At 55.1% G+C, this 57,671-nt stretch carries 44 protein-coding genes, 1 other RNA gene and 1 pseudogene (2 of these 46 cut by a window edge); 20 read left to right on the top strand and 26 right to left on the bottom strand.

Translation table 11 applies throughout. The annotated features are described in order from the left end of the window. From CFII64_RS22575 to CFII64_RS22565, 4 genes are all read left to right on the top strand, one after another. A protein-coding gene (locus CFII64_RS22575; protein WP_020293171.1) for an FAD-binding and (Fe-S)-binding domain-containing protein crosses the window boundary here: on the top strand, nucleotides 1–2,525 show its 3' portion. It extends 286 nt beyond the left edge of the window; the window shows 2,525 of its 2,811 coding nt (coding positions 287–2,811); its start codon lies off the left edge, out of view; its stop codon occupies nucleotides 2,523–2,525. Between the two features lie 208 nt (nucleotides 2,526–2,733). Then, nucleotides 2,734–3,018: a hypothetical protein gene (locus CFII64_RS22570; protein ID WP_020293170.1), complete on the top strand. Its 285-nt coding sequence runs from the start codon at nucleotides 2,734–2,736 to the stop codon at nucleotides 3,016–3,018. Nucleotides 3,019–3,131: 113 nt separating this feature from the next. After that, nucleotides 3,132–3,520: a transfer-messenger RNA gene (gene ssrA / locus CFII64_RS29485) on the top strand. A gap of 187 nt (nucleotides 3,521–3,707) precedes the next feature. Further along, a complete protein-coding gene (locus CFII64_RS22565; protein ID WP_020293169.1) occupies nucleotides 3,708–4,964 on the top strand; it encodes an integrase domain-containing protein in 1,257 nt (418 codons plus the stop codon). Nucleotides 4,965–5,110: 146 nt separating this feature from the next. Here CFII64_RS22565 and CFII64_RS22560 read toward each other — a convergent pair whose 3' ends face one another. The 5 genes from CFII64_RS22560 to CFII64_RS30335 form a co-directional block, all read right to left on the bottom strand. Next, complete coding sequence (locus CFII64_RS22560) at nucleotides 5,111–5,380, bottom strand: hypothetical protein (protein ID WP_020293168.1); 270 nt, start codon at nucleotides 5,378–5,380, stop codon at nucleotides 5,111–5,113. Continuing rightward, nucleotides 5,377–6,357 carry an integrase domain-containing protein gene (locus CFII64_RS22555; RefSeq protein WP_020293167.1) on the bottom strand — a complete coding sequence of 327 codons (981 nt, stop codon included), beginning with the start codon at nucleotides 6,355–6,357 and terminating at the stop codon, nucleotides 5,377–5,379. The genes CFII64_RS22560 and CFII64_RS22555 overlap by 4 nt, the downstream gene beginning before the upstream one ends. Beyond that, nucleotides 6,341–6,694 (bottom strand): hypothetical protein, encoded by a 354-nt coding sequence (locus tag CFII64_RS22550; RefSeq protein ID WP_020293166.1) that lies wholly within the window; start codon nucleotides 6,692–6,694, stop codon nucleotides 6,341–6,343. The genes CFII64_RS22555 and CFII64_RS22550 overlap by 17 nt, the downstream gene beginning before the upstream one ends. After that, a complete protein-coding gene (locus CFII64_RS22545; protein WP_044901622.1) occupies nucleotides 6,681–8,087 on the bottom strand; it encodes a YfjI family protein in 1,407 nt (468 codons plus the stop codon). The genes CFII64_RS22550 and CFII64_RS22545 overlap by 14 nt, the downstream gene beginning before the upstream one ends. A gap of 1,076 nt (nucleotides 8,088–9,163) precedes the next feature. Continuing rightward, on the bottom strand, nucleotides 9,164–9,370 hold the full coding sequence (locus CFII64_RS30335; RefSeq protein WP_020293164.1) for a LasR-specific antiactivator QslA: 207 nt from the start codon (nucleotides 9,368–9,370) through the stop codon (nucleotides 9,164–9,166). A gap of 913 nt (nucleotides 9,371–10,283) precedes the next feature. On the opposite strand from CFII64_RS30335, the gene CFII64_RS22535 reads away from it, so the two are divergent. The 3 genes from CFII64_RS22535 (at nucleotide 10,284) to CFII64_RS22525 (ending at nucleotide 12,373) form a co-directional block, all read left to right on the top strand. Beyond that, nucleotides 10,284–10,616, top strand: coding sequence for a hypothetical protein (locus tag CFII64_RS22535; protein WP_020293162.1), 333 nt, complete (start codon nucleotides 10,284–10,286; stop codon nucleotides 10,614–10,616). A 497-nt stretch (nucleotides 10,617–11,113) separates the two neighbouring features. After that, nucleotides 11,114–11,809 carry a hypothetical protein gene (locus CFII64_RS22530; protein ID WP_020293161.1) on the top strand — a complete coding sequence of 232 codons (696 nt, stop codon included), beginning with the start codon at nucleotides 11,114–11,116 and terminating at the stop codon, nucleotides 11,807–11,809. 24 nt (nucleotides 11,810–11,833) lie between these two features. Next, complete coding sequence (locus tag CFII64_RS22525; protein ID WP_020293160.1) at nucleotides 11,834–12,373, top strand: hypothetical protein; 540 nt, start codon at nucleotides 11,834–11,836, stop codon at nucleotides 12,371–12,373. 265 nt (nucleotides 12,374–12,638) lie between these two features. Here the strand turns inward: CFII64_RS22525 and CFII64_RS22520 are convergent, their stop codons facing one another. After that, nucleotides 12,639–20,111: a CHC2 zinc finger domain-containing protein gene (locus tag CFII64_RS22520; RefSeq protein ID WP_020293159.1), complete on the bottom strand. Its 7,473-nt coding sequence runs from the start codon at nucleotides 20,109–20,111 to the stop codon at nucleotides 12,639–12,641. 275 nt (nucleotides 20,112–20,386) lie between these two features. Between CFII64_RS22520 and CFII64_RS29475 the strand changes: the two are divergent. Further along, nucleotides 20,387–20,882: pseudogene (locus CFII64_RS29475) on the top strand (tyrosine-type recombinase/integrase). 110 nt (nucleotides 20,883–20,992) lie between these two features. Here the strand turns inward: CFII64_RS29475 and CFII64_RS22515 are convergent. Further along, nucleotides 20,993–26,074 (bottom strand): hypothetical protein, encoded by a 5,082-nt coding sequence (locus tag CFII64_RS22515; RefSeq protein ID WP_020293158.1) that lies wholly within the window; start codon nucleotides 26,072–26,074, stop codon nucleotides 20,993–20,995. Between the two features lie 631 nt (nucleotides 26,075–26,705). Next, entirely contained in the window at nucleotides 26,706–27,206 is a 501-nt protein-coding gene (locus tag CFII64_RS22510; RefSeq protein WP_020293156.1) for a nuclear transport factor 2 family protein, read from the bottom strand. A 122-nt stretch (nucleotides 27,207–27,328) separates the two neighbouring features. On the opposite strand from CFII64_RS22510, the gene CFII64_RS22505 reads away from it, so the two are divergent. From CFII64_RS22505 to CFII64_RS22495, 3 genes are all read left to right on the top strand, one after another. Then, nucleotides 27,329–28,003 (top strand): TetR/AcrR family transcriptional regulator, encoded by a 675-nt coding sequence (locus CFII64_RS22505; RefSeq protein ID WP_256208157.1) that lies wholly within the window; start codon nucleotides 27,329–27,331, stop codon nucleotides 28,001–28,003. 21 nt (nucleotides 28,004–28,024) lie between these two features. Beyond that, nucleotides 28,025–28,702, top strand: coding sequence for a glutathione S-transferase family protein (locus tag CFII64_RS22500; RefSeq protein WP_020293154.1), 678 nt, complete (start codon nucleotides 28,025–28,027; stop codon nucleotides 28,700–28,702). A gap of 99 nt (nucleotides 28,703–28,801) precedes the next feature. Further along, nucleotides 28,802–29,788: a 2-dehydropantoate 2-reductase gene (locus tag CFII64_RS22495; protein ID WP_020293153.1), complete on the top strand. Its 987-nt coding sequence runs from the start codon at nucleotides 28,802–28,804 to the stop codon at nucleotides 29,786–29,788. 18 nt (nucleotides 29,789–29,806) lie between these two features. Here CFII64_RS22495 and CFII64_RS22490 read toward each other — a convergent pair whose 3' ends face one another. The 7 genes from CFII64_RS22490 to CFII64_RS22455 form a co-directional block, all read right to left on the bottom strand. Next, nucleotides 29,807–30,187, bottom strand: coding sequence for a response regulator (locus CFII64_RS22490; RefSeq protein ID WP_020293152.1), 381 nt, complete (start codon nucleotides 30,185–30,187; stop codon nucleotides 29,807–29,809). Continuing rightward, complete coding sequence (locus CFII64_RS22485) at nucleotides 30,184–33,192, bottom strand: ATP-binding protein (RefSeq protein WP_020293151.1); 3,009 nt, start codon at nucleotides 33,190–33,192, stop codon at nucleotides 30,184–30,186. Before CFII64_RS22485 ends, CFII64_RS22490 begins: the two co-directional genes overlap by 4 nt. Before the next feature lie 316 nt (nucleotides 33,193–33,508). Continuing rightward, nucleotides 33,509–34,513, bottom strand: a complete 1,005-nt coding sequence (locus CFII64_RS22480) for a bacteriocin immunity protein (protein WP_084488302.1) — start codon at nucleotides 34,511–34,513, stop codon at nucleotides 33,509–33,511. Nucleotides 34,514–34,519: 6 nt separating this feature from the next. Further along, nucleotides 34,520–34,816: a bacteriocin immunity protein gene (locus CFII64_RS22470; RefSeq protein WP_020293149.1), complete on the bottom strand. Its 297-nt coding sequence runs from the start codon at nucleotides 34,814–34,816 to the stop codon at nucleotides 34,520–34,522. An 18-nt stretch (nucleotides 34,817–34,834) separates the two neighbouring features. After that, nucleotides 34,835–35,095: a bacteriocin immunity protein gene (locus CFII64_RS22465; protein ID WP_020293148.1), complete on the bottom strand. Its 261-nt coding sequence runs from the start codon at nucleotides 35,093–35,095 to the stop codon at nucleotides 34,835–34,837. Beyond that, complete coding sequence (locus CFII64_RS22460; protein ID WP_020293147.1) at nucleotides 35,092–36,438, bottom strand: S-type pyocin domain-containing protein; 1,347 nt, start codon at nucleotides 36,436–36,438, stop codon at nucleotides 35,092–35,094. The genes CFII64_RS22465 and CFII64_RS22460 overlap by 4 nt, the downstream gene beginning before the upstream one ends. Before the next feature lie 250 nt (nucleotides 36,439–36,688). Continuing rightward, complete coding sequence (locus CFII64_RS22455; protein ID WP_052026655.1) at nucleotides 36,689–37,522, bottom strand: inositol monophosphatase; 834 nt, start codon at nucleotides 37,520–37,522, stop codon at nucleotides 36,689–36,691. 460 nt (nucleotides 37,523–37,982) lie between these two features. Between CFII64_RS22455 and CFII64_RS22450 the strand changes: the two genes are divergently transcribed. Continuing rightward, nucleotides 37,983–39,533: a sensor domain-containing diguanylate cyclase gene (locus CFII64_RS22450; protein ID WP_020293144.1), complete on the top strand. Its 1,551-nt coding sequence runs from the start codon at nucleotides 37,983–37,985 to the stop codon at nucleotides 39,531–39,533. Nucleotides 39,534–39,545: 12 nt separating this feature from the next. On the opposite strand, the gene CFII64_RS22445 is transcribed toward CFII64_RS22450, so the two are convergent. After that, the gene (locus CFII64_RS22445; RefSeq protein ID WP_020293143.1) at nucleotides 39,546–40,385 is read right to left on the bottom strand and encodes a DUF1206 domain-containing protein; all 840 of its coding nucleotides are present in this window, start codon (nucleotides 40,383–40,385) and stop codon (nucleotides 39,546–39,548) included. A gap of 199 nt (nucleotides 40,386–40,584) precedes the next feature. On the opposite strand from CFII64_RS22445, the gene CFII64_RS22440 reads away from it, so the two are divergent. The 4 genes from CFII64_RS22440 (at nucleotide 40,585) to CFII64_RS22430 (ending at nucleotide 42,709) form a co-directional block, all read left to right on the top strand. After that, nucleotides 40,585–41,604, top strand: coding sequence for an alpha/beta hydrolase (locus CFII64_RS22440; protein ID WP_020293142.1), 1,020 nt, complete (start codon nucleotides 40,585–40,587; stop codon nucleotides 41,602–41,604). 13 nt (nucleotides 41,605–41,617) lie between these two features. Continuing rightward, nucleotides 41,618–41,770: a hypothetical protein gene (locus CFII64_RS29870; RefSeq protein WP_020293141.1), complete on the top strand. Its 153-nt coding sequence runs from the start codon at nucleotides 41,618–41,620 to the stop codon at nucleotides 41,768–41,770. Further along, nucleotides 41,754–41,951, top strand: coding sequence for a hypothetical protein (locus CFII64_RS30600; RefSeq protein ID WP_044901620.1), 198 nt, complete (start codon nucleotides 41,754–41,756; stop codon nucleotides 41,949–41,951). Before CFII64_RS29870 ends, CFII64_RS30600 begins: the two co-directional genes overlap by 17 nt. A gap of 380 nt (nucleotides 41,952–42,331) precedes the next feature. Further along, the gene (locus CFII64_RS22430) at nucleotides 42,332–42,709 is read left to right on the top strand and encodes a low affinity iron permease family protein (protein WP_044901619.1); all 378 of its coding nucleotides are present in this window, start codon (nucleotides 42,332–42,334) and stop codon (nucleotides 42,707–42,709) included. A gap of 94 nt (nucleotides 42,710–42,803) precedes the next feature. On the opposite strand, the gene CFII64_RS22425 is transcribed toward CFII64_RS22430, so the two are convergent. Beyond that, on the bottom strand, nucleotides 42,804–43,280 hold the full coding sequence (locus tag CFII64_RS22425) for a hemerythrin domain-containing protein (RefSeq protein ID WP_020293139.1): 477 nt from the start codon (nucleotides 43,278–43,280) through the stop codon (nucleotides 42,804–42,806). A gap of 355 nt (nucleotides 43,281–43,635) precedes the next feature. Here CFII64_RS22425 and CFII64_RS22420 point away from each other — a divergent pair, with 355 nt between their 5' ends. Both CFII64_RS22420 and CFII64_RS22415 read left to right on the top strand, forming a co-directional pair. After that, nucleotides 43,636–44,760 carry a DUF3182 family protein gene (locus CFII64_RS22420; protein WP_020293138.1) on the top strand — a complete coding sequence of 375 codons (1,125 nt, stop codon included), beginning with the start codon at nucleotides 43,636–43,638 and terminating at the stop codon, nucleotides 44,758–44,760. Beyond that, complete coding sequence (locus CFII64_RS22415) at nucleotides 44,744–45,514, top strand: S9 family peptidase (RefSeq protein ID WP_020293137.1); 771 nt, start codon at nucleotides 44,744–44,746, stop codon at nucleotides 45,512–45,514. The genes CFII64_RS22420 and CFII64_RS22415 overlap by 17 nt, the downstream gene beginning before the upstream one ends. A gap of 6 nt (nucleotides 45,515–45,520) precedes the next feature. Here CFII64_RS22415 and CFII64_RS22410 read toward each other — a convergent pair whose 3' ends face one another. Then, nucleotides 45,521–45,754: a PLD nuclease N-terminal domain-containing protein gene (locus CFII64_RS22410; protein ID WP_020293136.1), complete on the bottom strand. Its 234-nt coding sequence runs from the start codon at nucleotides 45,752–45,754 to the stop codon at nucleotides 45,521–45,523. A 60-nt stretch (nucleotides 45,755–45,814) separates the two neighbouring features. Then, nucleotides 45,815–47,032, bottom strand: coding sequence for a zinc-dependent alcohol dehydrogenase (locus CFII64_RS22405; protein ID WP_020293135.1), 1,218 nt, complete (start codon nucleotides 47,030–47,032; stop codon nucleotides 45,815–45,817). Between the two features lie 261 nt (nucleotides 47,033–47,293). Here CFII64_RS22405 and CFII64_RS22400 point away from each other — a divergent pair, with 261 nt between their 5' ends. Continuing rightward, entirely contained in the window at nucleotides 47,294–47,935 is a 642-nt protein-coding gene (locus tag CFII64_RS22400) for a Yip1 family protein (RefSeq protein ID WP_020293134.1), read from the top strand. Nucleotides 47,936–48,044: 109 nt separating this feature from the next. Continuing rightward, a complete protein-coding gene (locus CFII64_RS22395; RefSeq protein ID WP_020293133.1) occupies nucleotides 48,045–49,028 on the top strand; it encodes a ketopantoate reductase family protein in 984 nt (327 codons plus the stop codon). Nucleotides 49,029–49,199: 171 nt separating this feature from the next. Here the strand turns inward: CFII64_RS22395 and garD are convergent, their stop codons facing one another. The 7 genes from garD to CFII64_RS22360 form a co-directional block, all read right to left on the bottom strand. Beyond that, on the bottom strand, nucleotides 49,200–50,753 hold the full coding sequence (garD, locus tag CFII64_RS22390; protein WP_020293132.1) for a galactarate dehydratase: 1,554 nt from the start codon (nucleotides 50,751–50,753) through the stop codon (nucleotides 49,200–49,202). 11 nt (nucleotides 50,754–50,764) lie between these two features. Continuing rightward, the gene (locus CFII64_RS22385; RefSeq protein ID WP_020293131.1) at nucleotides 50,765–52,138 is read right to left on the bottom strand and encodes an MFS transporter; all 1,374 of its coding nucleotides are present in this window, start codon (nucleotides 52,136–52,138) and stop codon (nucleotides 50,765–50,767) included. Between the two features lie 205 nt (nucleotides 52,139–52,343). Next, nucleotides 52,344–53,255, bottom strand: coding sequence for a 5-dehydro-4-deoxyglucarate dehydratase (kdgD, locus tag CFII64_RS22380; protein WP_020293130.1), 912 nt, complete (start codon nucleotides 53,253–53,255; stop codon nucleotides 52,344–52,346). Between the two features lie 301 nt (nucleotides 53,256–53,556). Further along, nucleotides 53,557–54,306, bottom strand: coding sequence for a FadR/GntR family transcriptional regulator (locus CFII64_RS22375; RefSeq protein WP_020293129.1), 750 nt, complete (start codon nucleotides 54,304–54,306; stop codon nucleotides 53,557–53,559). A 93-nt stretch (nucleotides 54,307–54,399) separates the two neighbouring features. Further along, nucleotides 54,400–56,136 (bottom strand): ABC transporter ATP-binding protein/permease, encoded by a 1,737-nt coding sequence (locus tag CFII64_RS22370; protein ID WP_020293128.1) that lies wholly within the window; start codon nucleotides 56,134–56,136, stop codon nucleotides 54,400–54,402. Between the two features lie 90 nt (nucleotides 56,137–56,226). After that, nucleotides 56,227–56,787: a response regulator transcription factor gene (locus CFII64_RS22365; RefSeq protein WP_020293127.1), complete on the bottom strand. Its 561-nt coding sequence runs from the start codon at nucleotides 56,785–56,787 to the stop codon at nucleotides 56,227–56,229. Continuing rightward, nucleotides 56,780–57,671 carry the 3' portion of an ATP-binding protein gene (locus CFII64_RS22360; RefSeq protein WP_020293126.1) on the bottom strand. Its footprint extends 371 nt past the window's final position, so the window shows 892 of its 1,263 coding nt (coding positions 372–1,263); its start codon lies beyond the right edge, outside the window; its stop codon occupies nucleotides 56,780–56,782. The genes CFII64_RS22365 and CFII64_RS22360 overlap by 8 nt, the downstream gene beginning before the upstream one ends.

The following is a 57,671-nucleotide window of genomic DNA, read 5'->3' as shown; positions in this document are numbered from 1 at the left end:
GCGAGCTGCGCGAACAAGGCACGCAAATCCGCCTGCAACCCGGCGTTATCGGTGCCCAGGCCAATGCCTGGCTGGCCCCGTTCGGCCGCAAGATCGGCCCGGACCCGGCCTCGATCAACGCCTGCAAGATCGGCGGCATTGTCGCCAACAACGCCAGCGGCATGTGCTGCGGCACGGCGCAGAATACTTATCACACCCTGGCGGGCATGCGGCTGGTGCTTGCCGATGGCACATGCCTGGACACCGAAGATCGGACCAGCGTCGCAGCCTTTCACAACAGCCACGCCGAGCTGCTGCAACAACTCGCGCGACTGGGCCGCGAAACCCGGGCCAACACCGAACTGGCCGACAAGATTCGCCATAAATATCGCCTGAAAAACACCACCGGGCTGTCCCTCAATGCGCTGGTGGACTTCGACCAGCCGCTGGATATCCTCAGCCACTTGCTGGTCGGCTCTGAAGGTACGCTGGGCTTTATCAGCGCAGTCACCTACGACACGGTGGTCGATCATCCGCACAAAGCTTCGGCGCTGATTGTGTTTCCGGATGTTGAAACCTGCTGCAACGCCGTCACCGTCCTGAAAACCCAGCCAGTCGCGGCTGTCGAGCTGCTGGATCGCCGCAGCATGCGCTCGGTACAGGACAAACCCGGCATGCCGGGCTTTGTTCGCGAACTCTCGGAAAACGCCTGCGCGCTGCTCATCGAAGCCCGCGCCGCCAGCCGGGATTTGCTGCACGAACAACTGGCGCAGATCATGGCGTCCCTGGCCGCGTTCCCCGTCGAGAAGCAAGTCGATTTCACCGAAGACCCGCTGGAAAACGCCCGCTTGTGGGCAATCCGCAAAGACACCTTTCCCGCTGTCGGCGCCGTACGCCAGACCGGCACGACAGTGATCATCGAAGACGTGACCTTCCCGGTCGAACAGCTGGCCATCGGCGTGCGGCGTCTTATCGCGCTGTTCGACAAGCATCATTACGACGAAGCGATCCTGTTCGGCCACGCGCTGGAAGGCAATCTGCACTTCGTCTTCACTCAGGGTTTCAATAATCCCGAGGAAATCGCCCGTTACCAGGCATTCATGGACGACGTGGCGCAGCTGGTCGCTGTCGAGTTCGGCGGCTCACTCAAGGCCGAGCACGGCACCGGGCGCAACATGGCGCCTTTCGTCGAACTGGAATGGGGTCATGACGCTTATCAACTGATGTGGCAGCTCAAACGCCTGCTCGACCCCAACGGCATTCTCAATCCCGACGTGGTCCTCAGCGAAGATCCGCAGATCCACTTGAAGCACCTCAAGCCGTTGCCCGCTGCGGACGAGATTGTCGACAAGTGCATCGAATGCGGTTTCTGCGAGCCAGTCTGCCCGTCGAAAGGCCTGACCCTCAGCCCGCGCCAGCGCATCGTCATCTGGCGCGACATTCAGGCGAAGAAACGCGCAGGTATCGACACCACCGAACTTGAGCGTGACTACCACTACCAAGGCATTGAAACCTGCGCCGCGACTGGCCTGTGCGCGCAACGCTGCCCCGTGGGCATCAACACCGGCGAGCTGGTCAAGAAGCTGCGCGCTCAAGAAGCTAAACACGGCAAGACCGCAGGTTGGCTGGCGCACAACTTCAAGACGGCGCTGCAAGGTGCGCGCGTTACCCTGCACGCCGCCAATGGCGCACGGATGCTGCTCGGCGCGCCGAGGCTGGCGAAACTTTCCGGCGCGCTGAGCAAGGCTTCCGGTGGGCGCGTGCCGCAGTGGTCACCGGCCATGCCTCAGGCGGAACATGCGATTCGCTTCACGCCGCCCGTCGAGGATCAGCGCCCGCGCGTGGTGTATCTGGCGGCCTGCGTTTCCCGGGTCATGGGCCCGGCAGCCGGAGACCGCGAGCAGACGTCGTTGCTCGACAAGACCCGCAGCCTGCTGGAAAAAGCCGGTTACCAGGTGGTGTTTCCGGACGATCAGGAAAGCCTGTGCTGCGGCCAACCTTTCGAGTCCAAGGGTTATAAACAACAAGCCGACGACAAACGCCTGGAACTGCTGGCCGCGCTGAGCAAAGCCAGCCGTGGCGGACTTGATCCGATCTATTGCGACACCAGCCCATGCACGCTGCGCCTGGTGCAGGATCTCAAGGACACGCGTCTGGATCTGTACGACCCAGTGCGTTTCATTCGCACGCACTTGCTCGACAAGCTGACCTTCACGCCCCAGCAGGAAGCCATCGCCGTGCACGTGACCTGCAGCACCCAGCACCTGGGCGAAAGTCAGGCGCTGATCGAGCTGGCGCGATTGTGCAGCGTCAACGTGGTGATTCCGGAAGGCATCCACTGCTGTGGTTTCGCCGGGGACAAGGGCTTCACCACACCAGAGCTGAACGCCCACTCGCTGCGCAGCCTCAAGGACGCGGTACAGTTCTGCAACGAAGGCATCTCAACCAGTCGCACCTGCGAAATCGGCCTGTCGCAACACGGCGGCATCGATTATCACGGGCTGGTGTATCTGGTGGACCGCGTGACTCAGGCAAAAATTGCCTGATCACGACACTGGGGCGGCAATCGCCCCTTTTTGTTGCTTTTTGAGCGTAATGTGGCTTTTTCACATGATCGCGAAAATAAATAGAACCCCTGCGTTTCAGCACAGTCAGTTTGTTTAAGCCCCGCAAATGAATGGGGGTTATCGACAGACCTCGGACATCGGCCTCATAGACCGGCCATACCGAGTCCACAGGCTCAAGGAGATACACATGAAGCGCACAGCACTGACTGGATTGTTCCTCACCGCTGCACTGTTGGGTTCCCCGGTATTCGCCGCCGATGATCTGTGTGGTGCGAATCTGCAGACCATCAAGGATGCCCAGGCTTCTTCGAACACCAACATGAGCGCTGACGCAAAAAGGGATCTCGAGAAGTCCTATAACGAAGCCGCCGCCGCAAAAGCCAAAGGTGACGAGAAGACCTGTATCGAGCTCACCACCAAGCAAATCACCGCGCTGAAAAACATCGGTTCGGGCAGCGAAGGCGCCAAGTAACACGCCTGAAACGGCCAGCCCAGCGGCTGGCCGTAGTTCCAACCGCGTCAAAAGGTCGACGAGCCTCCTTCACTGGAGTACACTCCGCGACCTGACTGCGAAAGCAGTCAACTGGGGCCGTTTAGGATTCGACGCCGGTTGCGAAACTTTAGGTGCATGCCGACTTGGTAACAGAAGTCGTAAATCCACTGTTGCAACTACTTATAGTTGCCAATGACGAAAACTACGGTGCTCAACTAGCTGCGTAAGCAGCCTAGCCCGCACTTCTGGTAGCTTCGGCTCCAGCAATCACTAGGGGATGTCTGTAAACCCAACGTGATTGTCATATAGAACAGAATCGCCGTGCAGTACGTTGTGGACGAAGCGGCTAAAACTTACACAACTCGCCCAATGCACCCTGCCCGTCGGGCGGCTGAGGGTTAACTCAATAGACACGGCTAAGCATGTAGGACCGACAGCGGAGTACTGGCGGACGGGGGTTCAAATCCCCCCGGCTCCACCATTTGATCATCTAAAGACGTCCACGGACGTCTTTTTTTGTGCCTGCAATCCAGTAAATACGGGGGTTTCAGGGCTATGGAAGGCTTTCTAGGTTTTTTGAGTTCCAGCCGATTTGGTATTCCCAATGGTATTCCCGGCTACCCGGCGCTAATCTTGGGAATACCAAAAGGTGTCATGGAGTACTTCTCATGCGCGCTCAAACCACCCGCCTCTCCGACCGCCAGCTCAAGGCGGTCAAACCGAAAGACAAGGATTACGTCCTCACCGATGGCGATGGGCTCCAACTGCGAGTCAGGGTCAATCGCTCGATGCAGTGGAATTTCAACTACCGGCATCCCGTCACCAAAAATCGAATCAACATGGCACTCGGCTCTTATCCCGAGGTTTCTCTTGCGCAAGCGAGGAAGAAAACCGTTGAGGCCAGAGAGCTGCTTGCACAGGGCATCGACCCAAAAGCTCAACGCAATGAGCTGCTGGAAGCCAAACGGGCGGAAACGGAACACACGTTCGAAAATGTGGCCACAGCCTGGTTCGAATTGAAGAAGGATTCCGTCACGCCCGCGTATGCCGAAGACATCTGGCGATCGCTCACACTGCATGTATTTCCAAGCATGAAATCAACGCCGCTATCGGAAGTGAACGCCCCGATGGTCATCAAGCTGCTTCGCCCGATTGAGGCCAAAGGCAGCCTCGAGACGGTTAAGCGAGTGAGCCAGCGCCTTAACGAGATCATGACCTACGGCGTCAACGCCGGAATGATCTTTGCCAACCCTCTCAGCGGCATTCGAGCGGTGTTCAAGAAACCCAAGAAAGAGAATATGGCCGCGCTACCTCCTGATGAGCTACCGGAGCTCATGATGGAAATCGCGAACGCCAGCATTAAGCGGACGACCCGCTGCCTGATCGAATGGCAACTTCATACCATGACACGCCCTGCCGAGGCGGCCACCACTCGATGGGCAGACATCGACTTCGACAAACGCATCTGGACCATCCCTCCGGAGCGAATGAAAAAGCGTCGTCCGCACACAATCCCGCTGACCGAACATGCACTCTCGTTATTGGAGACGCTTAAGCCCCATAGCGGCCACAGGGAATATGTGTTCCCGTCAGATAGAAATCCGCGCACCCACGCGAATAGCCAGACAGCCAACATGGCATTAAAACGAATGGGCTTTCAGGACCGCTTAGTCAGCCACGGCATGCGCGCCATGGCCAGCACGATTCTGAATGAGCATGGATGGGATCCGGAGCTAATCGAAGTCGCGCTGGCGCATGTCGATAAAGACGAAGTTCGAAGCGCCTACAACCGGGCGGATTACATCGAACGCCGGCGTCCGATGATGGCCTGGTGGAGTGAACATATCCAGAAGGCAGCCACCGGCAGCCTGTCGGCATCCGCCATCAATCAAACCAGGGACCGTAACGTCGTGCCGATACGCTGAGCAGGCGACAATTCGTGCCGTGCAGCAGGACGACTGAAGTGGCGACTGTCGCTAAATCAGCCGCATGCCTGCGCTTCTTCGGCCAAGCCCCTAAGTATGGGAAGGCTCCGCATTCCCATACTTAGGGGCTCACGCTTAAAGATCTATCAGAGAACCACGAGTTGCGCCCTTCTGCGGCGGATCAGCTCTGCTGTTAACTCATAGTAATAGATGGTCGCTGGTGCTGAGCAACGCAGGTAGTGCTCTAAAAACCATCTGGTGTGCTTTTCCTTCCAGGACCAAGGGGTCGCACAACTCCAGCGCTCACGAATCGCCTCGTGCATCCTTTCTGCCTGCCTGATATGCCGCTGCCGCGTGGCATGCGCACCTTTGAGCACGGGGTTCAGAAACAACGCCATATCGAACTCGGACTTCATCGACGACCTCCGATGTAGGCACTCACCACGTCGATGCGGTTATGCCCTAACTCGTGGCTGATCTGCTGACGTGCACGCTGATCGAGTGCTCGATCCTCTCGTTGACCACGACCGCCATTGATGGGCGCGGAGAAGCCGGTCAGTTGTTCATAGCGCTCACAGGCGTAAGCCGCCCGCAGTTCATGAAAGCCTTTCAATCCATGCTCATGCATGATGTCCCGCGCCGGTCGTACGATTGTCTGTAAGAAATCTTTGTAGCTTTCATCAGGTGTTAACAGATTCCGACTGCCCTTGGGTGAGGCCTCGCTGGCCCTGTCGAGGGCGCCACGAACTTGATCCGTGACCGCAATCCAACGCGGTGCCGATGCGCCTGATCGACCGCCTTTGGTGCCGTCCTGGATATTGATCTTGCCCAGTTGCCGAGCCTCACGTTGCAGCCGGGGCAAGTCCGCCAAGATCGCTTCACGCAGGCGCATGCCGGTCTCCCGAGCGAGGAGCACGATGGCACTCACCCTCAGTTGCTGTCGCTCTGACAGCGCTTGCGCAATCAGCCTGACCTGTACACGGTCTTGGCCTTGTGGCGCCTCACTACGCACGCTTGAGCGCTGCAAGCCAAGCGCCTTACTTGGACTCGGGATTTTGACGTATTGATCACCGCGCAGCGCAGCCATCGTTCGGTTCACGCTGGACAGTCGGTTCTGCGCGGTGGCAATGCCGACGTTGCCCTGATCCACCTGCTCCCGCACGTGGACGGCGTACCGCATTAGGACTTCGCGGTCGATCTGTCGCGCATCATTGAGCCTCGGCCCTTCCTCGGATAGACACCAACGCACGAAGGCCTGCCAGCGATCACTATGGGCTTTGACGGTAGCAAAATGGCCGTCGCCAAACAGGTCTTTCAGTGCTTGCGGTCCGGCATAGCTGAGCTGGCGACCGAAGCCGAAATTGCGCCCTGCTCGCTTACCGACCCGAGCCATTTTTCTGTTCCTGATCGGCTGCTGCGAGATCATGCAAAAGGGCTCGCCAGTGCGCACTTACAATCGCGAACTGAGCCCAATCAGTCGGGCGAAAACACAGCGTGTTGTCGGTGACGTAAAGATGCGCGCCCTGCTCTTCCAACCATTGGATAATGGAGGTCGTCGAGGTGATAGTTCTATGGAGGGTGGCGACACCGGCGACACCGGCGACAACTTTTGCCTTGTCTGCCTTTGAGCGTGGCGACAAAGTGGCGACAGTACCGGCGACAAATCGCACTTTCGGCTCCTTTTGGCGTTGAGCCAGATGGTTGCGCAGCGCTTCATCAAGATTGAACATGGCGCACCTCGAAGATGTGGCCGTCGGAGATCAACCACTGATGATCAATCAACTCGACCAGCAGCTTTGCGGCATGACGACTGCTCTTGCGGGCAAAGCGGGGACCGTTGCGATTCAGATCTCGAATACTGAAGCGCTTCCAATCCTTGACCTGCAGCCAGCGCAACAGCCGGTCCGCCTCTTCTTTTACCCTGCACACCGGCTCCTGCTCGGTCAGGCGCTGGATCTCGGTGAGGTAGTAGCAAACTAAGGCCGAGGCCCGCTGGATATGGTCGACCTCCACGACACTGCTCTCCTCCACAACGGCCAAAATGCCGGCGACGCGCAAAAGGTTGTCGGCGGCCTTCGAACCGCTGGGCCGCACGCTGGCCAGCTCGCCAAACTCACCCAGTTGAGCTTCGATAGCATCATGCAAATCAATCCAGCGACGACGCGCGAGCGGACTGAGGCTCAGCTTTGACAGTTGCAAGGCTCCGTCAGCGGAAAGTGACCAAGGCTGATAAAACAGAGCCGAAAGGCGGTGATGATAGCGCTTGAGGGCAGCGTCTTTGGACAAGTCGACAGCCTGGTAGCTACGTTGCCCGGCTAGACTGGTGGGCCAGGTCATCAAGCAGCGCCCTAGAATGCCTTGCCCCTGCAGCAACGGGTCACTGAGTAACTGCATGGCCAAATACGGTTGCAGCATCAGGTGCAGGCTCAAGCGTCGGTCATAGGCTCGCAAGCTTTCACCAACCATGGAACGCGCGCGATCTATCGGGCTGCCATCCCAGAGTGACGACAAGGTCGTTACCGCTTTCAAACGGTTATCCCGACTCATGGTGCTGCTGCCGAGGAATTGTCCACCCTCATCACAGAACAGACCCATGCTAGGCAGGTCATGACAGAGCCCCTTGATCAGGGCCTCGATAGTCGGGTCCGTGGTGATCAGTCTAGGGGCTGAGGGCTCCGCTTCGAGCGACATTCCGTTTGCGGGCTCAGGATCGCCGGGCTTGATACACTGCGCCTGTCGCTGTGCGGCACGGTACCGGGCAAGTTGTTCGCGATAGCGCTGCCACTGTTCACGCTCCCATTGCCGTGCCGGCAGCAATGCACATCGGTCTGCGGCGGTCTTGCGATCCCCTGACGCGGCCACGGTGATCAGGTACAGCGACAGCGGATAACTGCGCCCGTCGAGATGTAAGCCCGCATGGCCTTGTGTGGCCAGCGCCGAGGCCGCCAACACCGATTGCGCGGCCAGTGCCTGGGGCACGCCGATGACCTCGGCCATGCGCTCCACCGCAGGCCTAAGAATCCCACCCAGTGCCTGCACCGGATAAGGCGGGGCCACGGGATTCGACTCAATCAGCGGTCGAGGTGGTTGTGGTAGTTCAAGCTTCGGATCTAACTGCTGCATGGGTCCTCTCCTCGTTCATTGCTGGTCGTCCTCACGTAGTCCCGCCACGGCTGTTGAGTGTTATCAGGGATCAAGGCCCCTGCGGCCTGTGAGGTGTTCACTGACGCGGAACGTGCGGCTCCTTACGACCGGGAGCGAGGGCATGAACCCATGAATCTGGCCTTCTTAGCGCATCCGAAAATGCGGGCGGGCGGAGGCTGTGCCGACTGACGAGTTCGGCACCTGGAGATCCTGAGTGAGAGAAGGCAACAACATCGACGCCTGGGGCATGCCTGACTGTCAGTCAGGTGCAGCCTTTCCATGAGCTGCGGCACCGGTGCCTGTGTCGTTGCGGATGGCGACGAATCGGATTTGTCAGGCCGATTGTCACGAGGAGAGTTGCGGCAATGCCTTGTACGACGTGGCTTGCAGCAGTGCTACGAGCGCCCGTCTCTTTCCAGGAGAAAGAGACAGGCGCGGTCTGGCGCAGCGAAGTGTGCCGAGAGGTGAGATTGCTGCAGTGCAGCGAGGAAGGTCCATCGTCTGCCGCAACGGGCAGATAAGTCGAGTAGGCATCCATCACCCTTGGAGAGTGACCGTGCGAGCCGCCGGGCGCTAATCGCACTTCGGGAAGAACCACCACACAAGTGGCGTAGCCTTGAAGGTTCTGGCTACCTGGGCTGGTGCTGTCAACGACAGCGATCCGTGCGCCAATTTTTATACTCACTCGAAATAGCGGTCAAGCGTAATGGTCACGCGTGCAAAAAGTGGCGACTGTCGCCACTTTTGTCGCCATGCTTCAGGCCACGTTCAACGTGGGTTGTCGCCGTTGTCGCCGTTGTCGCCGCTGTCGCCACACCTATATCCATGCCAAACGAAAAGATCCGCCTTGACACTGAAACGGCTCTGCGCCCGATACAGATCACGACCAATTACTGACGGGTAAAAGAAGGCCGCGCTAATCAAATTTGAAATGAATGGGGTAGAACGCGGTTGCTGCAAGAAAAAGCGAGTGAACCCTCCGATCGGCGCGATCAAAGATCGCTTGATCAGAGGGTTTGGCGGGAAAAGCAAAGTCGCAAACGTCAACTACAAAATCAGGCATCGAAGCTGGTTGATCGGGAAGTGACTGCCTCACGTCGCATGATCAGCGTCTGCTGCAACCGCAGCAAAAAACCTGCTTCAAATGCCTCTTGTGGATCACCTGGACTATGACGTTTTCGGTTTTGCGCCAGAGCCCACCACAGCGGCAATGATGAACCATCAAGCCAGGTCTCAGCGCACCGAACGCCGTCCTCAATCATCGGGCGGAATTCATTGCCCCATGGTGTTCGGATACCTGGACAGCCTTCAGCGGAAGGGACAGAGGCTTATTCACCAATCTGTTGATGAACGCGCTGAGCAGGGATACCCGACCGATATCGACATGCCTTGTCGAACAGCACTGCCGCGTCATCCAACAGCTCTACCGCCAGCTCAACGTCTTGCGGACAATGAAGAAGAATACTCTGCGCGCCATTAAGCCGAAGAGTGCCAGCCTGCCGTAGTTTAATGGCGGCATCTTCAGGGGTAAGCGATGAAGTATCGAGTTAGGTTTGGGGAGGCCGATTAGAAGCGAAAGATCAAACATCACGGAATCCTCCGAGATAGTTTGCAGCTTGAATCATTTGGCAGGGGTGGCGCACGAGCTTAAAAGGGGGACAGGTCATTTTCCTTATCTTCTTCGTGTAATTAAGGAGCTGCCAACCGCCGTTGCGACACGATTGGGTGGCAGACCGTACGGGCGTCGCAAACCGGCACACGAAGGAAAACCGGCCAGGCATAAGCCTGCCCCGCACGGCCTGCCATAGAAATGCAGTAGTAAGACCTAATAGAGCGCCAACTACTCTGCTTTCGCTATGGCGCGGAACAGCGCCTTCGTGTGTGTGTTTGCGGGTTGCGACACCCGGTCGCGGGATTGACCGCAACGGAGCAAAGCGTAAATGCGAACAAGCGAACAAGCGAACAAGCGAACAAGCGAACAAGCGAACAAGCGACAATACAAGCATAAGAGTCAATAAGCGCCGAATTCGAATGAGAGCTCCGGACGAAAATTTACGTTCATCGGCATTTAGTGGCTAAGGCAGGTCAGATACCACGCAACTCCTTCATATTTCCGAAGCTCCCCACAGTGATAGAATTGGTAACGCTATACACGAAACCCTCTCGAGAATTTGTATGACTACAGAGCTAACGGAAGAAGAAATGCGGCGGGCGCTGTTCGGTGAGCCTAAGGTTCCTGCTTTAGTAATCGACACACACGTGCAAGACACCGCACCCGAAACCGTGATCGCGAAGCCGACAAAGGCAGTGAAGAAAAATAAATTATCAAAAACCTTTACTCCCAGATTGAAAGTCACACTGAGGGTGGGGAATGAATTCGAAGGCAATATGCACGAGATCGTACATGAAGCCGATACGCTCAGCTCCCTAGTTGCAGAGCAAGAAGCTACAAAAATCGCCAAGAAAAAATTCAGGTTTGTGGAAGTTATTTCGGTTAAGTCGATGTAAGCGGGCAAGCTAGGTTCCAAGCGCATTTCACTGCAGCGCCACAACCGACCGACCAGTTCGTGTGGAATGAGGCCTTAATCTCAATCACGGTAGCCGTTATCGCGTTTCGAACGCTAACAGTCAATCCAACATTTCAACGCATAACTGAACATCATCCCTCCCCAACAGACCTCGGATTCAACGGTCAGAAACAGGCGAATGGCGGACACATGGCTCTAGGTTGCTCAGAAAATGGTCCTTCTCCCGTTAAGTTCCAAGCTCGGTGCAGGCTGTTTCGATTTGCAAAACAGTCCGATGCCCCAGAGATACTCTACATCAGCCGTCAGCGAATAGATCTGTATGAATAGAGGATTAGACACACCAGGTATAGTAATTGCCTGCTAGGGCCCCATTTCTGGGCCACTACCTAGCTCCAAGTGAAGTTGATATGCTTGTCAACGGCAAGCAACGATCGTAGTAAGCATTCGCTCACATGGCATATCAAGGATTCACAAATCATGAAAAAAGTTGATCTTGAAGCGGCAGACCCAAAAGTCGAGCCGTTTGATGAGAAGTTACACCGCATTGGAAGAGCTACTATAGGTGCGATCCCAGTTGTGGGAAGCCCGTTATTGGAGATTTTTAATTCGTTACTCGAGGCTCCTTTAAATAGGCGCCGCACGGAAACAATGCTTGCCATTGGGGCTGCTCTTAACGACCTCATAGAGCAAGGAATTGTAACGGAGGCAGGTCTACAGGAAAATGAAGCCTTTGTCAGCACTGTTGCGGAGGTTTGCAATATCTCCCTAAGAAATCACCAAGCAGAGAAACTCGAAGCATTGCGCAACGCTGTAATAAATTCTGCGCTGCCTACATGTCCAAGCGATGATTATCGCCAGGTATTTCTCAATTTTGTAGACGTATGCACAGTTTCTCACATTAGACTGCTAAAGCTTTTCGAGAATCCTGATCGGTGGTTTGCGGATAACAACCGAGTAAAACCGTACCAAACCACAGTTTCTTTATCCCAGATTATCGCAAGCGCCATGCCCGAGCTAATTGAAAACCATGAAATTCTCGATAGCATATGGGCTGACCTCTATCAAAAGGGATTGGTTGAAGTAAAGCAGCTTGAAATGATTCTAAGCGCGGATAGTTGTTTATCAAAACAGACCACACAGTTCGGCAGCAAACTAGTGACTTTTTTGAGTTAACTGCCAGGAGAGCGAGGTAATCTTTTGAAGCAGATCTTTTACGCTGGCAACGATCGTCAACCGTGCGCTGCCGAATATGCAATAGTCATGGATGGCTCCGGCTCTATCCAACGTGCTCACATTGTCGTGGTCCAGTCGTCACAGAAAGGTGTGTGGACCAGTTTGTACAATACTGACGAGGGAAGAGACAACGTATTAAACAGGATTTTGGCACAAGATCTTCTTGGGGTCAGAGTAGAGTTTTTGACATTTAATATTATCTTAGATCTGTCCACCCGAATGGAAGGTTTCCGACTGCCTATAAGGCTAAATTGGGAGGATTATATGATCAAGGGAAACGCTTACAAATCTAAATTTTCTCCGACACTTAACTTTAAAACGTTACTGCTTCAGGTTTTTCGTAAAGAGTACAGGGAAACTTGCATTTGGAGTGGTCATGTGGTAGGTGGCTGCGCAAATTTCTACACTGATCTGATGGATCCGGAGCGGCACCCACTAGACATTATTGAGGCTAGTAAACTCCTCGAACAAGCCGGATACAGTCGCCCCAAACGTCGCGGCTAACTCAAAGCCAACGAACGTATCTCAATGGAGGGATGGCGCAGCACTAGTGACAGGAAGCTAGGTGAAAAGCATAGCAGAGGCCCCCCATCGCTTTTGGCTCATAACTGCCGGTTGTGAGGGGCAGCAACCGGCCAGAAGCGGACATACCGTGATCACTCTACACCCTCGGCGCTCTGTATCAGATATCGGGGCATTAACGCAGCGAGGAAAAATACTGAGTAGGCGGTTTATCATATAAAAGCACCAACACTCGTTCCAATCTTTACTATTCTTCGATCCAAGAAGGAACTGAGATAAACGGTAACTCCTCACCTTCTCGCAAAGTCATATCTGCATCTATCCAATCATAAAACGCAGGTGAAGATAGCAGATCTTGCTTTTCCACAGATGAAAACGGCTGTTGATAACCGTTATTGAAAAACGACTTTGCTCTTTCTTGTATTGTTTTTTCATCAGAAAAATTCTTACTAAATCCCTCGAAAAATTTAATATCTATATTATTTATACCTTGCGCAATAGTCTGCCAAAATAAACCTCGGCTTCTTAGCTTCCCTGAAAGCTCTCGCGCTACATTACCTGGATCGGATAACTCGCCGTTGGAGGGAATCGCTGCGCACAACCTACGATCTAGTGTTTTCTCATCGACAGTTTCTGCAATTGGTAAATAGGCAACCAACTGTAAAGGAACAGGAAGCATCTGAGGGCGAGGTTTGCCTTCAAGCATATTATGGGGGTCAATGTCCGCAATAACCAACGCCTGATCCCCGTCACTCAATGGGTCGTCCTTACTATTGTAATAAATACCTTTCGACCAACCATGATATGGAGTTAAGCTTTCGATGTACCCATGTGTTCCCCCTCCGTTTTTCCAACTCTCTCGCCCGATAAAGCAACTGCCGCCTTTCAAGCCTGAACCGACACCGTTGATGAAGACGGTCGTTGTACCAGCTGCTAACAGGCCAGCCTGACCTGCTATCCAGTAGTCAGCGGTACGCGTTGTGGCAGCTGGAACAATCATGATCGACCTTCGAGAGCCAACCCCACCGTTTTTTGAACAAACTGACAGCCAATTAGAAAGCCCCTTAAGATCCTCCCATACATCACCCTCAGACACTCCAAGTCCAAACCTCGAACACATAGCTGCGTAGTCCCTCGCCATCTCAGGAATATTCGTGGGACTCGTAAAAAGAAATATCTCAGAACAAATCAACTCCATAAAATTCGCCAAAGGCAAACCAGAGTACGCGAGCAACTTCACTACGCCCTCAATACTTATTTCCCAGTCAAGACGTAATTTATCTACTATTTTTCCAGGAACAAACAATGGCGCCAAGGGTTGTGTTCCAGGCCGTATAAACTCGTTCAGAGCAACCGACCTATATTTTTTTGGCCGACTTAAATTTAGAACAATACCTTGGCTAATTTCATCATTTGCAGAATCCACACTCAGACCGCCTCGAACTTCAGAGGGCCTCAGGTATTCGCGTATATCTTTCGGAACAGGCCATAAAAGATTAAGAGTCGCGCTTTTGGCAGGAAGTATCGATTCAGAATCAAACTCCAAGTAAGTTCCGGCTAGCACAGCAACTGTTTTTCCAGGTAAACACTTATCCTTCAACCATCTGACTGTTTCCGGACGCACCGAGTACTCCGGCAAGATTAACAAATCCACACCAAAAGATTCACAGGCATCCACAACACTACGTAGTAGCCTACGACGACGGTGCTCCACCCAACTTGGCAACAAAATCTTCTTCTCTCTCCAAAGATGATTTAATCCAGTTGCATCAGTGGCGCTTAAAAGGGAACCGTAAGGAGAGTCTTTTAGATATCTTAACTTTTTAATTACTGTGGATTTACAGCCAGGACTAAAAGGCCATTTCTTTGGCGTAGCTTCAACCATCGGATGAGCATAACTTAGCTCTTGATGATCCCACTGAACAAACGCAACACGCACATGCCCTAAATTCTTACTATCCTTTCGATCGCTCCAAGCCCCCTTCTGACTTAACTTGAAAGAGCTTGCCCGTGCTTTAATTGTCGCCTCACTAAGTACCACTTCAACGGGTCTATCTTCAGTTTTTTCAGCAAAGTCCGGGGAGCGATTATCGGTAGATTGATCATTTGAATCGATATTTTCACCCGCTTCCAGAGAAAAAATATCTTTTTGAGGTTCAGCGTCTTCTACCTCCACAGGCGTATCTTGCCCTACTTCCGCTACCGGGATAACTTCATCACTACCGACCTTTGCTACAACACTATTATCTTCAGAAGTATTTGCAGACGTTTTTAACAGCGCAATGGATGCAAATGGCTCACCAAGAACAGAAATCGAAAGCAGTCGATCACTACTCCTATCGTAAACCTCTGTCCATACACGAACTACTCTTCGATCAGAGTCAAAGCTTTCCTCTACATGTCGAGCTCGCAACGGATATTGCGAGATCATCCAAGGCTTTATATCCCAAGCAAGTCCCCTAGAGTCTGTAAAGCGCTTGGTTTGCGCATTGAAACCATAAGCTTGCTCCATAACCAGAACCACATTAAGACCAAGCTCAAAATCCAAGTCTTTAACCATATTACAGACGGTTTCTAGCAACTCAAGATTAAGAACATCAAGAGCCTTTTCTGTAACATCGAAGAAAGGCCAATCAGTCGACTCTGGCTCAATTAAATCTTTAACACTTATACTTGCGAGTGCTACAGCGATTGTTTCTATTGCGCTGCTAATACATGATGATATTTGTGGGCTGCCATCATCTGCCAACCTCATCCGGTAACCCAAATGCGTGACAAGCAAACGTAATAAATCCAGAAGACTTATATTGTCATCAATGTTTGTATCCGTTCTCCCGGAATCCGCCACAGCTACGCTGGCGGGCGGAATCTCCCACTCGACGGGAAAATCAAACCCCTCGTATCTTGCAAATCCACCATGGCTTCTGAGCGAGGCAAGAATACCCTGCAAAGCAACAGCGATACCGGAGCTTACTGCTCCTGCTCGAAGTGTTCTCCATGCGAATAATGGAGAAATCTGAGCGTTTTGGTCCACTGACCACAAGCTTCTAGTGAACGTTAAGATCCCCACCAAATCCCGTCGCAACCCAATTGTTGCAGTTGGAGCAGTGGCTAAGACCTCGCCAATGCTCAAAGGTAATTTGCTCAAAACTCTATCGGCAACTGCCCGAAGAAATATAGTTAACTCTGTTAAATCAACATTCTTCTCATAGCGAACCCACATCCCCGCTGTTTCAGTTTCCGTTGCGAGAAGATGCATCAATTGTAAAAGGGGGTTATCAGTTGTATCCGGAAATTTTTCTAATAACTCAAGAGCTCTTTCAACGCTAGCTGGAAGAAAACTGTGAGGTATTATGCGTCGCCCAATTTGTGAGTTGGCAAACGCCCCTCTCAGCTTTCGAAGTTGGCTTCTCAAAACGTAATGAGAAGGTTCTGCGAGCGTTGCCTCATCTAAAGGCACCTCTGACTCGGATGAGCTAAACTTGGCTATATCATCATGAAATCCTAAGTAATCACTTAGAGCTACACCAGCACGCCATAGCTGAGCCTCATAGATTGGAACCTCTATAGTCCTCAATGCCCGGCCGCCATCTCTCACAAAAGCTCTATTACCCACCTCTCCTTTTGGCACGCCCTCGCATATAAGATAGGAAGCTTGACCAGGCGTGTTAATCGCTATATAGGGCCAGGCCGGAATCAACTCCAGGCCTTCATTTTGCCTTTCGTACTCAGCCATCATCAAAACTAACGACCTGTAGAGATTTGCAGCCTGTCTCAACACGCTGGCATTTACGATAAACTTTCCTGACGGTGGTTTGTCTAATAAAAATAGATTAAGACCCACTGGTAAATCTGAAGCTTTTTTAAGCAATGCTGAGCTAGGGCTTTCCTCCACAACCCATTCAGGCACCGCGGCTATAACCACTCCATTTTCAGCGCCAAAAAAAACCAGATCAGATTGACTATTCTCCTTAGAAAATGCGTCATAAAACTCAAATGAATTTACACTACATAAATTTTCAGTAGTACCTTCATCTACTTTACACGCAACCATTCGCCTTTGATTAACACCGGGAAGAGGAGGCATTATTAGGAGTTTACCGCCTGCTCCCAGAGAACTTAACAAGCAAACTCTCTTAGAGAGCAAACTAATAATGCTCTCTCTCGGAATCAATGCAACCAAGACTTGTAAAGCCAAACCAAAATACTTTGTCCCTGATTTAGCGAAAAACTCTAGATCATCTGGATTTCCGTCCGAAGGTAGGAAATATCGGTAAAATTTATATGATTCATTATTATCTTCCCCTACGCTTCTCGACAAAGCTTTATATTGCGTCACATACGAGCTTAATGGGTCAGATTCAGAACATCGATTTGCCAACATCAGTTGTTCTACGGCCGCATGAAACCAGTCAAAAGGCAGCCAGGAGCGTACATACATAGACCGCTCTGCATAGGTCTTAGTTCTACGTACTGGCACCCCACAAGATTTCGCCGCCTTCCACTCTAGCAGATCCAACCTTTTTTCTAGTTGATACTTGAGCTTTGAGTCGTTAGTTAGAACATTCTGTCTAAATCCTTCCTCAAGCACGACCTTTGCCAAATAAGAAATTCGCTTTTGCCGAAGAGCATTTTCTGACGCACTCAAACCTAGCTGAAGGCTATTTTTATGGTCAATAAGCTTTTCCAGCCCTTCTAACGCGAACAGGCTTGGGGCTTCCCACCCAAAACTATCGGAGTCTAAGACCCACCCTGCGTCCTCAGTACACTCTTTCCAATACTTCTCATATAGCTTCCATGCTTTATCCGCAATCGAATCTGATTCCGAATCTACAACAGATAATTTAGATGCTACAGCATACCAAAGCAACCTAGCACCTTTTGCAAGTTCGCTTGATCGCAAATCCATTGCTAAGAACGATGTCTTTACAGTTTGCAAAACAACATCTGTTGAGCTCCTGTATATTTCCCAGTTCGATAATAGGTGCAGAGCTGACTGTCTGTCCGATGGAGGAGCACCTGACCAAAACTCCCATCCTGTTTCACCATCACCCGCTAAAGGCGGCTCCCAGGCGGGGCCCGACGCCTCCAACGCACGTCCTTGATTCGCATAATCAGAAAACTCCTCCGCTGTCATCGGAGGAATTGCGTCGGCCTTGGCTACCAATGCCAAATCTAAAGCCCGTGTCTTTAGGTCTACTACCTCTCGTAGCTCTTCCAACAACTCAGCGCTACTAGCCAATAATATAATGTCATCAACGTACCTTGCGTAACCTAGATGAGTCTCCTCATTTACATTGTATTTCTTCATCAACTCGAGTGCTGCAAGATCCACGGGAAATAGTGCAACAGACCCTAACCACGCAGAGATCACAGGGCCCTGAGGGATGCCTCGCAGTGGGTCTGAACGAGTGATTCGCCCATTATCTGGACGTAGATATGGATAACCAAAAACCATATCACACAACTGCTCGACAACACTTGCAGCTTTATCAGCAGCCTGCCCCATTTCTGCTTGAGCTTTCAGTAACTCTGCGAATGCTGGTGCATTTCCCGCTACAGACTCCAGTGCTTTTTCAATATGTGGCTGAATGCTATCCCTAACAACATGTCGACGTATACGGTCATAGTATCGACTCACATCGAGGCGAATAGCGTATACGTACTTTATTTCTTTGGCTTGCTTATTAAGAGACTGCATAAAGTCGCGCCAACAGTCTAGGAATGGACGAAACATCCCCTGATCCGTGGCGGGCTGCCTGCCCTCAATGACTTCCATATCAATCTGATAGGCGAAACTCAATGTCTGATCTGATAGAACCAACGGCTTCAAATCGTTAGACAGACCGGTAGTTACTGTTTTTCGTTCTTCACGGTAGTAACGCACTGCAGGAATGCAATGGCTGAAGTTCGTCCCCCCCAGAGCGGATGCATCCCAACGCTCCGTCAATAATTCATTCAACACGTACTGATGAACTATTAAGTCCTCGGGCTGAGGCATGACCTTAAGCCTTGGTTCATCTGAACCAAAAGATCGAGGGACCCAAACAGCCTCGAATGGACCAATAGGTTCACTCAATTCATTAGACAGTCGTTCATGAAGCAGTATGTTGAATGCACTGGCAGCGACATCTAGCCGTTCCCACTTTGACTCGTCACAAGGAAGCTCACCTCTCCGCGACCCCATATACGCGAGTAGTCTGGCATGGTTTAGCCGGGCATCAGAATTGGTTAGATAACACTCCGATACCGCGGTTTCAGTTGCCACATCGACGTTGAGAAATTGCAGCCATTCCTCCATTGCAGCTACAGAGGTGCCTTTTTGATTACCTTCGATAAGCTTTTTTATTTTTTCAGGGGTGTTGCCAACAATTTTTCGAAGCTCCGTTCGCGCTTTCTCGAACGCTCTATATTTTCTAGAGCGAGAGGCATTATCCCAACGATGTGCCTCCAAGAGGTCGTCAGCATCAACCCCAAATTGATTTGCGAATACCGCTATACCACTTTCGTATGTGGAGTCTTTTAGAAGAAGTAGCGCATTCTGCGCAGACAATCCAGAAAGATACTCATCCGGATCTTTAGTGCGAGTCGAGCCTCCAACCCCCTTAATCTGAGTGGCCGTCGGCCAAATAAATAGCACATCGAGATTAGCACTTAGCAATTTAAGCGCGGTTTCGGAAGCGCCCCTTAGTCCTGCCTCATCACGATCAAAGCAAATGCAGATTGTTAAAGATGCAACCTTTGAAGGCAGAGAGTCGCTTATTCCCTTGATAATTTGCACTTGCTCTTTGCTGAGCGATATACCCATTACTGCTATTGCAGGCAGCCCTATACTTTCCAGCTTCAGCGCATCAAGAAAACCCTCACAAACATACAAGCGAAGATCTTTTTTACCTTCTTTAGCCGACTTTCGTATAGAACTTGCGGCTTGTTCTATACGAAATAGCGTCTTAGATTTCGGGAAACTCTTTGAAAATAAATATTTTGGTGTTTGATCATCTAAAGCACGCCCCGCGAGACCCAACAGCTTTTTTTGCTCGTCTCTTATCGGAAATACAATACGATCCCCAGTAAAAAAATCCGCGTAACGGATATCTTGGCTGGACTGCAAATTCAGATGGTAATTTATAGTACCTACACTAGGAAGAAGTTTACGAATGAGGCTCGCTTCTTCTAATGCTCCAGCCAACTCTCGCTGAGTTGCAGCCGGCTTTGTAATCGATATCTGTTTAGAGAGGGAGTTTTTGTGTGCGTACAAAAAACCTGCTTTTTCTAATGCAGCCAAGTCCAAACTTCGACTAGAAGCCCATGTGGCTAGACGCTCTTTATCATTGCTTACTTTATAAAGCTTGTACGCAAGCTCTAGCCCTGGGGTCTCTGACTGCTCAACCTTCAGATCCTTACGCCCGCTCTCCTTTCGGATAGAAATACTAGAGTAACTTGGTGAGAGCCATTCCACCGCCCCTTTGAAGTCTAGATTAAGAACACCTCTCACCAGATCAATCGCATCTCCATGCTCACCACAAGCAAAACAGTGAAAATGCTGCGGAGATTTATCTCTACTCGTATCTATTAGAAGAGAGGGAGTCTTATCGCTATGGAATGGGCATAACGCAAGCTTTCGCGTGGCTGACTCATTTCGCAGCTCCATTCCCAACCGCTCAGCTACCTTGTCAATTTCGACTTCATGCAGCAGCTTCTCAATGTTGATGCGGGGCATGCCGATTCCTTTCGCTGTTAGCTTAATTATGGCAGGAGGTGTTTGCTGGCCCCATCATATCCGCATATTTGAGTACCGCACATGGCAGCCTCACTTGGACACCTCTTACACAGGGATCTTCCGACGAACCCGCTATTAGTACGATGGGGTTGCACAGCTCTCAAATGATAACAAGTATTATTTTCCGCGCTGAATCGCCCTGGATTTCGTAGACAGCGACTGTCCGCTCCTGGCCGGTTAGCGACCGCTGCTCTGTTGCGGAAAGAACCCGATATCTGGCTTTCTTCGATCTGGCCATCGACAGCAAGCTTCGAGCCTGCGACTTAACCAAGCTCCACGTGCGCGATGTCGCTCATGGCGAGCACGTATCATCACGAGCCATGGTGATGCAGCAGAAAACGCAGCGGCCTGTGCAGTTTGAGATCACTGAGCAAACACGGTCTGCTCTCGCGGCCTGGATACACCGGGCCCAGCTACACAGCGAGGACTGCCTTTTTCCTAGCCGACTGCATACTTCAGACCATCTATCTACTCGTCAATACGCTCGTATCGTCAAAGGCTGGGTGAAAGCCGTAAGCCTTGATCCAGCGATGTATGGCACGCACACAATGAGACGTACGAAAGCATACTGATCTATCGCAGGACGAAGAACCTGCGGGCGGTTCAGTTGCTGCTCGGCATACGAAGCTGGAGAGCACTGTGCGATACCTGGGGATTGAGGTCGATGACGCCCTGGAAATGGCGGAACAGACTGAGGTTGACCATGTATAGCGACGGTCGAAGTCAGACCGTCGCTAACCGGCCAGAAGCGGTCATCGGCTGTCTAGGGAATTCGTGGCGACTCACCTGTCAGCCAGTTCCTTGGCAAAAAATAGAGAGCGTCAGGTAGCCGGTGTTACGAAGTCGTCCCGCATTCTGAACGCTGCGGATGAGCCGCTTTCGACAAGCACGTCGAGCACATACAGAATCGCCTCGCGCAGTGTGGGATCACGCTTGAGTTCTAGCGGGCGTGAGTAGACATGCCGCTGGAGTAGGCTTTCGAGTATGAAAACGGTGTTGGACTCGCGCAGCATGTCGGCGTTATTTCCCAGTCTGAGCGCATTTGCGATGTGTACAAAAGCTGTTGGCATGGAGCGCTCGCCTATGTAGTAGAGAAAACGGGCGTAGCTGTCCAGTACTATCGAGACCGGCGGCAGAGCATTGAACAGCGAGTCGACGTTATGGGCGTAGCCTTCCAGGCTCCGCCAGTGCCGGACATCGTCCTTCCAATACGAGGTCAGGAAGATCGTCGAGAGTACCTCACTGCCGTATGGATGCTCATTTTCCAGATGGGCAAGCCACTTGGCGTGCTTGACCCTCTCGGCCAACAGGTTCCACAAAAACCAGTACTGCTTGGTGTTGGGGTTGCGATCCTCGCTGCTGGTTAATCCTTGGACGACGCTATGGATTTCGCGTGGATGCCTGTCAACCGCATCCAGGATGGGCAGCAGGACTTGTGCCGCATCGACATCTGCCACACGCATGACAAATTCTTGCACGCAGTAGGATATCGACTGTTCACTTTCGAAGTTTCGGTCACGCCGACCGTTAGAGCGGCCGTACTCGCGGTTCCAGCAGTCGACCAAGTATTCACTGGCGCGTCTGTACACAGCCACAGCAAGAGGTTCGTTGGGGGCCTGGCCGAGAATCACGAGGACTTTTGCGAACGCCTCAGCACCGAATGTCTCGGTGATTTCGAGTCGGATGTGCGCATCTTCGGCGATGGCTCCGTCAGTCCAGAAACGCTTGCGAACCGCTGAGGCTGCGGCAGCGACGATTGCTTCCAGCGGGTTCCGCTTGTCGTGACGCTTCTTCTCTTCGGCTGTCCAATAACAATTGGAAATAGAGGCCTCTGTAGAAATAGCATTGACAGTGAGGAGGGCGAGAGCGGGATTTGCTGTCCAGAACTGGTCGTCAATGCCCCTGGCGGCATACCAACGGACTTCGTCAATCGGGTGGGTTATTGCAGTGATAAAGGCCAGGCGCACGCGCGTTGTTTGGCTTTGGGTCAGGGGCTTGGATAGAAGCAGCGGGACCACAAAAGCACACGGACGATCTGCCTGCATCGAGAACCTCTGCATTCGGTTTATAGTTCCCCATGCGTCCGCGTGCCTAGAGATTTCCGAGCAGATGACATCAATGCACCAGTCCTGCTCTTTCGGTGACATCTCCTCCCAGTGATCGCGGACGCAGACCGCAGCGGCGAAGCCGGGGGCATTTCGGCTGCTTTCCGGGTATTCATTGGTGCGGTCCATCTCCTGCGCACCTGACAGTATCTCCCTCCATTGTGCCGGTTCAGCAGAGCCAAGTTTGTATTGGAAGATCTGGAGTCCCCAGTTGTAGATGCCTAGCCGGGCATTCGTTTCTTCCGTGTCTTTTGCGCTCTCCTCAATGAATTGCTGCACTTCCGGGGCCGCGGGTTTGGGTTCCAGACTGATGTAGCTCTTCGTTGGCTTTTCGCTGTCCACTGTGGATGTCGCGGCCAATGCTGGCTGGGCTTCAGATACGACATACTGGCGCAAGTCCATCCGATGAAGGGCAAGTTGCCATATGAGGTCATCTTCTTTGCGCTTATCCAATGCAGCCAGTTCAGCCAGGTGCTTGTCGATGATAGCGTGAACCCTTGGGGCAAGAGAGCCGAATTGCAGGTTTGCGATAGCTACTTCTAGGTCATGTTGACGATGCGGTAGCTCGTTCGACTGCTTCCTTTCCTCTTCGTAGATTTTGTCCTCGGTGTGCAGGGTAGGGAACATTCCCGCAAGCATGGAAGTCTGGTGCTCGCTGGCCATGCGACTGCGGTCGATAAGGATGTAGTCTTGCACAGAAAGCAGTGCTAGAAGAGCCTCCCCGGATTGGTGAGGATGGGCGGTTGCCACGCTTGCAACGACAGCTGCGAGTGCTGCGGAATCGCTGCGGTGCAGGATCCCAAGCAGCACGGTGTCCAATCCCTCAGGGTGGGATTTGGCATAGTCGAGCAGCCATTTCTCGAGAGCCATCAGCAGCGACTGGAGCACATAAGGGCTGACGCCCAAGCCTCGGTACATCCCCCAGAGCCGCGGGTTTACCCATTGTTTCCGCACTAGCCCATCTGCGAGCGTCAACTCGACTTCCCAAGCGGGTTCCAGTCGGTCACCAAGGCGTGGATGCGCGTACCACTCGGCACTGTGATTGAAGACTTGTACTAGGAAATCGAGGCCCTTTCCCGGATGGCGCGTGAGCAGGTTGACCCATGGTCCTCGAAACGCACTGGCAGGGAGAGAATGGCGGCTTAGGTGTTCCTTGATGCCGAAGTAAAGCTCAATGTCGAGGGATGAACGGCCAAAGGGTTTCTCGCTCAGGTACTCCTCCGTGGCGAGAAAGTTATCTAGTGCGATGGAGACCAAAAGATCCGGCAGGTCGCGGGCCGCAGGTGCGCCGTCGAGACCCGCAAGAATAATGTCGCGGAACTCTTCGGCGACGGGGTCGTGATTCCAGCCGTCCCTGATCTGTCCGCGCATAACAGCTTCGAAGCGAACAGGGTTGGCCTTCGGAATCTTGGCAATGACCTTGAGAACGCGTTTACGTGCATCGCCCCTTCTGTAGCTGTCAACGCGCGGGAGGAGCCAATGAGCAATCCCGGCGATCTGTTCGGCTCCTTCGATGTCCGGTGCCCACCAACTGACGCCGCGTACGGCATCCTCGATCAATGCAAGTAGCAGTGGAGAATCTTCCGAACCAAAACTGCCAATGTTGCGATGAACAAGCCCTGCCACGGTCGCCCAGACCACGCCGTCCGGCACGTTCAGGATCGAACTATGGCCGCGCACGCCGACAAGCCAGGCAGGCGATGTCATGCAGGCAACCCGCAGTAGGTGGATTACCCGCTTGAGTACGGCGCGGTCATTGGCGAGCAAATCAGCCTCGTGCCGCGCCAGAAATTCGGGGGCAGACGGTGCCTTCAAAAGCGAAACCAGCGTGTCGTCGCGGAATTGAGCGGGAGCATCTGCTTGCGTGATGGCTGCTCGGAAGATCCGGTCTGCAGCAGGCTCATCGCGGTCGACCAGTTCGGCAACCCACTTCCGGTAAGAGCGGCGCAGTGCGGGATGCGGACCAATCGCGGAGGAGAGCGCCTTGAATGCCATTTCATCCGTGAGGTGCTGCTCCTCTATCCATTGCAGAATGGCCCAGTCTTCAAGTACGTCGTGCGCCGTCGCAACGAGCAGGGGCTTCCCGTCCGGAGAAACAACGAGGGAGTCCTGTTTCAGCAGAGTGATGGCTACCGGGTCGAGTCCAGAAGCGGATACATGATCTGAAAGGGCACGCGCCCGGCGTACAGCCAGCTCCTGCAAAGCCTCTTCGCGCAGACGCGGCATGCCGTTGGCGGGGTTGTGATCCGCACGTACGATCTGCCGCCAAAAAACAGCCCGAAAATCCCGCTCGCTTTCTGGAAGTGGACGTCCTGCATCCCAGGGAATCTGGCGTGCCTTGTCGATAAAGTACGGGTTGCGCAGGATCTTGCGCAGAGCTGGATTGCCCAGCGGGATCGTCATTGATGGAAACGCTGTCTGAATCTCTTCTAGTTCGGAGTCGTCGAGTGTTGGTACCTCGATGACAGCGTGATCAATTCCTGCAGGTAGAAGGAAGCTGGCCTGTACCTGCTCCACGGAATAGTCGCGACAGGTCATGACGATACCGAGACCGTTGTCTCCCTGAGCAAGGGTCATCAGATCACTGAAGGCGTCGCGTGTGGGTTTTTCGAGCAGGCGTTCGACGCTCTCGATGACGAGTACTTTGCGGTCCTGCGCTCCGAGAATGGCCTGTAGCTCCGTGGCGCGTGCAGGAATCTGACTGTTGTGCAGGGTTTCATCAATATGGGCGACGGCGAACTCCTCAACCCGGAAGCCAAAGGCGAAGAATTCGCGGGAAAGGAAAGACACTGCTTCCTTGCCAATGACCGACTTGCCGCTACCAGCTGGCCCCGTGATCAGGACTACTTGCTTCGTTTCGAGGGCTTCAAGAACTTTCTGAATAATCCCAGCGCGCTGCAGGTGTAAGGTTGGTCCAATCGTTTTGCGGATTTTCCTCAGGACGAAATCCGTATGGTTTCGCAGGGCTGTCAGTACGTGCCTCTCGTGCGTTCCCACTTCGCTGTATGAAAGGACAAGAGAATCTGGAAGGTCAGTGCGTTTCAGGCTTCGAGCGGCTGGATTGGCGTCGCTGGTAAAGGACAGAAGCCTGTTCCAGGCTGCAGTCGCGCTTGCGAGCGGATCTGAGTCAGTGGACTTGAGAGCGAGCAGTGTTTTGATATGTGCTTCGGTCTGACGGGTCGATGTGTGCAGATCGAGGCTCAGGACGTGTAACACGCACAAGAAGGGCCACAGATATTCGGCAGTGACGGGCGTGTCTTCCAGTGCGCTTACAATCGTGCATAGTTCATTGCACTGGGAGACTGACTTCTTAGAGATGAATCCGTTGAGAGACAGTCGCCGCTGGAATTCTTTGCCATCAGCGGCCCCCCTGGCGCAGTCGAGCAGCCCAGAGAAGTTTTCGAGGAGTGTGTTCGTGCCACGTAGAGTGACGAGGACAAAGCGATCGTACTGGGGGTTGAAAGGGTCGGCTTTCTTGAAGTCTTTCCAGAAGTCTCCAACAGCTTTTTTGCACTCATCGTCGGCAGCACTGATCGTGAGGCCGCGCTTCACTTGCCCAACAAGTTGTGCCGGTGCTTCACCTTCCCGCTCGCAGACGACGAGGAAGTCATCTGTGTTGAAACCAAGATGCTCTGTCTGAAAGTGGACCTCTGCAACACCTCTATCAGTCAGTATTGGTGGGATGCTGCGGACGAGCAGTTGCGCCAGCCAATAAGCCTGAACGTGCTGCTCGAAGTAAATGCCTGCGCCCCCGGTGGCAGCTGGGCTTGAAACTCGCTCCTGGTTTTGGCCATCCATAGTGTCCACCTAATATGTTCTCCGTCTTCCGAATCGGGGGGCGGCTGCTTTCAAGGCGTGCCTCGATAGCAACATCATGCGAGCGCTCACACGGCCCGCGCTACGTACAAACTGATCAAGAATAACAAGAATGTAGGAATATCATTAGTTTGGCGGGGGTTCTACTGAGAGTCCGCTTTTGGCCGGGTTCTGCCGTTCACCACCTTCAGCCTCCTATCATGCGCAACCTGTATCCCGAGAGCGGCAGGAAGATCACCCCCTAATCAAAGATGAGAAGCAAAGGCGTAAAATCGATTACAAGCGCCAGACCAGAGCGTGGATATCTCGTGGGGTATTCCAGTTGGTATTCCAATCAAAACTAAAAAATAAATTTATCTTAAATAATCAATGCCATAGGATGCCAATTCAGATTACCCCGGCCCACAAGAAAGCCGCCCGACGAGGGCTTCCCTGCATCTAGGATTTAGAAATTCGCTAAAAACTCGTCCATAGTCCTGTGAACCACCCCACCCCTCACCGACTTCTCAGCACCTACCCCTCCCGCCATCCTCCCCGAATACCACTGGAAAAGGCCACCCAGCCACGCCACTTGCAGCACGCTCAAATCACGCGCCAGCGACCACACCCCCCTTCAAATCCCCGGCTTCACCCGCTCCATCAAATCATTCAGCACGTAGGTGTCCAGAAACGCTTTGACTTCAGTAATCCGGCCATCTTTGAAGGTCATGTGCCACAGGTAATTATTTCTGTACGGCTGCTGATCAAGTGCCGTTGCCTCGCCGTTCCAGAGCACGACAACTACATCGCCCTCGGCAACGATGCTTTGCACCGTGGGTTTGATTGGGCTTGCCAGTCGCGCGCTGATTGGCTTCACCGCCTGCTCCAGCAATGCCTGTTTGCTTTTATAAACACCGGAAACCGGACTTGACCCTGCGACCGTCCACACTGCATCCGGTGCCAGCAGATCGAATGTCGTGCCTTTGCCTTGCTGCCAGTTAACAAACGATTGGCGGACCAGCTCGGTGTTGGAGTGCTGAGCATTTTTCTCCGTGGCCCATGTTGTGGTGGTTAACAGTGCGGAAAGCAGAGCGATGGCTTGAAGGCGATGAAGTGGTTTTGCAGGCCTGCGCATGATTGTTCACCCGGTGGGGTTGTTGGGGTTGTTGGGGTAAAGCTAGCGTGCGTGTGGGCGGGTTGCGTAGCTCGATGCTGCGGGGAGATTGCCTGATGCTGTTTGGCTGAGAGAATTATTTTGTGTCGATCGATACAAAACCCTGTGTTATGTTCGGCGTCACACCGACAGAGCACCATCCGATCATGGCCCGCCCGCGCACATTTGATGAAGCAGAAATCCTGACCGCCGCCGTGGATGCGTTTTGGGTTCGGGGATTTGAGGGCACTTCGACCAGAGATCTGGTCAAGTGCACGGGCCTTAACCAGCCCAGTCTTTACAACGCCTTCGGCGACAAGCGCAGCCTTTATCGGCGCTCCCTTGAGCACTATCTGGAGTGCAGCGTGCGCGCCCGCATCCAGCGTCTGGAGGGGTTGCCGCACGCAGGAATGGCCATCAGCGGATTTTTTGCGGAAGTGCTGGACCGCACGCTGAACGACCCACTTCATCGTGGTTGTTTGCTGGTGAATTCCGCCCTGGAAATGACCGCAGAGGATCCCGACCTGCGCAAGGCCGTGGCCGCTGAACTCGAGACAATTCGCCGTTTTTTTCGAGACCGTTTGCATGCTTTCAGCGACCAAGCAGACGGCGCCGCAGGTATCGATGCGACTCAGGGCGCGAATCATTTGCTCAGCGTATTGCTGGGCGTTCGAGTGTTGGCGCGAGTCAATCCGGACCCGGCATGCGTCACCGACGCTATCGATGTGGCACTCAACAGCCTGGGGTTACCGCCCTTGGTTCATTCAGATGTTCACTGACAATCAAAGCCAGGAGTCAACATGATCAAGTTCTACTATCACCCGTCTCCCAACCCCGCAAAGATTGCACTCTTTCTGGAGGAAGCGGGCGTCCCGTATGAGCTCATTCCAGTCGATACGCGCAAGGGCGAGCAGCACGATCCGGCGTTCCTCAAGATCAACCCGAACGCCAAGACTCCCGCTCTGGTGGATGGCGATGCCATCGTGTTCGACAGCAACGCCATGCTGCTTTATCTGGCCGAAAAGACCGGGAAATTCCTGCCGGCCGACAGCCTGACCGCACGCGGTGAAATGTATTCCTGGCTGATGTTCGTTGCTACAGGTATCGGCCCCTACTCTGGTCAGGCGGTGCATTTCAAGCACTACGCTCCTGAACCAAAAGACTACGCCGTGACCCGCTACACCCACGAAGCCTGGCGTCACTGGTCAATTATCAACGAGCGCCTGGCCAGCAGACCCTACATGCTTGGCAATGAGTACACGTTTGTGGATATGGCGGTGTGGGGCTGGGCGCGCATGGTGCCGTTCATTCTCGGCGAGGGCGCTTGGGAAAAACTGCCGAACGTCAAACGCCTGCTCGATGAAATCAATGCGCGGCCAGCTGCCCAGCGTGCCGAAGCGCTCAAGACTCAACACAGTTACAAGACCGAGATGGATGCTGACGCCCGTAAAGTCATGTTCCCGCAGATTACTCAATAGAGATCAGCTGATATTGCTGACCGACGCCTGACGGGCACAATAATCGGATGCCACCACGGTTCGCTGAAACCGCGCGACAGAGCTGAAAGAGGCCGATGCATGATGATGAAAATTACCGTTGTGGGTGCAGGAGCCATCGGCGGATTTCTGGCGTGCAAGCTGTTTGCCGCTGGCCATCACGTCAGCGTTGTCGCTCGTGGCGCGACGCTGAATGCCATACGCGAGCAAGGACTGCAACTTCACACCGGCAACGATCTAGTGATCGCGCCACTTTTCGCGACATCGGCCCCCGAGGAACTGGGGGTTCAAGACGTGGTGATATTTGCCGTCAAGGTGCCGGCATTGCCAGCAGCCGTGCAAGAGGCGAAGGCGTTAATCGGCCCACAGACCATCGTCGTACCCGCGATCAATGGGCTTCCCTGGTGGTATTTCCTGAAATCCACTGCGGCGTTGTCAGGTACCCGCTTGAAGGCCGTGGACCCAGAAGGCCTGGTTGAAAAGCATATCCCTACGGATGCGATCATTGGCTGTGTTGTATTCCCGTCTTGTACGGTAATAAGCCCCGGCGTCATCCGGCATATGTCTGGAAGCAAAATTGTTTTCGGCGAACCCGGTGGTGGCAGCAGCAGTCGCGTGTCAATGATGACTGACGTTTTTCTTGAGGCCGGTTTTGACGCTCGTGGCCACGAAAACATACGTGAGGAAATATGGTTAAAGCTGTTGGGGAACGCATGCTTCAACCCTGTCAGCTTGCTGGTCGGCTGCTCGACCGATGAGATGATCGATGATGCATTCCTCAGCGCTTTGTTCACTGTAATGATGGGGGAGCTACTTGAGCTTGGGCGCCAGCTGGACATCTCCCCCGACATTGACCCGCAGCAGCGAATTGCGATCACGCGCAAACTAGGAAAGGTCAAAACGTCGATGCTGCAAGACGTTGAGGGACACAAGCCCGTCGAAATCGAGGCAATCCTGGGAACGCTGATAGCGGTGGCTGATCTGGCGGAGGCATCAATACCGCGAACACGCACGGTGTATGCCTTGTCCCGCATGAGGGCAAAGGCCCTTGGACTGTTGCCTGGTTAATCGTAACCGTCCTCAGCTTTACCCGGCTTTCGTTCCGGGACAAAGCAACCCCCTCAACGCCTCACCCAATTGCTCTTCCCCAAAAGGCTTGGCGATGCAATGCCGTTCGGCCCAGACCTCGGGTATGCCGACGCGGCCGTATCCTGAACAAAACACGAAAGGTATGCCACGTCCGGCAATCGCTTCGGCGATGGGAAAAGAGGTGCCGCCGATGATGTTGATGTCGAGGATGGCCAGGTCGTATTGCCCGGTGACTGCGTACTGCAAGCCGTCGGCGAGGGTGCTGGCGTGGAATGCCGTTGCGTAACCGAGATCATCGAGCATCGCCTCGATGAGCATCGCCAGCATTGTCTCGTCCTCGACAATGAATACCTGAGGCAACGCGACTGCAGACGTCATAGTGCGCTTGTCGGCATTTCAAGCCATGGAATATGCATCGAACAATGCAGCCCTGATTCCGGGAAGTTCATCTGCACCTTGCCTTGCAGTTCTCGCTCGATACTGCGGTGGATCAGTTGGAAACCAAAGCCTTTGACTGCGCTGGCAGTGATAGCCGGCCCACCTGTTTCAACCCAGTCGATTTTCAGCGACTGCGGGTTGTCGGCGGCATTCAGCGTGGCGATAACGGTGACGTAGCCGCTGGGCGACTTCAGGGCTCCATGCTGCAACGCATTGGCCATTAACTCGTGGAGCACCATTGAAAGGGTCAGCGATGTTCTGGGCTCCAGAGTAACTTGAGTGCCTTCGAACCTGATCTGGTTTGTGCCGGGACGCGTGGCCTGTAGCTGGGCGATCAGATCCGCGAGCTGGCTGGACATCCATTCGGCCTGGGCGAGCGCATCGTGTGCCTGGCTCAAGGCAAACAACCGGGCATCGAAGCTTTTACGAAATGACGACAAGGAGTCAGAACTGCTGGCGGTGAGCGAAGCAATCGCCTGCACGGTCGCCAGGGTGTTCTTGACCCGATGATTCAGCTCGTTGAGCAGTGCCGCGCGTGCGGTGCTGTCCTGCTGCTGTTGGCGTTCCAGCCGGGAGGAAATCGACTGCGCCAGGCGTTGCGCAGTGCCGCTTTGCTTCAGAAAAGTCGCCTCGCCAGCACTGGCCTGCCCTGCATAAGCGCGCAGGTTGAAGGTGAAAACACTTCCCGGCCCCGGCCCGCTCTGTACCTGTAACTGGCCACCATGTGCGGCAATGATGCCTTGGGAAATGTACAGCCCCAAACCGTTGCCATGGGGATTGCCCTTTTTCACCGACCAGTAGCGCTGAAAAATATAAGGCAGGTCTTCTGCGGGTATGCCGATGCCAGTGTCACTCACGCGGAACAGCACATCGTCCCCTTCGCGGACGACGGCAATATTGATCTGACCGCCCGCCGGCGTGAACTTGATTGCGTTCCCCACCAGATTGGACAGCACCTGAAAGATCCGCTCCGGATCGGCATCGATCACCAGGCCCGGTTCAGCGGTGCAATTGAGTTCAATGTCCTTGTCCGCCGTCAGCGTCACGAGCAGGCTGCAGGTTTCTTCCAACAGACTGGTGACCGTCAGCGGCAGGCAGGACAGCTGATAACGGCCCGTGTCGATTTTCGCCGTATCGAGCAAGTCCTCAAGCAGGCTGTTCATGCGGGTGGTGGCTTTTTCGATAGTCCCCAACGCACGCCGGATGCGGCCGTTCTCGACCGTGGCGTCACTGGTCGCCCAGCGTTGCAGCATGCCGCACTGCATGATGATGATGGACATGGGATTGCGCAGGTCGTGGGAAACCACTGCAACCAACTCGTCGCGCAGGCGCACCGCCTCCTGTTCGCGATGCACCTGGCGTTCAAGATCGTGTTCCAGCGCCGAACGACGAATATCCTCGGCGGCATACAGATCGCCCCGCGACCAGGGCTGCGCGATCCCGGTGACTTGCTCTTCCCAGAGTTCAAACGACTGCCGAGGATGCAGGCGATGGCTGGCAGAGCCCACCGGACTTGGGCTCAAGTGCTGGGCCGGGTTGCCGCTCCAGTTCATCGTGGACGTAAGCTGGGGGCGAAACCACATGACGGCGTTGTCGATGGGCTTGGGCAGGATGAAGGCAATGACCCCGCTTGCCACGTCTCGATAGGCAGCACTGGCGGGATTGTCCTGATGCATCGAGTTGGAATGGAAAACCCCCAGGCCTTGCAGACCCATGGCGCGCTCTTTTAATTTTTTCTGCGTCAGACCGACATCGCGAATCCAGAGGTAGAGCGCTCGCACCTGTTCCTGAGTCGGGCAGTTTCCGAACAGGTGAAGGCGATCCTCAATCAAGACGGCGGCACCGTCGGCCAGCGTCAGGGACTGAAGCAGCTCGGGCCGACTCACCAGCCCATCCAGAATTTCCCGCTCGGCACGACTCATGGCCGACGCCAGCTCGCCGAGCAAGACAACTTTCTCTTCTCGCTCACGCTGGATCTGGGTGGCGACAATCGCGGCGATTTTCACCGATAACAATTGGCCGATCAGGGTGCAGGCATCACGAACTTCACGCGGGACCAGCAGCGGCTCGGGATGCCCACAGGCAACCAGCCCCCAAAGCTCGCCATTGTCCAGCAACGAAATGCTCATCGACGAGCGCACGCCCATGTTCTTCAGGTATTCGCAATGCACCGGAGAAACACTGCGCAGGGTCGAGAAGCCCATATCAAGCGGTTGCCCCGTCGCAGGCCTGAGCAACGGCACCAACGGAACGGGCGTGTAAGTCGCGTCAGGAATCACCCTGATCCAGTTCAGGCGATACAACTCCCGCGCCTGCGCGGGAATGTCAGCACCGGGAAAATTCAAACCGTGGTAACTGGGCAAACTGCCGGTCAGCGCCTCGGCCACGACTTTGCCATGGCCCTCGGGTTCGAAGCGGTAGATCATCACCCGGTCATAACCGGTCAGCGCCTGGATCTCATGCACGCTGATATCGAACAGGGTCTCCAGCGTGTTGACCGCCTGCAGGTTGCGCAGCACCCGGGCAATGACCCTGGACTGTTCCTGGGTAGATTCGACGAAAGGCTCCAGCTCGATGATCAACACCTCATCGCTACGGTGCAGCGAAGCGGTGTAGTCCGAATTGCCGAAGGTCAGGCGAATCGGATCACTTTCACCCAGCCGTGGCCCGGAACACGCCATTTCAACGAGGTCGGCCTGTTGCGGCGACACCAGCATCGACATGGTTTTGCCTAACAGCTCGCTGCTGTCCAGGCCTAATAGCCTGGAACAGTTAGCGCTCACCTGCTCGATACAGAGCGGCTTGCCGCTGAGGGTAAGCAAAACGCCATGTGGCTGAATGGCCCCAGGGATGCGGATCGGCTCACTTGCGCAGTCGGCCAGCGCAGCCTCAAGCTCAAGCTCGTGCACTGCATCCAGGCTCTCGTCCTGCGTGTAGTCGGTCATTGCAAAACTCCTGGTCTTTCAGAAGGGAACAGCCGGACGGTGCTCGCGATACGATTGGCAATACGAACGGTAAAGCCAATACAGCCCGGCCACAGCAAGTTTTGAACGACCCGAGGCCAATTTGACGTGCATGAATAAACGAGAGTGCCGCCAAGATGCGGCGTGGATACCTGAAGCGTAGTCCGGCGCGGCAAAACAGTCACCTACGCGGCCTATTGGGTGTAACGGTGCACCATACAGCAGATCGAGACATTCGGGCCTTGTTTAAGCAGTGGGGGCCGGAGCCGGATGGATCCAACCGGCTTCAGCAGGCTATTCAGTAAAAATCGTAGTACATGACCCACTCGCCAGAGTGCCTGTGTTTCCAAAACATCAGGCTGCCACAATCCACGATATTCAGATTGATATCCGCGTCACTGGACAGCTGCAATACAAATTCGAATTCATCGCCCAGGTCGACGCCCGGCTGGCAGAACGACGGATATCCGCCAATCTTGTGGTCGTAAATATGACGGCCCAGATCGTCAAAGCTTTCCAGCTTGCCAGCGTCCTCCAGCTCACAGATTTCTGCTGCGAGATAACCCGGAATACCGCCACCATCCCAGAGCGGAAAGTCATCGGCGACCAACTCAGCGTTCAAGCGAGAGGGTTTGATAGTCGAACCGGCGACGGGAAGATCCTTGTACACCAGCACATCCTCTGCCTTGTATTCCCTGATCAGCCAGTTATTACCCATTGGCTCAAGTTCATCAGGTAACGGGTCCGCTACAAACAGCGTGAGTACGCTAATCCCCTCAAGATGCGGGCTATTGAATGGAAGACTTGGCAGGTAGAACTGCGCATAAGGGCGCAATTCAACGCCGGCCTCATTCCTGGGAACCTCTTCGTCAGCCCGGAACAAAAATACCTTTCCGATCCAGCTCTCTTCGTTTTGAGGGGCAACGCTGGAACCACTAGTGGTGAATTTGGTGACAGGCTTGATCAGTAGTTTCTGGATTTCCTGAATATCCATTTTGCCAGGTGACTCCTGTTTTTGAGGTGTGCAGGTTGGGTCGGCGGTTTTGAAACCGGGCAGGCCGTTGGCTTCTCGCCATTGCTTGACCGTCTCAGTGATACCTTCGGGCGAATCATCCGCGCCATGCTCGGGGTGATAAATCAAATCCATCCCTGAAGGGTGCCCGACTATTTTACGAAAATGCAAAAGCAGCTTGTCTGCGAGCTCATCTGTCTCAGACGCGTCCTCAATAAGAATCCGCTTTATAAGCCGGACAAACTGAGCCTCGGTATAATCCGAAATATTTTCTGCCGTTAGCTTCTTCATAACCATTCAAAATCGCGGCTTGAAGCCGGGCAGCCCATTGGCTTCTCGCCATTGTTTTATAGTTTCAGTAATGCCTTCATTCGAATTATCAGCACCAGCTTTTGGATAGTAGATCAAGTCTGTGCCATCGGGATGCTCGGCGATTTTGCAAAATCTGTCCAAGAGTTTGCCTAGAACACGATCCGATTCCATCTCATTTGCCAAACGAATCTCCCTAAGAAATTCTATAAACTGAAGTTCAGTATATTCAGAAATACTAGTTTCATTTTTGGCGTTTTTTTCACTTCTCTGTTCCTTGTCCATGAACCATTTTCTGCATGCTCAATATGGGGATTTGAAACCGGGATGATCGTTTGCCGCGCACCATTCTCGAATGGTGCGAACCACCCCTTCATCAGAGTAATCAGCCCCTGGCTCTGGGAAGTACAAAAGATCGGAACCTGCAGGATGGGGTACGATGATATTAAAGTGGTCTAGCAATATATCTCGCTCGCGCTCAGTATCAGCACCATCTAGCTCACGAATTAAAGCTATAAATTGCTGCTCGGTATAATCAGCGAGCTTAGGCTTTAAATTTTTCACTTCTTCACCTTGTGTAAGTTTATATGATTCCTAGGGGTCATCACTCGTAAGTTGTCTATATCATAAACGGCACCACCGTTTTTTATTAATTGGACATGATGAATTTCATATGAACGTCGCCGACCTGCGTGTCCTTCGTGAGGCGCCGCCGGGGCATAAGCACTCTTCTTCCCTTTTTCGCTTCTCACTAAAAACTGGCTCTTCAACTCTTCATCCCGCCGCACGGCCTCCCAGAATGCATTCCTGAAATTACCAAAGCTGGCGTACTTGCGCCCCCTAAACTTATCCGCAATCCGCACAGGAATCGGCACTCCCTCACCTTCCCCAGCACCTGCCAGCCAGATCCCATCGACATCCTCGCCTTGACCCGTCACTACGCCCGGCGCGTCGCGCAGGCTGACGGACAGGTAGATCGGCGACATCTCCGGTCTGGTGGGAAACCAGATGATGAAGTCGCGAAAGTCTTCCGGAGCGATGGGATGTTCGTAGAACCGTTCGGCCTGTTTGGCTTCGGGCCAGACGTAAATACCCGGCAGTTGCGGCGCGCCTTCCAGTGCGGGAATAGCCGGCTTGTCGCGGGTACTGGTGGCCGGGGTCCAGATCAGGCCGATTCCTTCGCCCAGGTCGGCAACCAGTTGTTCGCCCTGCTCCGTGGCGGCAATCAGCGGCACGCTGCGCCAATGCGGATTGTTGCCGGTGTAGACGCCGAACGCCGTGACCGACTGTTCGGGCAGGTATTTGATGTTGATCCGCACGCCGGTATTGGCGACGGTCAGATCGGCGAAGTCCTCCCGACTGTAGAACGCGGCGTCAGATGCCAGCGAATTGTTCGGCAACAGCATGGCGATGGTGCCGGCGACCGCCGCTGAGAAAACCGTTCCGCCCGCCACTGTCCCGCCAGTTGCAGTGGCGGGCAAAACCCTGCTCAGCGCCAGCGCTCCACCGCCCAGTTGCTTCGCTAGGGCCCGTCCATCAACCGAGCCGTCAATCAGCTCAAGCGGCGTACCTTGCGCAGTGATGGCTTCGCTGGTGCTGAGCACTGCATAAGTGCCGTACTTATTGAGCCCTTCGAAATGCGCGGAGCCTGGTGGATAACAGGCGTGTCCCTTAGGGACGTTAATGGACTTGGTGACCGTGCATTGTTGATTGTCGGGGGGCGGCGGAATTGGCGCAGGTTTTCTCTTTTCAAGTTCGGCCAACTCAGCTGCTTTGCGTTCGCGGGCCTTGCGTATCCGTTGCTGGCGTTGCAGTTCCAGTAACTCCTCGTCAGTCAGCGGAAGCGGACGCTTGCGTTTGTTTCGACACTGAGGACAGTCACAGCCGCCGTAAATCGTATTCGGCATTGATCACTCTATTTCTGAATGGCAACTCACCATTCAGAAACCCCTGAGAAAAATGGTCAGGGCATGAAGTTAATAGTTTGCAGAGGATATAAAGGCGGCGACTCTTATTTTATATTGAATGATAAATCGCACAGCAATGTAGGACCGATCTGAAGGAAGTGCAGAACCGTTGGAGCGAGGCTTGCCCGCGAAGAACGATAACTCGGTCATTCGCGAGCTAACCGGTCGCTAACTAAATCTGTTGGGCAATTCACTCGTCCAGCGAAGATCCGATCATCGCCGCCACTTGCCGATAAACCTGCGGACTGGCAACCAGCAGCGGGTTGCCTTGGGTCAAACCCTGGTTGCGCAGGAAGTCGTTTTGCAAGCCGCCCGCCTCTTTGACCAATACCAGCCCGGCCAGACAATCCCAGCTGTTGATATGGGTCTCGTAGTAACCGATCAGTCGACCCGCCGCGACATACGCCACCATCAGCGCCCCCGAACCATTGCGGATGAAGGTGCCGCCTTGTTCCAGTAACTGGCTAATGAACGGAATGAAATGCTCTTTGCCGCGCCGCAGGGATGTGCCGACGCCCATCACGCCGTGGCGGATATCGGGCGCCGTATTGACCCTCAGCCGCTGCCCATTGAGCCAGGCGCCCTGCCCCGAACAGGCGTGAAACAGCTCGTCATGGATCGCGTCAGCAACGGCGCCGACCATGGGCTCGCCATCCACCAGCAGGCCAATGGATACGCACCAGGCGTGCAGGCCGTTGACGAAACAACGAGTACCGTCGATGGGGTCGACGACCCAGATGCAGCGCGCATCAAGCGTCGCCCCGCCGGTTTCTTCGCCGAGAAAACCGTCGTCCGGGAAGCATTCGGCCAGCCGTTTCTTGATAAAGGCCTCGGTCTCCTGATCGACGACACTCACCAGATCCTGCGTCTGATCACCCTTGTGATTGACGATTAAACTTTCGCGTTCCTTGTAAGGGCCAAGGGCACGACGCGCAGCTTCCATTGCCAGGTCTCGGGCGCATTCATACCGGGCCTGCAAGGCCTCGGGGCTCAATGGAGCATCTATTGAAGGATGACGCTGCATGGGTCGCTCCTGGTCTTGGCCATGTCGAATTCAAATGAAGGTGAATTCTTGGTGGAAAACAGCGGACAGGACGTATTGAAAGGGAAGCCATTCTGGCAGCGCATAAATCTGAAGTCGACCCTCGCAAAACCGGATGACTGGCGCGGCCATCGCGCTTGAAGCGACATCGGCGGTGGCGCGATGACGAAATATCACCAGGCTTGAGCCAAAACATTCCAAACACTTGCTCAACTCATTTGCCAGCCTGACACCCGTAAGTTAATCAAGCCTTTACAGGCAAGATTAAACTTGTGAATGGCAGGTACATCAACGAAGCACCTGCCGAAAGTGCCAAACAACCAGCGCCATATTTTTGGAAGCAGAGAAATGGCCAATTGCTAGCCAAGCAGTATCTGGATAGACTTACTTTCTATAAGGTATTAATTCTCATCCATCAGCAGCTCTTTATTTAAGAATCTATATGCCAGTAGTGATCCATGAAGTTGCAGTTACCGAAGACCGCTTGAAACGTCTTCCGCTGATAGTGCTCACGGTTTTCTTCATCGGATTCGTCTGCATTGCCTTGCTTGGCCTACTTGCACTGCACCTGGCCGAGGCCAAACGGCATGAATTGAAGCAGGCCGAGATATCGTCATCCAATATTGCCCGCGCGATGGCGCAGCAAGCTGAAGACACCTTCGATGAAGCCGATTTCGCTCTGCAGAATCTGCTTGGCTGGCTGCAAGCCTACGGTCACGAGTCACCCCAGAAAATCCGCCTGCACGACCTGCTGCTCAGCCAGGTTCAAGCGCTGAGCCAGCTGCATGGTCTGTTCGTCTTTGATGCCCACGGCAACTGGCTGATCAGTTCATTTGCGCAGATGCCTACCGAAACGACTGTCGCTGATCGCGCCTATTTCAAATACCACGAAACTAATCCCGATTTGTCACCGCATATTGGCGCGCCCATTCGCAGCCGCGAGAACGGCGAGTGGATCATTCCCCTATCGCGAAGGATCAATAATGCCCAGGGAGAGTTTGAGGGTGTGGTACTTGCGGCGCTGAACATGACGTACTTCGATGATTTTTTCAAAGGTTTCAATATCGATACCAATGGCGCCATGTTGCTTGCTTCGGCCGACGGCACATTGCTCACCAGGCGGCCCTGGACCAGCAAGCTCGTCGGGGTATCAATCGCCAACGGTGAGATATTTCGTGAGCATAACGCCAATCCCCTGTCGAATACTGCGCTGATCAAATCGGCCCTGGATGGGCAAGTCAGAATCGTGGGTTACAAATGGCTGAGCAAGTACCCGCTGGTGGTGGCCGCGGCCGTTTCAGAAAGCGCCATTCTCCACGAGTGGTACAACACCGCGTATCGCACTAGTTTGATCACCGGCGGCGTCATTGTAGTGATATGTCTTTTTGGTTTTCTGGTGATTGTGCAAGTTAAAAACGGCATCAGAGTCGAGGCTGATCTGCGCAAGGCGCAGAGCGCTCTGGAGCTGCTGGCGACCCATGACGCTCTGACCGGGCTCGCCAATCGCAGGTTGTTTGAGACGTCGTTCAAGACCGAATTGAAACGCGGTGCGCGGCAACGACAGCCTGTCAGCCTGATCATGATGGATATCGATTTTTTCAAGAGTTTTAATGATGCCTACGGGCATATTGCGGGGGATCGTTGCCTGGCACAGGTGGCCGAAACCGTGCAGCAGTGCAGCCAACGGCCTTCCGATCTGGCCGTCAGGTTCGGCGGCGAAGAATTTGCCGTGCTGCTGCCCGGTACTGATGCGGCGGGCGCATGGGTTATTGCCGAGCTGATTCGCAACCGCGTTGCAGACCTGAATATCACGCATGACGCCAATCCCCTCGGCAAATTGACCATCAGCCTCGGTTGCCACACGCTCATCCCTGCTGGCGACGAGAGCATTGCTGAGATTATCGGCAAGGCCGATGCAGCTCTTTATAAAGCCAAACGAACGGGCCGCAATCAGACCAAGGTGTTCGAAAGCGAGCCCGTCCGCCAGGCATGAGCATCTCGGCCGTCACATACCGACATGTTTTTTGAATGAGTGGGGAGCATCCGGCACATCCATGTTGATCCTGCGCCACATCGCTTCGGCAAAGCTGTAAACGGCAAACGCCATCAGCCCGACCGCAACCACCGACAGCACCAGCCAACCCATTGGCAGGTTTTGCAGACCGTTCATGGCGTCCTTCATTCCGGGCGGGTGCATGGCCTGGTAGCTGGAGCCGCTGACGGCCAGCAGCGCCGAGATTTCAATGAAAGCCACGCCGCGAGCAATCAGGCCGAAGCGTGAGATGGGCCGCACATAGCGCATGACCTGTTCGTCGGCTTCGAAATATTTTTCGAACGTCGCTTTCCAGCCTTTGACGATATGAATAATCCCCACCACCAACGGCACCAGCGCCACTACATAGATCAGCAGGTTCGAGTGATCCCATGACAGCAGCGTCGTCAGAAAATCTTCGGTCTTGCCGCCGTCCTTGGAGCCGCTTGAGCTTTTCAAACCGCTGATCAACAGGCTCAAGGCAAAGAAGGCCAGCAACGCATTGCTGACGGCACCCGCCAGCAGGCCTGCGCGAATGGCGATGCCTTTAAAGCCTGTGCCGTGATGGTCCACATCCCGGGTCGCTTGCAGCAAGCGCCAGGCGGAAAAGGCAATCAGGCCCACGACGACAATACCGACCAAGGCGTGGCCAAACGGCTGGCCGAGGAGTTTTTCCAGGCTGCTGTGGCTGTCTGCCGGCTGCCCGGAACCCAGCGCGGCAAGCAGCGCAAAGAAACCGATGATGAGATAAACCAGGCCACGGGCGGCGTAGCCACCACGGGCGAGCAATACAAGGCCACGATTGGGCGACATGTCAAAAGTCCACAACGAGAAGATAAGGGATAGACAAGAACAGGGAGCAGTTCGTTGCAGCGGCCTGCGCAACTGTCTCGCTCAGGTTGACAGTCAAACGCTCGTCAGCCGCTTTATCACATTCCTGATGAACACTAATCTACGTTCATGGTGCTGACACAGCCCAACCACTACTCACTGATCATCAAGGACTATCATCATGAACTTCATCCAGAAAGCCGCTTCCCTGACCGTACTTGCCCTGTCTATCAACACGGCGTTCGCTGCTGAAAGCACTTATGTCGAACACCAGACCCAAGGGTTTCTCAACGCCCTGGCAGCAGGTGGCGGCAAGCCGCTTGAGCAGCTGAGCCCGAAAGACGCTCGTGCAGTGCTGACCGGCGCGCAACAATCGGTGAAGGTGGATCTTTCCGGAGTTCAAGTCAGCGACCGCTCCATCAAGGTGGCAGGCGAATCCATCGGTTTGAAAATCGTGCGTCCGGCCAACGTCAAAGGCGACTTGCCGGTGTTCATGTTCTTCCACGGTGGCGGCTGGGTGCTGGGCGACTACCCGACTCACGAACGCCTGATTCGTGACCTGGTGGTGAATTCCGGCGCGGTAGCGGTTTATGTCAATTACACGCCGTCCCCGGAAACGCATTACCCGACTGCGATCAATCAGGCTTACGCCGCCACTAAATGGGTTGCCGAGCACGGCAAGGAAATCGGCGTCGACGGCTCACGCCTGGCAGTGGCCGGTAACAGCGTCGGCGGCAACATGGCGGCGGTGGTCAGCTTGATGGCTAAAGAACAGAACACCCCGAAATTGCGTTTCCAGCTGTTGCTGTGGCCGGTGACCGATGCGAAGTTCGATACCGCCTCGTATAACGAATTCGCCGAGGGTCACTTCCTGACCAAAGGCATGATGCAGTGGTTCTGGGACAGCTACACCACCAACGCCAGCGAACGTGCGCAGATCCATGCCTCGCCCTTGCAGGCCAGCACCGACCAGCTGCGCGGCCTGCCGCCAGCATTGATCCAGACTGCCGGCGCCGATGTGCTGCGTGATGAAGGCGAAGCCTATGCCCGCAAACTCGACGCCGCCGGAGTCGAAGTGACTGCGGTGCGTTACAACGGCATGGTTCACGATTACGGTCTGCTCAACCCGCTGCATCAGATCCCGGAAGTGAAAGCCGCCATGCGTCAGGCCGGTGCCGAACTTAAAGCGCATCTGAACTGATAGAGCCTCCGCAATGGTCGCGGCGTTTCATCGGTTAGGTAATTTTTTGCTGGCTCATCCACCCTATTCGGCGCAGGATTTTCTCGCTGATTTCTCGCCGCTGACGCGCGGCATGGTGTTCACCGACTTATTAATGGAGATGCTTACTGATGCTTATCCAAATTGAAGAAGGTACTCACGGGGCCAATTGGGTCGTGAAGCTGGACAACTACCCGGTCAAATGTCGAAGTTTGATTGAAGCCAAGGAATTCGCCGACCGAATGGCGTCGAGACTCAACGCACCGCATACCTTTCCAGCGAATGCTCAGGGCCAATCGGCGAGACAGGCGTCTGCTCAAGCGCGCTGAATATGTTCGACGCTCTACCAAGACCGGCGATTGCCGGGCTTCGCGTTTCTGCGACATCCATTTCACACACCTTTCACGTTTGCGCCCCTAACCTGAAATCACTCCTGTTGAATCCCATTGGCCCGCCGCGTAGCGGGTCTTTTTTTGTCCGGGATTTGTGGGCTCGTTGGAGCGAGCGGGCGGCGTTCCGACTTGCCCGCGAACCAGCCGACTCGGTAGGCCGGACACACCGCGTTATCGTTCTTCGCGAGCAAGCTCGGCTCCCACGGGTGGAGAGATTCGTCGCAGAGAGGCCTTCTAAATTTAATTTCATTTGTAAGTAGAAATTTCGGGATACCTGCGCGGTCTTTAGTTCATCACTTCAACTAATGGTCCCAGCAATGAAATTTTCGAAGTTTTCTCAGAGCCTTTCCAAGTGGGCCGGCAGCGCCAGGACATTCATGGCCGCGATCGTGCTGATCGGGTTATGGGGCTTGAGCGGGCCATATTTTCATTACAACGATACGTGGCAGCTGATCATCAATACCTCGACGACCATCATTACCTTTCTGATGGTGTTCCTGATTCAAAACACACAGAACCGTGACAACGACGTTCTGCACATCAAGATCGATGAGTTATTGCGGGTGACCAAGGACGCCCAGAACGCGCTGTTGAGCCTGGACAACCTGGATCAGAAAGAACTCAAGGCACTGCGCAAGGAATACAAGGCATTGGGGGAAGGTGAAACTCTGGGCGATCCAGCGAAGACCTCGTAATCGCCAACCAGTGGGAGCAAGCTTGCTCGCGAAGCTTTGATTCTGATGACTCAGGACCATCGCCTCGCCAACAAGCGGCTCCCACAACACTGCTTTACGCCGCCTTGTTAACCGCCGACAGTTGTTTTTTCAGCTCGGCTTTCAAGGTTTCCATCTGCGCGCCAATTTCTTCCAGGCGCTCTTTGCCGAGCAGGTCCTTGCACTGCGGGAACATCTCGGTTTCTTCTTCCTCAATGTGATGCTCAAGCAGCTCTTTAACCACCTTCACACGACCGGCAAATTCGGCCGAACCCGGGTCGGTGACTTTCAGATCCGGGAGCACCAACGAGTCCACGGTGCGGTGCTCTTCCTTGGCTTCGTAGTACATGACGTCCTGCTCCTTGCCTCCGGCTTCCTTGAAAGCGGGATAGAGGATTTCTTCCTCAAGCTGGGTATGGATGGTCAGTTCCATTTCCAGCTTGTTCAGCAAGTCAGTACGTTTTTTGATCGCGCGGTCGGTTGATTCGCTCAGCTGAGCGAGGATGTCTTTGACGCGCACATGGTCTTGTTCCAACAGTTCGATAGCGTTCATCAGGTTTCTCCGCAATATGGCGACTGTGTACGTCGCCTTGATTTTTAGTTGCTGGCGTAGCTCGACACTTAAATCGTGTAACAACTAACAGAGCAGCTTTCATGCCCAAAATCAAAAAATCCAAAATATATGTTAAATCAACTAATTAGCGAAGCACTTACAGCGCGCACCCATGCAAAATGCATGAACAAGGTAATAGCTTCCCGGCATTTTGCGCTATGTCTCATGCGCGCCCGACAAGCGGAATAACCCTGCTAAAACCACTCATCTGAAATGCGGAACTCCACCCGTCAACGCCCGCTCGAAACCACAGGTCGAAGTTTGTCTCAATCATCCTATGGACCAGGAGTTGATAATGAGCGGATCCAGAACGAGCACCAAAAAAGCTGCCGTAGTTCTCTTGTCCACCCATAAAAAGCTCGCAACACATGAAATTGTTGTACATCAGGCACTGGCAGAAAAAATCGCCGGGTTGCTCGGGACGCAGTTTGAAGGTCTGTATGACGAGGCCATCCATATGCAATCTGGCCTGTATTACGTCCCTTCCGACACGCTGATCGGCAAGCAGGAAAACAGCGCGCTGCATATCGAGGACGCCAACGACCTGTTCGGTGGGTTGATCGCGCAGCCGTTCATGGCCACCAAGGCCATCTCCCATCCCCTTATACCCAACGCCACTGCCAAGCCACCCGGCTGGTCCGAGCAGTTTGACGAGCAAACCGCAGACGCAGTGCTGTCCGGTTACACCGTGTTCAACCAACAGGACGCGGATCGCGCGGGCCGACTGATTCTGGCCAACGGACCGGTACGCATAAAACCGGTGCTGGCGACGGCGGGTCGCGGCCAGATCGTGGCCCACGATCAAGCCGAGCTCGACCAGGCCATCGCGCAGCAGGACATGGCGGAAGTCGAAACCTGGGGGCTGGTGCTGGAAGAGGACCTGACCGATGTCGTGACTTTGAGCGTCGGTCAGGTCAACGTTGCCGGGATCACCGCCAGTTATCACGGCACCCAATGCCTGACTCAGGATAATCAGGGCGAAACGGTTTATGGCGGCTCCACGCTGTGGGTCGTGCGCGGCGATTATCAGACGCTGCTCAAGCAACCCCTCGAAGAATCCGTCAGGCGAGCCATCACTCAGGCGATGCGCTATGAGCAGGCGGCCTTTGAGTGTTTCCCCGACTTGATCGCGTCCCGACGCAATTACGACATTGCCCAAGGCACCAACGCCCAAGGCGAGCGCTGCTCCGGCGTGCTTGAGCAATCCTGGCGTATCGGCGGCGCCAGCGCGGCGGAGGTCGAAGCCTTGCTGGCATTCGCTGCCGATCCCGACCTACAGGCGATTTGCGCCTCCACCCACGAAATCTATGGCCCCACTACGCTCCCGGCAGGGGCCAATGTGCTTTACGAGGGCGACGACCCGGACGTGGGCTTCATTACCAAATTCACACAGGTTCAACCTTATGAGCGTCAGCAGTGAAAGCATTGAAATTGCCGTCGATGATCAGTCGATCTCGGGAACCATCCTGACCCCAGGCGCGAAAATCCCCGGCATCCTGTTCGTCCACGGCTGGGGCGGCAGCCAACAGCGTGACCTGGCCCGGGCGAAAAACATCACGGGCCTGGGCTGCGTGTGCCTGACATTCGATTTGCGCGGCCATGAACGCACCCATGAAATGCGCGCCCGCGTGTCTCGTGAAGACAGCCTGGCGGATCTGGTCGCCGCTTACGACCGACTGGTCAGCCACCCGGCCGTCGACGACAGCGCCATCGCCGTGATCGGCAGCAGTTATGGCGGTTATCTGGCGACGATCCTCAGCGGGTTGCGCCCGGTCAAATGGCTGGCCTTGCGGGTGCCGGCGCTGTATTGGGACGCCGACTGGGAGATGCCCAAGCAAGAACTGGATCGCGACAAACTCGCCCACTATCGCCGCTCGGCCGTGACTGCGGCGGACAATCGCGCGCTGGCGGCGTGCAAGGAATTCAAGGGAGATGTGCTGCTCATCGAATCAGAACAGGACGACTACGTACCGCATGCCACGTTGATGAGTTATCGCGGCGCGTTCGAGCTGGCGCATTCGTTGACGTATCGGCTGGTGGATGGCGCCGACCACGCGCTGAGCAGCGACATCAGCCAAAGCATCTACAGCTCGATGCTGAGCAACTGGATCAGCGAAATGGTGATCGGCGCACGTCTGGTGGATTACCCGCATCATTCGTCGAAATATTCCTGAGGCCTTTCAACCCTTGCTGTGCTCGGGCGAAGTGGGCCCTTTGACGACACCGCGAGGGCCTTCAAGCCCCCAGATCGCCAGCCCTACCACGGGCAACAGCAAAATGACAATGGCCCACATGGTCTTGGTGCCGCTGCTCTTGTCGCTGCGAAAAACACTGTTGATGGCCCAGAGATCCACCAACAGCAGGATCACCGCAGCGCCAATCGCAAACCACATACCTGCTTGAGACACTTCCATCTCACACCTCCTTTGCAGAAACGCCGGAGGTCTTCAAACAAGACCTCCGGCCCTGGTTGCCTAAACCGCCGGGACTACCACGCCTTCCGGTTCGCCGACACGACTGTCGAAACCCGGCGTGAGAATCACCTTGCGGCAGTCCTCTTCTTTCTTGTCGAAGATCTTGTAGCCTTCGGCCGCCTCTTCCAGTGACATCCGATGGGTGATGATCGCTTCGGGATTCAACGCGCCGCTTTCGATGTGTTCCAGCAACTCCGGCAGATAACGCTGCACGTGGGTCTGGCCCATCTTGAACGTCAGGCCCTTGTCGAAGGCATCACCAAACATGAAGCCGTGGATGAAGCCGGCGTAAACACCCGGCACGCTCACCGTCCCGCCACGACGCACCGCCGCGATGCACTGGCGCAACGCCTTACCGCTGCTGCCTTCGAGCTTGAGGGTGGCGAGAATGGTTTCCGTGGTGCTGCCCTTGGCTTCGAAACCCACCGCATCGATCACCCCGTCAACGCCACGCATGCCAGCGGTCTGGCGAATAATCGTATCGGCCGGATCGTCGTCATCGTCGAAGTTGATCGGGATGACGCCATACGTGGCCTCTGCGTAGGCGAGGCGATACGGGTGGTGATCGACCATGAAGATCTTCTCCGCACCCAGCATCCGCGCGCACGCCGCACTGAGCAGCCCGACCGGGCCAGCGCCATAAATCGCGACGCTGGAACCCTTGCCAATGCCGGCATTGAGCACCGCTTGCCAGGCGGTGGGCAAAATGTCTGAGAGGAACAGCACCTTTTCATCAGACAGCGTGCCTGGCACCTTGAATGGCCCGGTATTGCCTTTGGGTACCCGCACGTATTCCGCCTGGCCGCCCGGAATCCCGCCGTACAGGTGACTGAAACCAAACAGCGCGGCCCCAGGTGGAATCGACTTTTTATTCAGAATCGCGCCACGTCCGGTGTTGGTGGTTTCGCAGGCGGCGAATTGATCCAGCTGACAGAAGAAGCAACTGCCGCAAGCAATCACAAACGGGATGACTACGCGGTCCCCCGGCTGGACTGCCGTGACGTGAGAGCCGACTTCCTCGACAATGCCCATGAACTCATGACCAAAAATATCGCCGTGCTCGGTGGCGGGAATCTTGCCGCGATACAGGTGCAAATCCGAGCCACAGATGGCAGTTGCCGTGACTTTCAGAAGGATATCGTCAACTTCCTGAATGACCGGATCAGCGACAGTTTCGACCCTGACATCGTGGGCCCCGTGATAGGTAAGTGCGCGCATGGAGTTCTCCCGAACAAGTGGCTTTTTTGATACCAGTAATTGCAGTACTTGAATAAAAGGAGGTCGCTGGACGAACTAAAGTTCAGACCTCGGTGTAATAAGTTGACCAGCGGGCCGAACAGTTACATCCCACAGCGCAGCAGAATTAGTCCACCTACCGTTCAGCCTTTTGCGCTGAACTCATCGGCCAACTAACCTCTAACGAGTTGACACGGCTGCGTGCCGTAATCTGGAGGCTGCTTAGAGCAAGAGGGATTTGCCATGACTGCGCACTTCATTAAATTGTTCACTCACCCCGAACATGCATGGCGGGACATTCGCCAGGACGAAGAACAGCACCCGCGCCACTATCTGCTGCATTTGCTGGTGTTGGCGTTGATACCGGCGATAAGCCTGTACATCGGCACCACACAAGTGGGCTGGAGCCTGGCGGAAGGTGAGAACGTTCGCTTGACCCCGAGCAGTGCGTTGCAGCTGTGCGTGATGCTCTACGTAACCATTCTGATCGGCACGATCATCATGGGCGCGTTCATCCGCTGGATGTCCCGCACGTTCGAAGCCCGGCCGACGCTCAATCAATGCATCGGTTTCGCGGCCTATACCGCTACGCCGCTTATGCTCGCCGGTTTGGCCGGCCTGTATCCCAGTCGCTGGCTGGCAATAGCCGTGCTGGGCCTGGCGGGCCTGTATTCGACGTACCTGCTGTTCGTCGGCATCACGACCTTCATGCGTCTGGATGAAGGCAAAGGGTTTCTTTACGCCGCAGCGGCATGGGGCGTCGGCCTTCTGGTGCTGGTGACGTCCCTGGTGGAGATGATTCTGCTCTGGTACAACCACCTGACTCCGGAGTACCTGCGGGACGTGGCTATGTTGTCGACATCACTGGTGTCGGCAAGCGTCTGAACAGCACCGCCCCGCCAAGCTGTAAAAACTGCTGTGCGACAACTGCCGACCGGTAAATACTGAGCACATCCCGGAGCATTTTAGGGATGTCTTTCCAGTCGGAGTCGTCATGAATTCTTCTTCCCTGCGCATTTGCGTCGCCGGTGCGGGCGCTATCGGCTGCACGCTGGCGGCCCGCATGGCCTTGAGTGGCCAGGCGATCAATGTGTTCGCTCGGGGCGAAACCCTGGGCATCCTGCAGCGTGACGGCATTCACCTGAGCGATGTGCACGGAGAGCATCACGTGCGGGTCAATGCCAGCGACAACGCAATCGTCCTGGGCGAACAGGACCTGGTATTTCTCTGCGCCAAAGCCCATTCCCTCAGCAAGATGCTGCCGAAAATCCGCCCCCTGATCGGCCCGCAAACGGTCGTCATACCGGTGGTCAATGGCGTGCCGTGGTGGTACTTCCATGGCGAAGGCGGTCGCTTCGATGGCGAACGAATCGAAGCGGTCGACCCTGGCGGCCTGCTGACCGATGCGCTGGATCTGAACCAGATCATTGGCTGCGTCGTATTCGTCACCGCCCAATGTCCGAGCCCTGGCGTGGTCAAATCCGACGATCCTTATCGAATCATCTTCGGTGAACTGGATAACAAACTGACGCCCCGTCTGGAACGCGTGCGGGCACTCATCGAGGCATCCGGTATCGAGGCGCAAGGCACCGACCGGTTACGCGATCAGTTGTGGACGAAAATCATCGCCAACCTGACGTCCAATCCGGTCTCGGTGATCACCGGCGCGACGCTGGGGCAGATCTATGGCTTGCCGCAGATGCGTGACTTGGCAATGGGCATGTTTCAGGAGGCGATGCTGCTTGCCACGACCTATGACGCCAGCGTGAGCATGGACCGCGAAGCGTTCATTCGCTTTGGCGCAAGCATGGGTGCGGTGCGCACGTCCATGCTGCAAGACTTCGAGAAAGGCTTGCCGCTGGAACTGGCGGCGATTGGCGATGCCGTGCTGGAACTGGCCGAACGCGCCAACGTGCCAATGCCCATAACCCGCAGCATTTTGACCCTGGCGCATTTCTGTGCGGGGAAGGCGGGGTAGAAACCCAGGTTCCGTTGGAGCGACGCTTGCCCGCGAAGAGGCCGGTGCAATCGATGAAAATCTTCATCGCCCGCACTGACGCCTTCCCGGATAAATCCGGTCCTACAATTGCTGCGCTCCAGTCACAGAGGCGCGCTTAAACAAGGCAAGCCTCGCTCCAGTTGCGCCAGATCAGGTAATCGGCGCGGGGTTGAACAAAGTAATGTCGTTGTGCAAACGATAGTGCTCGGTCCAGGTTTTCTTCTTGCCGCTGGCCACGTCCAGATAGAAGTGGAACAGCTCCCATCCCAGGTCTTCGATGCTGGCGCGGCCTGTGGCGATGCGACCTGCGTCGATATCAATCAGGTCCGGCCAGCGCTGAGCGAGCTCGGTACGGGTCGAAACCTTGACCACCGGCGCCATGGCCAGACCGTAAGGCGTGCCGCGTCCCGTGGTGAACACGTGCAGGTTCATCCCGGCGGCCAGCTGCAAGGTACCGCAGACAAAATCGCTGGCTGGAGTCGCACAGAAAATCAGACCTTTGCGCTTGAAGCGTTCGCCAGGGCCAAGCACCCCGTTGATCGCGCTGCTGCCGGATTTGACGATCGATCCCAGGGACTTCTCGACGATATTCGACAACCCGCCCTTCTTGTTGCCCGGCGTGGTGTTGGCGCTGCGATCCGCTTCACCTTTGGCCAGGTACCGGTCGTACCAGTCCATTTCGCGAACCAGTTCTTCGGCCACTTCCTGCGACTCGGCGCGGGCGGTGAGCAAGTAGATGGCGTCCCGCACTTCGGTGACTTCGGAAAACATCACCGTGGCACCGGCGCGCAGCAACAGGTCCGAGGCGTAACCCAAGGCAGGGTTGGCGGTAATGCCGGAAAACGCATCGCTGCCACCGCACTGCATGCCCAGAATCAACTCGGAGGCCGGCACCGTTTCGCGACGACGCTGATCGAGTTTTTTCAGGCGCACTTCAGCCAGTTCCATGATCTGCTCGATCATTTCATTGAAGCCGTGGCTGGAATCCTGAAGCTTGTAGAGCCATGGATCACTGAGATCCACCGAGCTGTCGTCTTCATGCATAACCTGTCCGGCCTGCAATTTCTCGCAGCCCAGACTGATGACCAACGCTTCGCCGCCCAGGTTCGGGTTGCGGGCCAGATTGCGCACGGTACGAATCGGGATGTATGCGTCAGTGGCCGTAATGGCAACGCCGCAGCCGTAGCTGTGGGTCAGCGCCACCACGTCATCGACGTTCGGGTATTTGGGCAGCAACTCGTCACGAATGCGCTTGACCGCATGGTCCAGCACACCGGTCACGCACTGCACGGTAGTGGTGATGCCAAGAATGTTGCGCGTGCCGACGGTGCCGTCGGCGTTGCGGTAACCCTCGAAGGTGAACCCTTCCAGCGGCGCCTGCTGTTGCGGCACCGCGTCAGACATCGGCAAGCTGTCCAGCGCTGGCGCGGACGGCATGCGCAGCTGATCTTCCCTGACCCAACTGCCCCGTGGAATCGGCTGCAAGGCATAACCAATGGTATGCCCGTAACGGATAATCGGCTCGCCTTCGGCGATATCGACGGTGTTGACCTTGTGGCTCTGCGGTACGTTGTCGATGGTCACCAGGCCATTGTCGAACTCGGTGCCGGCTGGCACACCCTGGTCGTTGACCACCACGACCACGTTGTCCAGCTCATGGAGCCGGATGTAACGTGGCGAATCGGCATGTTGAATCAGGTTCATCACGGTTTTCCTCAGGATTTAGCTTGAGAAAGGTCGCTGGCGTTATCGCCAATCAGTGGCCCCTTGGTTGGAGGCTCTTTCAATTCAACGCGTTTGATCTCACCCACGATGAAGATGTAGCTGAACACTGCCACGACGGCATTGGCACCCACGAACACCAGCGCCCATTTGAACGAGCCAGTGGTGCTGATGATGTAGCCAATCACGATGGGGGTAGTGATCGATGCAATGTTACCGAAAGTGTTGAACAGGCCGCCGCTCAAACCGGCAATCTGTTTCGGCGAGGCATCGGACATGACCGCCCAACCCAGTGCGCCTACACCTTTACCGAAGAACGCCAGTGCCATGAAGCCCACCACCATCCATTCGACGTCGACATAGTTGCACGCGACGATGGTCGTCGACAGCAACAGACCGCCAATGATCGGTGCTTTGCGAGCGAAGGTCAGGGAATGGCCCTTACGCAGCAGGTAGTCGGAAATGATCCCGCCCAACACGCCACCAATAAAGCCGCAGATCGCTGGCAAGGACGCAATGATACCGGCCTTGAGGATGGTCATGCCGCGTTCCTGAACCAGATACACCGGGAACCAGGTCAGGAAGAAGTAGGTGATGCCGTTGATGCAGTACTGGCTCAGGTAGATGCCAAGCATCATGCGGTTGGTCAGCAATTGACGGATGTAGTCCCATTTCGGGCCCGAGCTGCTGCCTTTGCCTTTGTCCTGATCCATATCGACCATGCCGCCGTTGTTGGCGATGTGATCGAACTCTTCCTTGTTGATGCGTGGGTGTTCGCGCGGGCTGTAGATGACTTTCATCCAGACCACCGAGAACACGATGCCGATGGCACCCATCACGACGAACACATGCTGCCAGCCATAGGTGTAGACGATCCAGCCCATCAAAGGCGCGAACAGCACAGTGGCGAAGTATTGCGCGGAGTTGAAGATGGCGGATGCCGTGCCACGTTCGGCGGTCGGAAACCAGGCAGCCACGATGCGGGCGTTGCCAGGGAAGGAAGGCGCTTCGGCCAGACCTACCATGAAGCGCAGCATGAACAGCACGATGATTGCAGAGGAGACACCGAATTCACCGACATAGCCTTGCAGCAAGGTGAACAGCGACCAGGTGAAAATACTCAGGGCGTAGATTTTTTTGGAACCGAAGCGGTCGAGCAGCCAGCCGCCCGGGATCTGACCGGCCACGTAGGCCCAACCAAATGCAGAGAAGATGAACCCGAGAGTGACGGCGTCGATGCCAAGGTCTTTTTGCAGGCTTGAACCTGCGATAGCGATGGTGGCGCGGTCGGCGTAGTTGATCGTGGTCACCAGGAACAGCATGAGCAGGATCAAATAGCGGACGTGAGTCGGCTTGGTTTTCAGCATGTGTGTGAACTCCCACTAATTATTTTTTTTACGCGGGTAAAACTGTTTTTTTGTGTTGCTAACGCCTGCCGGCCCCTTAGGCGATATCGCTCATGGCGAGTCGTCCTACCTACAGTACAAACGCGTCCTTACGATCCTTGCTGCTGGCAAACACCCAAGGGCAAAAAACCGCTGATCGCTCAGCGGTTGATTACCTGTGGATTTGTTACTGCTTACCCTGCTTGTCCATCAAGGCTGCGAGCATTTCGTACTCTTCAGCGGTCAGGTCAGTCAGTGGGGTCCGCACCGGACCTGCGTCATAGCCAGCGATTTTGGCGCCGGCCTTGACGATGCTCACGGCATAACCGGATTTACGGTTACGAATGTCCAGGTATGGCAGGAAGAAGTCGTCGATCATTTTGCCGACCGCAACGTGATCGTCCTTGGCGATAGCGTGGTAGAAGTCCATCGCCAGTTTCGGTACGAAGTTGAACACCGCAGACGAGTAAACCGGTACGCCCAGCGCCTTGTAGGCAGCGGCGTAGACTTCAGCGGTCGGCAAACCGCCCAGGTACGAGAAGCGATCACCGAGGCGACGACGGATCGAAACCATCAGTTCGATATCGCCCAGGCCATCTTTGTAGCCGATCAGATTCGGGCAACGCTCGGCCAGTTGTTCCAGCAGCGGAGCGGTCAGGCGGCACACGTTACGGTTGTAGACGATGACGCCGATCTTGACCGATTTGCACACAGCTTCAACGTGGGCGGCAACACCGTCCTGGCTGGCTTCAGTCAGGTAGTGCGGCAGCAGCAACAGACCTTTGGCACCCAGACGCTCGGCTTCTTGCGCGTATTCGATAGCCTGGCGGGTAGAACCGCCGACACCGGCAAGAATCGGCACGCTGGTCGCGCAAGTATCGACCGCAGTCTTGATCACTTCGGAGTATTCGCTGGCTGCCAGGGAGAAGAACTCACCTGTACCGCCGGCAGCGAACAAAGCGCTGGCGCCGTACGGGGCCAACCACTCAAGACGTTTGATGTAGCCAGCGCGATGGAAGTCGCCCTGAGCATTGAAATCGGTAACCGGGAAGGACAGCAGACCGTGTGAAAGGATGGACTTCAGTTCTTGTGGATTCATTATTCGAACACCCTGGGAAGCAAAAAAAGTGAATGGATCATCAGTCCTGCGCTGATGTCGTAAGTCATCGTACAACTGAAAATAAGATCACTCAACAGGGATTTAGAGAAATTTGCTTGGGCGGTCAGCAGACAAGGGACAGAGCCCGCAGGAATGGGGCTTGGCGGGATTGGGTATAGAACGAAAGTCGTACGACGTCTTTGGATGCCTGGACGGCTGGCACAGAATCCGTAGGACCGGTTTCAGCCGGGCGAGCGCTCTCCCGGCTGAAACCGGCCCTACGTCAAGGCATCCTGGCTTATCAAGCCCGCTGCGATTCAGCCTCTTCATGAGCGTGACGCAAGCGTTCGCGGCTGTTGGTCAGGTGCAGGCGCATGGCGGCGCGGGCGGCGTCCGAGTCCTGGCGGGCGATGGCGTCGTAAATCTCCTCGTGTTCCCGGCTGAGGCGATTCATATAGTGCTGCTGATCGTCATGAGCCAGGCGCGCCGAGTTCAAGCGCGTGCGGGGAATAATGCTGGTGCCCAGGTGGGTCATGATGTCAGTGAAATACCGATTGCCCGTGGACAGCGCGATCTGCAGATGGAACTGAAAGTCCGACGCCACGGCATCGCTGGCATGTGCCGCGCTTTCATTCAATGCATCCAGCGCGTTACGCATGGCCAGCAACTGCTCGTCGGTACGTCGTTGCGCGGCCAGGCCGGCAGATTCCACTTCCAGACTGATCCGCAATTCGAGAATCGCCAGCACATCACGCAAGGTGACAATCGTCGCCGGGTCGATACGGAAACCGCTCGGGCTTGGCGTATCGAGCACAAAGGTGCCGATGCCATGCCGGGTTTCCACCAGTCCTGACGCCTGCAGGCGCGAAATCGCTTCGCGCACGACAGTGCGGCTCACGCCCTGCTCTTCCATGATCGCCGACTCGGTCGGCAATTTGTCCCCACGCTTGAGCTGTCCGCTGCGAATTCGCTCAGACAATTCAGTAACCAGCTCTTGCGCCAGACTGCGGTGCTTTCTGCGGGCGCGAGGCGGAGCGCTTTGATTTTCCATATCCAACATCAATCTCAGGGCAGTTAAGAGAGCAATGATAGCTCACGGCGTTGTACGATCACATGCGTAAAAACGACTCGATCTGCAACATATCTATACAACCGCTTCAGGATGCGGCTGTTCGAGCAGTTGCCCGCCCTCAATGCGCAAGTGCCGACGATGAAAACGCTTGAGACTGCTGCGATGACCAACGCTCAACAGCGTCACGCCCGGCAATTCATCGATCAGCGCCTGATACAGCGCCGCCTCGTCCTCTTCATCCATGGCCGAAGTCGCCTCATCCAGATACAACCAGCGCGGCGCGAACAACAATGCCCGGGCAAAGGCCACGCGCTGCTGTTCGCCCGGCGACAACATACGTTGCCAGTGATTGCTTTCATCCAGACGCGGGATGAGATGGCTCAAGCGACAGGTTTGCAGAATCTCGGCAAAGCGCTCGGCCGGGTAAACGTCGCTGGCCTGTGGATAACTTAACGCGTCGCGCAAGGTGCCGATGGGCAGATAAGGCTTCTGCGGCAAGAACAGATAGCGTTCCGCCGGTACGACCAACTGGCCATGACCATCATTCCACAACCCGCCCAACGCCCGCAGTAACGTGCTTTTGCCGCTGCCGGACCGTCCGCTGAGCATGACGTGCTCACCCGCAGCGATGCTCAGATTGGCATTGTTGAGCAATTGCCGACCCGCGCCGAGCTGCAAGCCCAGGCCTTTCAAGCTCAGCGCATTGCCGTCGCGACGGATATCGAAGGCTGGCTCGCGCTGTTCATTCTGGGCCATGGCCTGGCGGAAACTCAGCAGACGATCACAAGTCGCGCGCCAGGAGGCCAGCGTGGTGTACGCGTCGATAAACCAGCTGAAGTTCTCCTGCACATTGCCGAATGCCGAGTTGATCTGCATCAGGCCGCCCAACTCGATCTTGCCCGCAAAGTAACGTGGCGCCGCGACCACAAAAGCGAAAATGATGGCGATCTGCGAATAACCGGCAGTGAAGAACGTCAGGCGTTTCTGCACTTTCATGATCGTCCAGAAATTGCCCCAGACCATGCCGAACCGCGAACTCAGGCGCTCGTTCTCGTTGGGCTCTCCATTGGACAGCGCAATGCTTTCGGCATTTTCCCGCACCCGAACCAAAGCAAAACGCAGATCGGCTTCGTAGCGTTCCTGTTGGTTGCTGAGCAGAATCAGACGCCGCCCGATCAGGTGCGTCAGCCAGCTGCCCACCACCGCATACACCAGGGCCGCCCAGAACATATAACCGGGGATGGTGATACCGAACAATTCGATGCTGCCGGAAACGCCCCACAGGATGATGGAAAACGAAACCAGACTGACCACCGTGCGCATCAGCCCCAGACCCAGCGACAAGGTGCTGGTGGTGAACTGATCCAGATCCTGGGACAGGCGTTGGTCAGGGTTGTCGGTATAACCGCCCTGCTCCAGCTGGTAATAATTCTTGTGACTGAGCCATTTGGCGAAATGCTGTTCGGTCAACCAGCGCCGCCAGCGAATGGTCAGCATTTGCGTGAGATACAGCCGGTAAACCGCGCCCAGAATACCCACCGCCGCGATTCCGCAAAAGTACAGAATCTGCTGGGTGAAGGCTTCCAGGTCTTTCTTTTCCAGCGCGTTGTAGAAGTCGCGGTACCAGCTGTTGATCACCACCGAAATGGCCACGCTGAACAGCGAAAGGGCAATGACCGCTATCAGTAGAATCCAGGCCAGGCCCTTTTCTTCACTGCGCCAGTACGGGGTGGTGAGTTTCCATACTCGCGAAAAGAAAGCGCCTTCAACGCTGTCATTGACCGTTGAATACTCGGCATTACGACTCATGGGTGATGTCTCGGCTTCGATTGAAGTTCAGCGTTCGGGATCAACCTGAACGCTCGACACGATCATCCTTGAAGGGGGTTGTGCTTTGACTCAGCGACGCACCGGCCGCTTCTGCAACTTGCGCTGCAAGGTACGGCGATGCATGCCCAGCGCTCGGGCTGTGGCGGAAATATTGCCTTCATGCTCGGTCAACACACGCTGAATGTGTTCCCACTGCAAGCGGTCCACCGACATCGGGTTTTCCGGCACCAGGGTATCCAGATCGGAATGCTGGGAGAGCAGCGAGGCCAGCACATCGTCGGCATCAGCTGGCTTGCACAGGTAATTGCACGCGCCGCGCTTGATCGCCTCGACAGCGGTGGCAATGCTCGAATAACCGGTGAGGATCACCACGCGCATGTCCGGGTCCAGCTCCAGCAGCTTGGGCAGCAAGACCAGGCCGGAATCGCCATCCATCTTCAGGTCCAGCGCGGCAAACTCGGGAATATCCGCCTGCGCCAGGGCCAGGCCTTCTTCGGCGGAACCTGCGGTGCTCACGCGAAAACCGCGACGGCTCATGGCGCGCGCCATTACTCGGGTAAAGGTCGCATCATCGTCAACCAGCAACAGATGCGGCAGCTCTTCGCCTTCAACCTGGATTTCGTCACTCATTTAAGTCTCCTCGGGCATCACGGGGCAGACGCAGCTCAGTGAGCGTACCGCCTTCTTCATGACTGTAGAGTTTTACCGAGCCGCCCGCGCGGGTCACGCTGGCTTTGCTCAGGAAAAGGCCCAGGCCGAAGCCTTTGCCCTTGGTGGTAAAGAAAGGTTTGCCGATTTGTTCGGCAATGGCCAGCGGCACCCCGGCGCCGTGGTCGCGAATACTGATGCAGATTTCTTCCGCGTCCCAGCCCAGACTGACCTCCAGCCCTTCCGGGCAGGCATCGGCGGCGTTGTTCAGCAGGTTAAGCAACGCTTGGGTCAAGTCCGGCGGCGGCGCAAGCATGGGCGCTGTATCGGTGCCCAGCAACAGAAAACGATAACTGGCTTCCGGGCGCATCAGGTGCCAGCGATTGAGGGCTTCATTCAGCCAATGCGTCACCGCTTGTTTTTCCACCGCCAGCCGCCGATTGTTCTCCGAAGCGCGAACCAGTTGCTGCAAGGTCAGCTTGCACTGCTTGACCTGTTCCTGCAGCACCGCAAGATCGTCCTGCAAGGCCGGATCGTGATGATCCTGACGCATCTCTTTAAGCAACACGCTCATGGTTGACAACGGCGTGCCCAACTCATGCGCCGCGCCAGCTGCCTGGGTCGCCACGGCAAGCAATTGCTGATCGCGCAGACCCTCCTCGCGGCGCTCGGCACGCAGTTGCTCCTGGCGGCGCAGTTCTTCGGCCATTTTCGCCGCGAAGAAGGTAATCACCGCCGCCGCCAGGGCGAAACTCAGCCACATGCCGTAAACCTGCAGGTTTTCCCGGGCGATGGGCAAGGTGTCCAACGGATAGAACTGCACCAGCAGCAAGGTGTAGGCGGCCAGTGCGATGCCGGAAAGAATC

Source organism: Pseudomonas sp. CFII64 (genome assembly GCF_000416235.1).
In the GTDB taxonomy this organism is placed as follows: Bacteria; Pseudomonadota; Gammaproteobacteria; order Pseudomonadales; family Pseudomonadaceae; genus Aquipseudomonas.
This window is presented reverse-complemented; position numbering and strand designations above follow the sequence as displayed.

What these genes read in the sequence shown, in the direction of transcription:
- CFII64_RS22535 (WP_020293162.1), top strand. Translation starts at nt 10,284, where the DNA reads ATGACTACAGAGCTAACGGAAGAAGAAATGCGGCGGGCGCTGTTCGGT.
- CFII64_RS22400 (WP_020293134.1), top strand. Translation starts at nt 47,294, where the DNA reads ATGACTGCGCACTTCATTAAATTGTTCACTCACCCCGAACATGCATGG.
- CFII64_RS30335 (WP_020293164.1), bottom strand. Translation starts at nt 9,370, where the DNA reads ATGATTGAGGACGGCGTTCGGTGCGCTGAGACCTGGCTTGATGGTTCA.
- CFII64_RS30600 (WP_044901620.1), top strand. Translation starts at nt 41,754, where the DNA reads ATGCTTATCCAAATTGAAGAAGGTACTCACGGGGCCAATTGGGTCGTG.
- CFII64_RS22405 (WP_020293135.1), bottom strand. Translation starts at nt 47,032, where the DNA reads ATGCGCGCACTTACCTATCACGGGGCCCACGATGTCAGGGTCGAAACT.
- CFII64_RS22430 (WP_044901619.1), top strand. Translation starts at nt 42,332, where the DNA reads ATGAAATTTTCGAAGTTTTCTCAGAGCCTTTCCAAGTGGGCCGGCAGC.
- CFII64_RS22370 (WP_020293128.1), bottom strand. Translation starts at nt 56,136, where the DNA reads ATGAGTCGTAATGCCGAGTATTCAACGGTCAATGACAGCGTTGAAGGC.
- CFII64_RS22375 (WP_020293129.1), bottom strand. Translation starts at nt 54,306, where the DNA reads ATGGAAAATCAAAGCGCTCCGCCTCGCGCCCGCAGAAAGCACCGCAGT.
- CFII64_RS22420 (WP_020293138.1), top strand. Translation starts at nt 43,636, where the DNA reads ATGAGCGGATCCAGAACGAGCACCAAAAAAGCTGCCGTAGTTCTCTTG.
- CFII64_RS22555 (WP_020293167.1), bottom strand. Translation starts at nt 6,357, where the DNA reads ATGGCTCGGGTCGGTAAGCGAGCAGGGCGCAATTTCGGCTTCGGTCGC.
- CFII64_RS22415 (WP_020293137.1), top strand. Translation starts at nt 44,744, where the DNA reads ATGAGCGTCAGCAGTGAAAGCATTGAAATTGCCGTCGATGATCAGTCG.
- CFII64_RS22510 (WP_020293156.1), bottom strand. Translation starts at nt 27,206, where the DNA reads ATGCGCAGGCCTGCAAAACCACTTCATCGCCTTCAAGCCATCGCTCTG.
- CFII64_RS22460 (WP_020293147.1), bottom strand. Translation starts at nt 36,438, where the DNA reads ATGCCGAATACGATTTACGGCGGCTGTGACTGTCCTCAGTGTCGAAAC.
- CFII64_RS22440 (WP_020293142.1), top strand. Translation starts at nt 40,585, where the DNA reads ATGAACTTCATCCAGAAAGCCGCTTCCCTGACCGTACTTGCCCTGTCT.
- CFII64_RS22485 (WP_020293151.1), bottom strand. Translation starts at nt 33,192, where the DNA reads ATGACCGACTACACGCAGGACGAGAGCCTGGATGCAGTGCACGAGCTT.
- CFII64_RS22455 (WP_052026655.1), bottom strand. Translation starts at nt 37,522, where the DNA reads ATGCAGCGTCATCCTTCAATAGATGCTCCATTGAGCCCCGAGGCCTTG.
- CFII64_RS22530 (WP_020293161.1), top strand. Translation starts at nt 11,114, where the DNA reads ATGAAAAAAGTTGATCTTGAAGCGGCAGACCCAAAAGTCGAGCCGTTT.
- CFII64_RS22565 (WP_020293169.1), top strand. Translation starts at nt 3,708, where the DNA reads ATGCGCGCTCAAACCACCCGCCTCTCCGACCGCCAGCTCAAGGCGGTC.
- CFII64_RS22550 (WP_020293166.1), bottom strand. Translation starts at nt 6,694, where the DNA reads ATGTTCAATCTTGATGAAGCGCTGCGCAACCATCTGGCTCAACGCCAA.
- kdgD (WP_020293130.1), bottom strand. Translation starts at nt 53,255, where the DNA reads ATGAATCCACAAGAACTGAAGTCCATCCTTTCACACGGTCTGCTGTCC.
- CFII64_RS22570 (WP_020293170.1), top strand. Translation starts at nt 2,734, where the DNA reads ATGAAGCGCACAGCACTGACTGGATTGTTCCTCACCGCTGCACTGTTG.
- CFII64_RS22365 (WP_020293127.1), bottom strand. Translation starts at nt 56,787, where the DNA reads ATGAGTGACGAAATCCAGGTTGAAGGCGAAGAGCTGCCGCATCTGTTG.
- CFII64_RS22520 (WP_020293159.1), bottom strand. Translation starts at nt 20,111, where the DNA reads ATGCCCCGCATCAACATTGAGAAGCTGCTGCATGAAGTCGAAATTGAC.
- CFII64_RS22515 (WP_020293158.1), bottom strand. Translation starts at nt 26,074, where the DNA reads ATGGATGGCCAAAACCAGGAGCGAGTTTCAAGCCCAGCTGCCACCGGG.
- CFII64_RS22385 (WP_020293131.1), bottom strand. Translation starts at nt 52,138, where the DNA reads ATGCTGAAAACCAAGCCGACTCACGTCCGCTATTTGATCCTGCTCATG.
- CFII64_RS22445 (WP_020293143.1), bottom strand. Translation starts at nt 40,385, where the DNA reads ATGTCGCCCAATCGTGGCCTTGTATTGCTCGCCCGTGGTGGCTACGCC.
- CFII64_RS22470 (WP_020293149.1), bottom strand. Translation starts at nt 34,816, where the DNA reads ATGGACAAGGAACAGAGAAGTGAAAAAAACGCCAAAAATGAAACTAGT.
- CFII64_RS22480 (WP_084488302.1), bottom strand. Translation starts at nt 34,513, where the DNA reads ATGAAGAAGCTAACGGCAGAAAATATTTCGGATTATACCGAGGCTCAG.
- CFII64_RS22500 (WP_020293154.1), top strand. Translation starts at nt 28,025, where the DNA reads ATGATCAAGTTCTACTATCACCCGTCTCCCAACCCCGCAAAGATTGCA.
- garD (WP_020293132.1), bottom strand. Translation starts at nt 50,753, where the DNA reads ATGAACCTGATTCAACATGCCGATTCGCCACGTTACATCCGGCTCCAT.
- CFII64_RS22425 (WP_020293139.1), bottom strand. Translation starts at nt 43,280, where the DNA reads ATGAACGCTATCGAACTGTTGGAACAAGACCATGTGCGCGTCAAAGAC.
- CFII64_RS22495 (WP_020293153.1), top strand. Translation starts at nt 28,802, where the DNA reads ATGATGATGAAAATTACCGTTGTGGGTGCAGGAGCCATCGGCGGATTT.
- CFII64_RS22490 (WP_020293152.1), bottom strand. Translation starts at nt 30,187, where the DNA reads ATGACGTCTGCAGTCGCGTTGCCTCAGGTATTCATTGTCGAGGACGAG.
- CFII64_RS22450 (WP_020293144.1), top strand. Translation starts at nt 37,983, where the DNA reads ATGCCAGTAGTGATCCATGAAGTTGCAGTTACCGAAGACCGCTTGAAA.
- CFII64_RS22410 (WP_020293136.1), bottom strand. Translation starts at nt 45,754, where the DNA reads ATGGAAGTGTCTCAAGCAGGTATGTGGTTTGCGATTGGCGCTGCGGTG.
- CFII64_RS22395 (WP_020293133.1), top strand. Translation starts at nt 48,045, where the DNA reads ATGAATTCTTCTTCCCTGCGCATTTGCGTCGCCGGTGCGGGCGCTATC.
- CFII64_RS22560 (WP_020293168.1), bottom strand. Translation starts at nt 5,380, where the DNA reads ATGAAGTCCGAGTTCGATATGGCGTTGTTTCTGAACCCCGTGCTCAAA.
- CFII64_RS29870 (WP_020293141.1), top strand. Translation starts at nt 41,618, where the DNA reads ATGGTCGCGGCGTTTCATCGGTTAGGTAATTTTTTGCTGGCTCATCCA.
- CFII64_RS22545 (WP_044901622.1), bottom strand. Translation starts at nt 8,087, where the DNA reads ATGCAGCAGTTAGATCCGAAGCTTGAACTACCACAACCACCTCGACCG.